54 protein-coding genes and 3 tRNA genes (2 of these 57 cut by a window edge) are annotated in these 56,072 nt (G+C 70.5%); 24 read left to right on the top strand and 33 right to left on the bottom strand.

From position 1 onward, the window contains the following. From AB0P25_RS17035 to AB0P25_RS17055, 5 genes are all read right to left on the bottom strand, one after another. A protein-coding gene (locus AB0P25_RS17035) for a VOC family protein (RefSeq protein WP_363808945.1) crosses the window boundary here: on the bottom strand, positions 1-392 show its 5' portion. The gene continues 37 nt to the left of window position 1, outside the view; 392 of the gene's 429 nt are visible here — the first part of the coding sequence; its start codon is at positions 390-392; its stop codon lies beyond the left edge, outside the window. A gap of 115 nt (positions 393-507) precedes the next feature. Continuing rightward, the gene (locus tag AB0P25_RS17040) at positions 508-1,575 is read right to left on the bottom strand and encodes a zinc-ribbon domain-containing protein (RefSeq protein WP_363808947.1); all 1,068 of its coding nucleotides are present in this window, start codon (positions 1,573-1,575) and stop codon (positions 508-510) included. A gap of 121 nt (positions 1,576-1,696) precedes the next feature. Next, positions 1,697-2,452 (bottom strand): methyltransferase, encoded by a 756-nt coding sequence (locus AB0P25_RS17045; protein WP_363808949.1) that lies wholly within the window; start codon positions 2,450-2,452, stop codon positions 1,697-1,699. Between the two features lie 107 nt (positions 2,453-2,559). Continuing rightward, positions 2,560-4,839, bottom strand: a complete 2,280-nt coding sequence (locus tag AB0P25_RS17050) for a glycoside hydrolase family 3 C-terminal domain-containing protein (RefSeq protein ID WP_363808950.1) — start codon at positions 4,837-4,839, stop codon at positions 2,560-2,562. 23 nt (positions 4,840-4,862) lie between these two features. Beyond that, entirely contained in the window at positions 4,863-6,152 is a 1,290-nt protein-coding gene (locus AB0P25_RS17055; RefSeq protein ID WP_363808952.1) for an MFS transporter, read from the bottom strand. A 99-nt stretch (positions 6,153-6,251) separates the two neighbouring features. Between AB0P25_RS17055 and AB0P25_RS17060 the strand changes: the two genes are divergently transcribed. Beyond that, the gene (locus AB0P25_RS17060; protein ID WP_363808953.1) at positions 6,252-6,863 is read left to right on the top strand and encodes a TetR family transcriptional regulator; all 612 of its coding nucleotides are present in this window, start codon (positions 6,252-6,254) and stop codon (positions 6,861-6,863) included. Between the two features lie 120 nt (positions 6,864-6,983). On the opposite strand, the gene AB0P25_RS17065 is transcribed toward AB0P25_RS17060, so the two are convergent. After that, positions 6,984-7,059, bottom strand: a tRNA-Val gene (locus tag AB0P25_RS17065). 34 nt (positions 7,060-7,093) lie between these two features. Then, positions 7,094-7,564, bottom strand: coding sequence for a peroxiredoxin (locus tag AB0P25_RS17070; RefSeq protein WP_363808954.1), 471 nt, complete (start codon positions 7,562-7,564; stop codon positions 7,094-7,096). Between the two features lie 157 nt (positions 7,565-7,721). On the opposite strand from AB0P25_RS17070, the gene aceE reads away from it, so the two are divergent. The 6 genes from aceE to AB0P25_RS17100 all read left to right on the top strand — a co-directional run bounded on the left by aceE (position 7,722) and on the right by AB0P25_RS17100 (position 15,316). Then, a complete protein-coding gene (gene aceE, locus AB0P25_RS17075) occupies positions 7,722-10,448 on the top strand; it encodes a pyruvate dehydrogenase (acetyl-transferring), homodimeric type (RefSeq protein ID WP_363808955.1) in 2,727 nt (908 codons plus the stop codon). A 22-nt stretch (positions 10,449-10,470) separates the two neighbouring features. Then, positions 10,471-11,670: a helix-turn-helix domain-containing protein gene (locus AB0P25_RS17080; RefSeq protein ID WP_363809339.1), complete on the top strand. Its 1,200-nt coding sequence runs from the start codon at positions 10,471-10,473 to the stop codon at positions 11,668-11,670. A gap of 84 nt (positions 11,671-11,754) precedes the next feature. Continuing rightward, positions 11,755-12,675 carry an ACP S-malonyltransferase gene (locus AB0P25_RS17085; RefSeq protein WP_363808957.1) on the top strand — a complete coding sequence of 307 codons (921 nt, stop codon included), beginning with the start codon at positions 11,755-11,757 and terminating at the stop codon, positions 12,673-12,675. Next, on the top strand, positions 12,675-13,679 hold the full coding sequence (locus AB0P25_RS17090) for a beta-ketoacyl-ACP synthase III (protein WP_363808958.1): 1,005 nt from the start codon (positions 12,675-12,677) through the stop codon (positions 13,677-13,679). The genes AB0P25_RS17085 and AB0P25_RS17090 overlap by 1 nt, the downstream gene beginning before the upstream one ends. Before the next feature lie 44 nt (positions 13,680-13,723). Further along, positions 13,724-13,975: an acyl carrier protein gene (locus AB0P25_RS17095; protein ID WP_021765217.1), complete on the top strand. Its 252-nt coding sequence runs from the start codon at positions 13,724-13,726 to the stop codon at positions 13,973-13,975. 105 nt (positions 13,976-14,080) lie between these two features. After that, on the top strand, positions 14,081-15,316 hold the full coding sequence (locus AB0P25_RS17100; protein ID WP_363808959.1) for a beta-ketoacyl-[acyl-carrier-protein] synthase family protein: 1,236 nt from the start codon (positions 14,081-14,083) through the stop codon (positions 15,314-15,316). Positions 15,317-15,418: 102 nt separating this feature from the next. On the opposite strand, the gene AB0P25_RS17105 is transcribed toward AB0P25_RS17100, so the two are convergent. Further along, on the bottom strand, positions 15,419-15,922 hold the full coding sequence (locus AB0P25_RS17105) for a DUF3145 domain-containing protein (RefSeq protein ID WP_064108971.1): 504 nt from the start codon (positions 15,920-15,922) through the stop codon (positions 15,419-15,421). Between the two features lie 187 nt (positions 15,923-16,109). Here AB0P25_RS17105 and AB0P25_RS17110 point away from each other — a divergent pair, with 187 nt between their 5' ends. After that, on the top strand, positions 16,110-16,697 hold the full coding sequence (locus AB0P25_RS17110; RefSeq protein ID WP_363808960.1) for a PadR family transcriptional regulator: 588 nt from the start codon (positions 16,110-16,112) through the stop codon (positions 16,695-16,697). Positions 16,698-16,846: 149 nt separating this feature from the next. On the opposite strand, the gene AB0P25_RS17115 is transcribed toward AB0P25_RS17110, so the two are convergent. Together AB0P25_RS17115 and AB0P25_RS17120 are read right to left on the bottom strand one after the other, a co-directional pair. Then, a complete protein-coding gene (locus tag AB0P25_RS17115) occupies positions 16,847-17,686 on the bottom strand; it encodes a DUF1684 domain-containing protein (protein ID WP_363808961.1) in 840 nt (279 codons plus the stop codon). A gap of 67 nt (positions 17,687-17,753) precedes the next feature. Continuing rightward, on the bottom strand, positions 17,754-19,457 hold the full coding sequence (locus AB0P25_RS17120; RefSeq protein WP_363808962.1) for a bifunctional 3'-5' exonuclease/DNA polymerase: 1,704 nt from the start codon (positions 19,455-19,457) through the stop codon (positions 17,754-17,756). A 110-nt stretch (positions 19,458-19,567) separates the two neighbouring features. On the opposite strand from AB0P25_RS17120, the gene AB0P25_RS17125 reads away from it, so the two are divergent. Further along, on the top strand, positions 19,568-19,903 hold the full coding sequence (locus AB0P25_RS17125; protein ID WP_363808963.1) for a hypothetical protein: 336 nt from the start codon (positions 19,568-19,570) through the stop codon (positions 19,901-19,903). A gap of 10 nt (positions 19,904-19,913) precedes the next feature. Here the strand turns inward: AB0P25_RS17125 and AB0P25_RS17130 are convergent, their stop codons facing one another. After that, positions 19,914-20,372: an NUDIX domain-containing protein gene (locus AB0P25_RS17130; protein ID WP_363808964.1), complete on the bottom strand. Its 459-nt coding sequence runs from the start codon at positions 20,370-20,372 to the stop codon at positions 19,914-19,916. Positions 20,373-20,422: 50 nt separating this feature from the next. On the opposite strand from AB0P25_RS17130, the gene AB0P25_RS17135 reads away from it, so the two are divergent. The 4 genes from AB0P25_RS17135 to AB0P25_RS17150 all read left to right on the top strand — a co-directional run bounded on the left by AB0P25_RS17135 (position 20,423) and on the right by AB0P25_RS17150 (position 26,693). Further along, positions 20,423-20,902, top strand: coding sequence for an NUDIX domain-containing protein (locus AB0P25_RS17135; protein ID WP_363808965.1), 480 nt, complete (start codon positions 20,423-20,425; stop codon positions 20,900-20,902). A gap of 60 nt (positions 20,903-20,962) precedes the next feature. Further along, positions 20,963-21,325, top strand: coding sequence for a hypothetical protein (locus AB0P25_RS17140; RefSeq protein ID WP_363808966.1), 363 nt, complete (start codon positions 20,963-20,965; stop codon positions 21,323-21,325). Between the two features lie 149 nt (positions 21,326-21,474). Then, entirely contained in the window at positions 21,475-25,392 is a 3,918-nt protein-coding gene (locus AB0P25_RS17145) for a Pls/PosA family non-ribosomal peptide synthetase (protein ID WP_363809340.1), read from the top strand. Then, positions 25,389-26,693 carry a M1 family metallopeptidase gene (locus AB0P25_RS17150; RefSeq protein WP_363808967.1) on the top strand — a complete coding sequence of 435 codons (1,305 nt, stop codon included), beginning with the start codon at positions 25,389-25,391 and terminating at the stop codon, positions 26,691-26,693. The genes AB0P25_RS17145 and AB0P25_RS17150 overlap by 4 nt, the downstream gene beginning before the upstream one ends. 6 nt (positions 26,694-26,699) lie before the next feature. Here the strand turns inward: AB0P25_RS17150 and AB0P25_RS17155 are convergent, their stop codons facing one another. Then, positions 26,700-27,266 carry a 4'-phosphopantetheinyl transferase superfamily protein gene (locus AB0P25_RS17155; protein WP_363808968.1) on the bottom strand — a complete coding sequence of 189 codons (567 nt, stop codon included), beginning with the start codon at positions 27,264-27,266 and terminating at the stop codon, positions 26,700-26,702. Positions 27,267-27,424: 158 nt separating this feature from the next. After that, the gene (locus AB0P25_RS17160) at positions 27,425-28,018 is read right to left on the bottom strand and encodes a hypothetical protein (RefSeq protein ID WP_363808969.1); all 594 of its coding nucleotides are present in this window, start codon (positions 28,016-28,018) and stop codon (positions 27,425-27,427) included. Positions 28,019-28,212: 194 nt separating this feature from the next. Here AB0P25_RS17160 and AB0P25_RS17165 point away from each other — a divergent pair, with 194 nt between their 5' ends. Then, on the top strand, positions 28,213-28,554 hold the full coding sequence (locus AB0P25_RS17165; RefSeq protein WP_363808970.1) for a LuxR C-terminal-related transcriptional regulator: 342 nt from the start codon (positions 28,213-28,215) through the stop codon (positions 28,552-28,554). Positions 28,555-28,560: 6 nt separating this feature from the next. Here AB0P25_RS17165 and AB0P25_RS17170 read toward each other — a convergent pair whose 3' ends face one another. Next, positions 28,561-29,157: an LON peptidase substrate-binding domain-containing protein gene (locus tag AB0P25_RS17170; RefSeq protein WP_363808971.1), complete on the bottom strand. Its 597-nt coding sequence runs from the start codon at positions 29,155-29,157 to the stop codon at positions 28,561-28,563. Positions 29,158-29,237: 80 nt separating this feature from the next. On the opposite strand from AB0P25_RS17170, the gene AB0P25_RS17175 reads away from it, so the two are divergent. Then, positions 29,238-29,690, top strand: a complete 453-nt coding sequence (locus AB0P25_RS17175; RefSeq protein ID WP_363808972.1) for a DUF427 domain-containing protein — start codon at positions 29,238-29,240, stop codon at positions 29,688-29,690. A gap of 55 nt (positions 29,691-29,745) precedes the next feature. On the opposite strand, the gene AB0P25_RS17180 is transcribed toward AB0P25_RS17175, so the two are convergent. Both AB0P25_RS17180 and AB0P25_RS17185 read right to left on the bottom strand, forming a co-directional pair. After that, positions 29,746-32,067 carry a SpaA isopeptide-forming pilin-related protein gene (locus AB0P25_RS17180; RefSeq protein ID WP_363808974.1) on the bottom strand — a complete coding sequence of 774 codons (2,322 nt, stop codon included), beginning with the start codon at positions 32,065-32,067 and terminating at the stop codon, positions 29,746-29,748. Positions 32,068-32,463: 396 nt separating this feature from the next. Then, positions 32,464-33,213, bottom strand: a complete 750-nt coding sequence (locus AB0P25_RS17185) for a DUF4241 domain-containing protein (RefSeq protein WP_363808976.1) — start codon at positions 33,211-33,213, stop codon at positions 32,464-32,466. A gap of 451 nt (positions 33,214-33,664) precedes the next feature. On the opposite strand from AB0P25_RS17185, the gene AB0P25_RS17190 reads away from it, so the two are divergent. From AB0P25_RS17190 to AB0P25_RS17210, 5 genes are all read left to right on the top strand, one after another. Next, positions 33,665-33,856 carry a hypothetical protein gene (locus AB0P25_RS17190; protein WP_363808977.1) on the top strand — a complete coding sequence of 64 codons (192 nt, stop codon included), beginning with the start codon at positions 33,665-33,667 and terminating at the stop codon, positions 33,854-33,856. Continuing rightward, positions 33,853-34,041, top strand: a complete 189-nt coding sequence (locus AB0P25_RS17195) for a hypothetical protein (RefSeq protein ID WP_363808978.1) — start codon at positions 33,853-33,855, stop codon at positions 34,039-34,041. Before AB0P25_RS17190 ends, AB0P25_RS17195 begins: the two co-directional genes overlap by 4 nt. Before the next feature lie 182 nt (positions 34,042-34,223). Beyond that, positions 34,224-34,730, top strand: a complete 507-nt coding sequence (locus AB0P25_RS17200) for a hypothetical protein (protein WP_363808979.1) — start codon at positions 34,224-34,226, stop codon at positions 34,728-34,730. A 3-nt stretch (positions 34,731-34,733) separates the two neighbouring features. Then, the gene (locus tag AB0P25_RS17205) at positions 34,734-34,955 is read left to right on the top strand and encodes a LuxR C-terminal-related transcriptional regulator (RefSeq protein WP_363808980.1); all 222 of its coding nucleotides are present in this window, start codon (positions 34,734-34,736) and stop codon (positions 34,953-34,955) included. Between the two features lie 542 nt (positions 34,956-35,497). Next, positions 35,498-35,731, top strand: a complete 234-nt coding sequence (locus AB0P25_RS17210; RefSeq protein ID WP_363808981.1) for a hypothetical protein — start codon at positions 35,498-35,500, stop codon at positions 35,729-35,731. Positions 35,732-35,807: 76 nt separating this feature from the next. Here the strand turns inward: AB0P25_RS17210 and AB0P25_RS17215 are convergent, their stop codons facing one another. From AB0P25_RS17215 to AB0P25_RS17230, 4 genes are all read right to left on the bottom strand, one after another. After that, positions 35,808-36,179: a hypothetical protein gene (locus AB0P25_RS17215; RefSeq protein ID WP_363808982.1), complete on the bottom strand. Its 372-nt coding sequence runs from the start codon at positions 36,177-36,179 to the stop codon at positions 35,808-35,810. A 119-nt stretch (positions 36,180-36,298) separates the two neighbouring features. Further along, positions 36,299-36,372: transfer RNA gene (locus tag AB0P25_RS17220), tRNA-Ile, on the bottom strand. Between the two features lie 16 nt (positions 36,373-36,388). Continuing rightward, positions 36,389-37,642 carry a glycosyltransferase gene (locus AB0P25_RS17225; protein WP_363808984.1) on the bottom strand — a complete coding sequence of 418 codons (1,254 nt, stop codon included), beginning with the start codon at positions 37,640-37,642 and terminating at the stop codon, positions 36,389-36,391. A gap of 92 nt (positions 37,643-37,734) precedes the next feature. Beyond that, entirely contained in the window at positions 37,735-38,700 is a 966-nt protein-coding gene (locus tag AB0P25_RS17230; protein ID WP_363808985.1) for a multidrug DMT transporter permease, read from the bottom strand. Between the two features lie 41 nt (positions 38,701-38,741). On the opposite strand from AB0P25_RS17230, the gene def reads away from it, so the two are divergent. Beyond that, positions 38,742-39,308: a peptide deformylase gene (gene def, locus AB0P25_RS17235; protein WP_363808987.1), complete on the top strand. Its 567-nt coding sequence runs from the start codon at positions 38,742-38,744 to the stop codon at positions 39,306-39,308. A gap of 12 nt (positions 39,309-39,320) precedes the next feature. Here the strand turns inward: def and AB0P25_RS17240 are convergent, their stop codons facing one another. Both AB0P25_RS17240 and AB0P25_RS17245 read right to left on the bottom strand, forming a co-directional pair. Continuing rightward, positions 39,321-40,196 (bottom strand): ATP-binding protein, encoded by an 876-nt coding sequence (locus AB0P25_RS17240; RefSeq protein ID WP_363808989.1) that lies wholly within the window; start codon positions 40,194-40,196, stop codon positions 39,321-39,323. Between the two features lie 80 nt (positions 40,197-40,276). Continuing rightward, positions 40,277-40,600 carry an SHOCT domain-containing protein gene (locus tag AB0P25_RS17245; protein WP_064109040.1) on the bottom strand — a complete coding sequence of 108 codons (324 nt, stop codon included), beginning with the start codon at positions 40,598-40,600 and terminating at the stop codon, positions 40,277-40,279. 172 nt (positions 40,601-40,772) lie between these two features. Between AB0P25_RS17245 and AB0P25_RS17250 the strand changes: the two genes are divergently transcribed. The 3 genes from AB0P25_RS17250 to AB0P25_RS17260 all read left to right on the top strand — a co-directional run bounded on the left by AB0P25_RS17250 (position 40,773) and on the right by AB0P25_RS17260 (position 42,982). After that, positions 40,773-40,976 carry a hypothetical protein gene (locus AB0P25_RS17250; RefSeq protein ID WP_363808990.1) on the top strand — a complete coding sequence of 68 codons (204 nt, stop codon included), beginning with the start codon at positions 40,773-40,775 and terminating at the stop codon, positions 40,974-40,976. A 105-nt stretch (positions 40,977-41,081) separates the two neighbouring features. After that, complete coding sequence (locus AB0P25_RS17255; protein ID WP_363808992.1) at positions 41,082-42,323, top strand: sensor histidine kinase; 1,242 nt, start codon at positions 41,082-41,084, stop codon at positions 42,321-42,323. Then, entirely contained in the window at positions 42,320-42,982 is a 663-nt protein-coding gene (locus AB0P25_RS17260; protein WP_363808994.1) for a response regulator transcription factor, read from the top strand. Before AB0P25_RS17255 ends, AB0P25_RS17260 begins: the two co-directional genes overlap by 4 nt. A 48-nt stretch (positions 42,983-43,030) precedes the next feature. Here the strand turns inward: AB0P25_RS17260 and AB0P25_RS17265 are convergent. The 11 genes from AB0P25_RS17265 to dusB form a co-directional block, all read right to left on the bottom strand. Next, a tRNA-Asn gene (locus AB0P25_RS17265) sits at positions 43,031-43,103 on the bottom strand. A 79-nt stretch (positions 43,104-43,182) separates the two neighbouring features. Then, a complete protein-coding gene (locus AB0P25_RS17270; RefSeq protein ID WP_363808995.1) occupies positions 43,183-44,196 on the bottom strand; it encodes a D-isomer specific 2-hydroxyacid dehydrogenase family protein in 1,014 nt (337 codons plus the stop codon). Positions 44,197-44,207: 11 nt separating this feature from the next. Further along, a complete protein-coding gene (locus AB0P25_RS17275; protein WP_363808996.1) occupies positions 44,208-45,083 on the bottom strand; it encodes a dipeptide/oligopeptide/nickel ABC transporter ATP-binding protein in 876 nt (291 codons plus the stop codon). A gap of 10 nt (positions 45,084-45,093) precedes the next feature. Further along, positions 45,094-46,782, bottom strand: a complete 1,689-nt coding sequence (locus AB0P25_RS17280) for an ABC transporter ATP-binding protein (protein ID WP_363808998.1) — start codon at positions 46,780-46,782, stop codon at positions 45,094-45,096. Next, positions 46,779-47,849 carry an ABC transporter permease gene (locus AB0P25_RS17285; RefSeq protein WP_363808999.1) on the bottom strand — a complete coding sequence of 357 codons (1,071 nt, stop codon included), beginning with the start codon at positions 47,847-47,849 and terminating at the stop codon, positions 46,779-46,781. The genes AB0P25_RS17280 and AB0P25_RS17285 overlap by 4 nt, the downstream gene beginning before the upstream one ends. A gap of 1 nt (position 47,850) precedes the next feature. Then, on the bottom strand, positions 47,851-48,948 hold the full coding sequence (locus tag AB0P25_RS17290; RefSeq protein WP_363809000.1) for an ABC transporter permease: 1,098 nt from the start codon (positions 48,946-48,948) through the stop codon (positions 47,851-47,853). Between the two features lie 95 nt (positions 48,949-49,043). Next, entirely contained in the window at positions 49,044-50,672 is a 1,629-nt protein-coding gene (locus tag AB0P25_RS17295; protein ID WP_363809001.1) for an ABC transporter substrate-binding protein, read from the bottom strand. A 166-nt stretch (positions 50,673-50,838) separates the two neighbouring features. Then, positions 50,839-52,695, bottom strand: coding sequence for a DNA primase (gene dnaG, locus AB0P25_RS17300; RefSeq protein ID WP_363809002.1), 1,857 nt, complete (start codon positions 52,693-52,695; stop codon positions 50,839-50,841). Positions 52,696-52,741: 46 nt separating this feature from the next. Then, positions 52,742-53,980 (bottom strand): DUF4282 domain-containing protein, encoded by a 1,239-nt coding sequence (locus AB0P25_RS17305; RefSeq protein ID WP_363809003.1) that lies wholly within the window; start codon positions 53,978-53,980, stop codon positions 52,742-52,744. Positions 53,981-54,053: 73 nt separating this feature from the next. Further along, positions 54,054-55,376: a deoxyguanosinetriphosphate triphosphohydrolase gene (locus AB0P25_RS17310; RefSeq protein ID WP_363809004.1), complete on the bottom strand. Its 1,323-nt coding sequence runs from the start codon at positions 55,374-55,376 to the stop codon at positions 54,054-54,056. Next, positions 55,366-56,072, bottom strand: the 3' portion of a protein-coding gene (gene dusB, locus AB0P25_RS17315) for a tRNA dihydrouridine synthase DusB (protein WP_363809006.1). Its footprint extends 484 nt past the window's final position; 707 of the gene's 1,191 nt are visible here — the last part of the coding sequence; the start codon falls outside the window, past its right edge — the gene reads right to left on this strand; the stop codon is at positions 55,366-55,368. Before dusB ends, AB0P25_RS17310 begins: the two co-directional genes overlap by 11 nt.

Raw genomic sequence — 56,072 nt, forward strand, 5'->3', positions numbered from 1 at the left:
ACCAGCCACTGCACGCCGAATCGGTCGATCACCATGCCGAAGCTGTCTCCCCACGGCGCCTTGTTGAGCGGTTCGAGGACGGTGCCGCCCTCGACCAGCTTCTCCCAGTAGCCGGTGAGCTCCGCCTCGTCGTCGCCGCTCAGCGAGATGGAGATGTTCGAGCCCTCCTGGAGGTCCATGTGCGCCGGGACATCCGCCGCCATGAGGGTGAAGCCGCTCGGCGACGTGAGCTGCGAGTGCATGATCAGGTCGTTGTCCGCCGGGTCTTGCGCCATCTGGTACTCGGCGAAGGTGCTGCGCTGCACCTCCCCGCCGAAGACCGACTGGTAGAAGTCCATCGCCTCGCGCGCGGACGCGCGGAAGTTGAGGTAGGGGTTCAGGATCGACGGCATGGTGTCCTCCTCGTGAGAGCTCGTGGATGCCCGTTCGCCGCCCAGCGTAGCGAGCGGTCCGGGCGCGTCACCAGAGCGCAGAAAGCGGGAAAAGCATGCGAACGGTCGGGCTCGTTCAGCGCCGGTACGCCGCGACGAAGAGCTCGCCGCGGATCTCACCCAGCCGCCCGATGATGCGGTCGACGAGTGCGTCGGTCACGCCGCCGGCCGTGACGTCGAACGGCCCGATCGGCTGCAGCTTGCCGCACCGCACCCGGACGACCTCCCAGCCCACGGCACGCAGGAGCCGGTCCTTCCGGCGGTCCGACTCCTCGCGCGGACCGACGTGTTCGAGCCCGTGCCGCCCGGTCGTGTCGTACTCGATCGCCACCTTCAGTTCGGGGATGAGGATGTCGGGCCAGACCTCGAGATGCGCGTAGAACGGCTTGGCGACCCGCACGGCGTTTGCGTCGAGCGAGACGTCGAGCCGCGCGGCGAGCCGTCGCTTCAGCTCCGGCTCGGCGGCGGACGCGGGAACCGGCGCCCAGCGGCTGACGAACGCCTCCCCCACCGCGACACGATCCGCTCCCCCGCGCGCGTGCCGGCAGATCGGGCACCGACGCCCGCCGAGGATGCGCTCGATCGTCGCCTGGTACGTGGGATGCCCGTGCTCGCACTGCCACGAGAACTTTCCCGCCGTGCTGTTCGCCGCCGACACCGCCACCCGCGAACCGGGCGCCGCCATGGTCACCAGCTGCTCGCGTGTGAGTGTCTCACGGTCGAGCCGCCTGCAGAGATAGCAGCGGTCGTCGGCCGGATCGTTCTCGATCCGCCGCAGGTCCCGAGCGTGCCCGCACAGGTGGAGTCCGGCATCCGGCTCCGGCACCTTCACGGCTTTCGGCGCGGCCGCCTCCGCGCACTGCGGGCACCACACCGACCGACGGCGCGTCCCGCCCGGCCGCGACCGCTGCTCCTCCGGCGTCGCCACGAAGAGATGACCCGAATCGCATTGCCAGACCAGGTACACGTCGGCCGCGGGCGGGATCTGTGTCAGCGTGATCCCGTGATTGAGATCCGGATGGTACTGCCGCACGAGAACGGGATACCGCTCCCAGTCGGTGCGGTACCGCCCGATCGGGTACGGCACCGCCGCGCCCTTCGACCACTGACGGCGCGCCCACCACTGCTCGACGCTCTCGGCCACCGCAACCTCGCTCTCCGCGCCAGCCTACGTTCGCCCACCGACATCCGCCCCCAACGAGTGCACGAAGAATGCACGCGACACGCCGCCGCGACGTGCACTCTTCGCGTACTCGATGGTGGGGTCAGAGCACGAACGGGATGATCGCCCGGCGCTCGGGCGGGTAGTCCGGGAAGGTCGAGCGATACCAGCGGTGGTTGGACACGGCCCTGGGAGCGAGGTTCGCTGCGGTGTAGAGCGCGAACGCGAGGCCGGCGAGCGACCAGGTCGCGACCGCCCAACCCGTCCACTCGACGATCTCGCCGAGGTAGTTCGGGCTCGACACGTAGCGGAAACCGCCGCCGTACGGGATGCGGTACCCGCCGCTGCCGTCGCCGCGGAGCCGCCGCAGGGTCCGGTCCGACCGCATGTTCAGTGCCAGGCCGCCCGCGAACAGCGCCACGCCGATCCAGAACCGCGGGTCCGCGAGCCAGGCGGCCGGGTATGCGCCGTACTCCGAGATCCATCGCGCGTTGACCCACGCGTTGAGCAGGTTGAACAGGATGGCCAGCAGCATCACGAGCACCGGCATCCGGGACCCCGAACGCATCAGGAACGGGTACACGAACGCGCGGTACACGTAGTGGACCTGCCAGAGCAGCAGGAACAGCAGCGGGACGAGCTCGAAGCGGTGCTCCCCCAGCATGTAGAACGCGAGGAACAGGACGGACGCGGGCGCCTCCATCACCACCCACCCGACGCGCGCCGGGACCGTCGGCCCCCATCCGCTGCGCCCGTGCCGCCCGCCGTACGGGGCGACCACGAACAGCAGCGCGACGAAGGTCACGGCGGCGAGCAGCAGCTCGGCGTAGACGAACCAGCGGTACGGTCCCTGGGGCATGCCGTCAGGGTAGCGGCAGGGTTCTCGTCATGTTCGTTACCTCGGTCGCAGGATCCCTCGGCGCTGGGATCGCGGCATCGCTCCGCGCTGCCCTGAGCTCCACCGCGCTACTGCTGGGGCGCGTTGGCCGCCGCGAGCAGCCCGTCGATCATCTCCGGCGTGACCGACCCGCCGGCCATCATGCCGATACGTCCGATCGGGAACGAGCCCATCATCTTGTCCATGGACACGCCCTCCGGCATGATCGCCGACGCCCCTTCGAGCATCTGCGACATCCCGGCCAGCGCCTGCTGCACCAGCGGACCTGCGACGGGATGCGCCAGCACCTCTGCGAGCGACGACTCGCGAGTCAGCGGCAGCCGGACCTCGTCGCCGGCCACCGCGACGGTCGTCGACGTCCGCAGATCACGGCTGGAGGAACCGACCTCGACCACGTAGTCGCCGCCCTCGACGATCCACCGCTCGGCGCGGACGTCCCAGTACGCGAGGTCCGCGCGACGGAGAACGATCGCGACTTCGCGCGACTCCCCCGGTGCGAGCTCCACGGACGCGAAGCCCTTCAGCTCGCGCGGCGCGCGCTGTACCGTCGACCCGGGCAGCGAGACGTACGCCTGCACCACCTCGCGGCCGACGCGCTCGCCGGTGTTCGTGACCGTCAGGCGCACCTCCACGTCGCCGTCCGCGGTCGTCGACGCGGTCGCGTCCCCGTATCCGAAGGTCGTGTACGACAGCCCGTGCCCGAACGGGAACGCCACCTCCATGCGCCGGGCGTCGTACCAGCGGTAGCCCACGAAGATTCCCTCGCCGTAGCGGACGTGCCCCTCCTCCCCGGGGAAGTTGAGGAACGCAGGCGTGTCCTCCAGTCGCAGCGGGACCGTCTCGGTGAGCTTGCCGGACGGGGTGACGGCGCCGAACAGCACGTCGGCGGTCGCCGAGCCGCCGGCCTGCCCGAGCAGCCACGCCTCCACGATCGCCGGGACGGACGCGGCGAACGGGAGGGCGACCACGCCGCCGTTCGACAGCACGACGACCGTGCAAGGGTTCACGGCGACGACCGCGTCGATGAGCGCGACCTGGTCGGCCGGCAGGTCGATGTCCTCCCGGTCGTAGCCCTCCGACTCCAGGCGCGCAGGAAGCCCCGCGAACACGACCGCGACCGAGGCGCGGGATGCGGCGGCGACGGCTTCGTCGCGCAGGCGCGCCGTCTCATCGTCGGCGACGTCCAGCGCGAGCGAGAAGCCCGGCGCGTAGGACGCCTGCGGCGCGACCGCGCGGATGGAGGTGAGCGCGTCATCCAATCGGGTCGGGTGGATCATCGACGAGCCCGCGCCCTGGTACCGCGGCTTCTCCGCGAAGGCGCCGATCACGGCGATCGACTGGTCGTCGCGCAGCGGGAGGAGCGGCGCGCCGTCCACCTCGTCGTTCTTCAGCAGCACGATCGAGCGCGAGGCGGCCTCGCGGGCGAGCGCGTGGTGCGCGTCGACGTCGAGCGGTCCCTCGACGCGCGGGGTGGCGGCCCAGCGGACGGCGAGGTCGGCGTTGCGCTGCGCGGACGCGTCGAGCACCGCCTCGTCGAGCGTGCCGTCCTGCACGGCCGCGACGATCTGCGCGTCGGTGATCCCTCCCGTGCCCGGCATCTCCAGGTCGAGCCCGGCGCGGAGAGCGGAGACGCGGTCGTTCACCGCACCCCAGTCCGAGACCACCAGCCCCTCGAAGCCCCACTCGTCGCGCAGCACGTCGGTGAGCAGCCACGGGTTCTCCGAAGCGAACACCCCGTTGATGCGGTTGTAGGAGCACATCACCGTGTGCGGCTGGGCGTCCTCGACCACCCGCTGGAACGCGCGCAGGTAGATCTCGCGCAGGGGACGCGGGTCGACGTCGGAGGAGGACCGCATCCGGTCGTCCTCCTGGTTGTTGGCCGCGAAGTGCTTGAGCGACGCGCCGACGCCTTGCGACTGGATGCCGCGCACGAGCCCCGCGCCGAGGACGCCGGAGACGACCGGGTCCTCGCTGAGGTATTCGAAGTTGCGGCCGCACAGCGGGGACCGCTTGATGTTGATGCCCGGGCCGAGGATGACGGCGACGTCCTCGATGGACGACTCGACGCCGAGGGCGGTGCCGACGCGTTCGGCGAGCTCCACATCCCACGAGGAGCCGAGGGCCACCGCCGGCGGGAAGCAGGTGGCCGGGACGCTGTCGCCGATCCCGAGGTGATCGCCGCCCTCCCGCTGCTTGCGCAGTCCATGCGGTCCGTCGGTGAGCATCACGGACGGGATATCGCCGACCGCCTTGGTGCGCCAGAAGCTCTCGCCGCTGGTCAGCGCCGCTTTCTCCTCGACGGTGAGGCCGGTGAGGTCGGCGCGCGGGTCTGTCGTGGTGTCGGTCATGGGGTTCCTTTCGGTGGTAATGGTCAGCGGGTCGCCTTGATGGGCCACACGGCCAGCGCGCCCAGGATGCCGAGGACGATCGCGATCGGGAAGAGCGCGGCGTAGCCGAAGGCGAGGACGATGGCGCCGGCGAGGCCGGGCGCGAGGGTCTGCGGGAGGGTGGCGGCGATGTTCACGACGCCGAGGTCCTTCGCGAAGGACTTCGCCGACGGCAGCACCTCGCTCATCAGCGCGGTGTCGACGGCCTGGAACATCCCGAAGCCGAAGCCGGAGAGGACGGTCATGATGATCCAGGCGTTCACATCCGGCCAGATCCACGGCAGCAGGAAGCCGAGGCTGACGACCGCGGCGGAGGCGAAGACGAACGGCTTGCGGCGTCCGAACCGGTCGGACAGCGGGCCGGAGACGACCGTCGAGATGATGATCCCGACGAGACTGAGCAGGCCGAGCAGCGGGATGAGCCGCTCCGGGTGGTCGACGTGGAAGTAGTCGGTGAGCAGGAAGAGCTGGAAGCCGGTCACGGCGAAGTAGCCGGTGTAGAGGAGCAGCCGGCCGGTGAACGCCCAGAAGAAGTCAGGATGCGCGATCGGGTTCACCCAGAACGTCTTGAGGAACTGGACGAACGTGAACGGCTCCCGCTCGAGGCGGGTGCTCGGGTAGTCCGGGTTGAACAGCACGAACAGGCTCAGCACGACGAGCGAGAAGACGGCGAAGAACACGTAGCCGACCGTGAGGCTGTTGAAGAAGAGCGACCCGACGATCTGACCGCCCAGAGCGCCCACCATCAGGCCGATGCCGGACAGCGCGGCGAAGGTGCCGCGGCGCTTGAGCGGGACGCGGTCGGGCATGATCGCGGTCAGCGGACCCTGAGCGAAGTTGTAGCTGATCTGCACCAGCGTCCACGCGATCACGACGCCGACCAGCGAGTTCGCGAAGGCGAGCCCGATGAGGGAGAGTCCGCCGGCGAGCGAGCCGATCACGATCCACGGCGCGCGTCTCCCGAAGCGGGACCGCGTCCGGTCGGAGATCTGGCCGGCGATCGGCTGGGCGATCATCGCCGCGAACGCACCGATCGTGGCCGCGATCGTCAGGTTGGCGACCTTGTCCTGTTCGCCGAACAGCATGGTGATCTGCTGCGGGAGCAGGATGCCCGGCAGCGCTCCCCAGATCAGGTAGATACCGAGGTTGGCCGGGATGATCCACACCATCAGGCGGCGGAGCCCTCTGATCGGCGCGGGCGGGTCGTCGTTCCCTGCGGCGGTGCCGACGAAGGTGTTGGTCGTGACGGGTGGGACGGAGGTGTCTGACGTCATTGTCGCGGGGGTCCTCTCACCATCCACCGTGGATGGTGGGAAAACCATACGTCACTCGGTTTTGGAAAAGCAAGCGTCGTTCGGGTTTATGCTCGGGGCATGGCACGACGGGGCGCGTACGCGAAGGGTGTGGCCAAGCGGGAGGAGATCCTGGAGGCCGCGCTCGAAGTCATCGCGCGCGAGGGCTGGCACGGCGCGTCCGTGAAGGAGCTGGCCGAGGCCGTCGGGCTGTCGCAGGCCGGGCTGCTGCACTACTTCGGCAGCAAGGACGAGCTGTTCACGGCCATCCTGCGCAAGCGGGACGAGGTCGACTCGCGGCGGTTCGGCGGCATCGACGAGAATCCGGGCATCGAGCGGATGCGGGAGGGCTTCGTCGGGATCGTCCGGCACAACGCGGAGGTCCCCGGCCTAGTGCAGCTGTTCTCGCGGATGGCGGTGGAGGCCGGCGACGAGACGCATCCCGCCCACGCGTACTTCGTCGAGCGCAGCGAGGCCCTGCGGCGGATGTTCGCCCGCGCGCTGGCCCAGCGGCAGGAGGCCGGCGAGCTCCCGGAAGGCGTCGACCCGGAGACGCTGGCGCGCATCGTCCAGGCGGTCTCCGACGGCATGCAGCTGCAGTGGCTGCAAGACCCGTCAGTGGACATGGCCGCGACCGTGGATGCAGTCTTCACGCTGCTGGCCGCCCATTCCCCCGCAGCGCGCGACATCTAGTTGCCGCAACACGCCGTTATCGCCGTGGCCATAACGGCGTGTTGCGACCACTAGATGAGGGATGCGGTGATGGTGGGCCCTGCCTCGCGGCTCAGCATCGAACCGGCGACGATGCGGTGATGGTGGGCCCTGCCGGGATCGAACCGACGACATCCACGGTGTAAACGTGGCGCTCTACCAGCTGAGCTAAAGGCCCGGGATGGGGATGCCGACCAGCCTAGTGGACGGGGTCAGACGTGCGCCGGGAGGCGGTCGAGCGCGGCGCGGTACGACTCGATCGAGCGGGCCTCGCCGGGTGCCGTGATGAACGACGCGCGGATGATGCCGCGCTCGTCGATGAGGAAGGTCGCGCGGTTCGCGAAGCCCTTCTCGGGGAGGAACACCCCGTACTCCTTCGCGATCTCGCCATGCGGCCAGAAGTCGGCCAGCAGCGAGAACGAGTAGCCCTCCTGCTCCGCCCACGCCCGCAGCGTGTACTTGGAGTCGACGGAGATCGCCAGCAGCTCCACGCGGTGGTCCTCGAACAGGGCGAGGTTGTCGCGCAGCGCGCACAGCTCGCCGGTGCAGGTTCCCGAGAACGCGAGCGGGAAGAAGACGAGCGCGACCGCCTTGCGGCCACGGAAGTCGCTGAGCCGAACGGTCTCGCCGTACTGGTTCAGCAGCTCGAAGTCGGGTGCCTGGGTGTCGTTCTCAAGAGCCACGAGGAGACAGCATAAACCTGTCCGATCCGAGCGCCAACCATGCGGTCAACAGCGAACCCGGAGTGCGGCTAGGCTGAAGGATGGTGTCCACGCTTGTCGAGAACCGACAGCCCAGCGGCACGTCCACGATCCATCCGACACAAGAAAGAGGTCGAGGGTGACTGTAAACGACCAGGACCCGTACTCGGTGAACAACATCGATTCGGACCCGGAGGAGACCGCCGAGTGGCGGGAATCCCTCGACCAACTGGTTGCGGCCCATGGCCACGAGCGTGCTCGCGAGATCATGCTCAGCCTGCTGAAGCGCTCGTCCGAGCTGCACCTCGGCGTCCCGATGGTCCCGACGACGGACTACATCAACACCATCTCCGCCGAGGATGAGCCCGCCTTCCCCGGTGACGAGGAGATCGAGCGCCGCTACCGCGCCTGGATCCGCTGGAACGCGGCCATCATGGTGCACCGTGCGCAGCGCCCCGGCATCGCCGTCGGCGGCCACCTCTCCAGCTACGCCTCCAGCGCGACCCTCTTCGAGGTCGGCTTCAACCACTTCTTCCGCGGCCAGGACCACCCCGGCGGCGGCGACCAGGTCTTCTTCCAGGGCCACGCCTCCCCCGGCGTCTACGCCCGCGCGTTCCTCGAGGGCCGGCTCAGCACCGACCAGCTCGACGGCTTCCGCCAGGAGAAGTCCCACGCCGGCGGCGGCCTCTCCAGCTACCCGCACCCGCGCCTCATGCCCGACTTCTGGCAGTTCCCGACCGTGTCGATGGGTCTCGGCCCGATCAACGCGATCTACCAGGCGCAGCTCAACAAGTACCTCACCAACCGCGGCATCAAGGACGCCTCCGACCAGCACGTCTGGGCGTTCCTCGGCGACGGCGAGATGGATGAGGTCGAGTCGCGCGGTCAGCTTCAGGTGGCGGCCAACGAGAAGCTGGACAACCTCACCTTCGTCATCAACGCGAACCTGCAGCGTCTCGACGGCCCGGTCCGCGGCAACGGCAAGATCATCCAGGAGCTGGAGAGCTACTTCCGCGGCGCAGGCTGGAACGTCATCAAGGTGATCTGGGGCCGCGAGTGGGACGACCTGCTCGCCCGCGACACCGACGGCGCCCTGGTCAACCTCATGAACCAGACGCCGGACGGCGACTACCAGACCTACAAGACCGAGAACGGCGCGTTCGTGCGCGAGAACTTCTTCGGTCGCGACCCGCGCACGCTCGAGCTCGTCAAGGACTACAGCGACGACCAGGTGTGGGGCCTCAAGCGCGGCGGCCACGACTACCGCAAGGTCTACGCGGCCTTCAAGGCGGCCGTGGAGCACAAGGGGCAGCCGACGGTCATCATCGCCAAGACCATCAAGGGCTACGGACTCGGTCCGTCGTTCGAGGGCCGCAACGCGACCCACCAGATGAAGAAGATGACGCTCGACAACCTGAAGGCGTTCCGCGACGCGATGCGCATCCCGGTGTCCGACGCCCAGCTCGAAGAGAACCCGTACCTCCCGCCGTACTACAACCCCGGCGCCGAGGACGAGACCATCGAGTACCTGCACGAGCGCCGCCGCGACCTCGGCGGGTACGTCCCGGAGCGCCGCGCGAAGTACACGCAGCTCAACCTGCCGGAGGACAACTCCTACGCGATCGCGAAGAAGGGCTCCGGCACGCAGGAGGTCGCCACGACGATGGCGTTCGTCCGCCTGCTGAAGGACCTGCTGCGGTCGAAGGACTTCGGCCACCGCATCGTCCCGATCATCCCGGACGAGGCCCGCACCTTCGGCATGGACGCGTTCTTCCCGAACGCGAAGATCTACAACCCGAACGGCCAGAACTACACGTCGGTCGACCGCGAACTGCTCCTCGCCTACAAGGAGAGCCCTCAGGGCCAGATCATCCACGTCGGCATCAACGAGGCGGGCGCGCTGGCCGCGTTCACCAACGTCGGAACGTCGTACTCGACCCAGGGCGAGCCGCTGATCCCGGTCTACGTCTTCTACTCGATGTTCGGCTTCCAGCGCACCGGTGACGCCATGTGGGCGGCGGGCGACCAGATGGCGCGCGGCTTCCTCATCGGCGCCACCGCCGGCCGCACCACGCTGACCGGAGAGGGCCTGCAGCACGCCGACGGCCACTCCCCGCTGCTCGCCTCGACCAACCCGGCGGTCGTGTCGTACGACCCCGCGTACGGCTACGAGATCGGCCACATCGTGCGCGCCGGCCTCGAGCGGATGTACGGAGGGAACCACCCCGACCCGAACGTCATGTACTACCTCACGGTGTACAACGAGCCGATCGTGCAGCCGGCCGAGCCCGAGGGTGTGGATGTGGACGGCATCGTCCGCGGCATCCACCGCCTCCGTCCCGCCGACAATCAGGGCCCGAAGGCTCAGCTGCTCGCCTCCGGCGTCTCGGTGCCGTGGGCGCTCGAGGCCCAGCAGCTGCTGGCGCAGGACTGGGGCGTCTCGGCCGACGTGTGGAGCGTCACCTCGTGGGGCGAGCTGCGCCGCGACGGCCTCCGCGCCGACGAGCACAACTTCCTCTACCCGCAGCAGGAGAAGCAGGTGCCGTATGTCACCCGCAAGCTCCAGGACGCCGAGGGCCCGTTCGTGGCTGTGAGCGACTACGAGCACGCCGTGCCGGACCAGATCCGTCCGTTCGTGCCCGGCGAGTACGCCACGCTCGGCGCCGACGGCTTCGGGTTCTCGGACACGCGCCCGGCCGCCCGTCGCTTCTTCAAGATCGACGGTCCCTCGATCGTGGTCCGCACGCTCGAGCTGCTGGCGGCTCGCGGCCAGGTGGACCCGAACGCTCCGGCTTGGGCGATCGAGAAGTACCTCCTGCACGACGTCAACGCCGGCACCACCGGCTCCGCGGGCGGCGAGGCGTAACACCGCCGTGGCAGGGAGCCAGGTGGAGAGGACGAAGCCCGAGACGCTCGCGTGGCTGCGCAAGATCTCGGGTGAGCTGGCCACGACCACGCTCAAGAAGCTCGAGGACACCCTTCCCTGGTACCGCGACATGCCACCGGGCCGGCGCAGCGCCGTCGGCCTGGTGGCTCAGGCGGGCATCTCGTCGTTCATCTCCTGGTACGACGACCCGCGGTCCACGCCGTGGATCGCCGCCGACGTGTTCGGCGCGGCCCCGCGTGAGCTGCTGCGCAGCGTGAGCCTGCAGCAGACCCTCCAGCTGATCAAGATCACGGTGGAGGTCGTCGAGGAGCGGGTCAAGTCGGCGGGCGGCGAGGACCTGCGGGAGGCGATCCTGCTGTACTCGCGCGAGATCGCGTTCGCGGCCGCCGACGTCTACGCCCGCGCCGCCGAGGCCCGCGGTTTGTGGGACGCCCGGCTGGAGGCGCTGGTCGTCGACAGCATCCTGACCGGTGAGTACGACGACGAGCTGCCCAGCCGCATCGCCGCCCTCGGCTGGCACGGGCACGGCGAGGTCAGCGTCCTCGTCGGCACCGCGCCGAAGATGCTCGACGTCGACCAGCTGCGGCGGACCGCCCGGCACATGTCGGCGGATGTGCTGATCGGCGTACAGGGCAGCCGGCTCGTCCTCGTGATCGGCCGCGCATGGCCGAGCGACAGCACCCCGGACGACGCGATCGGCCCGGCGCCGGTCGTCTCGTTCCTCGAGATCGCGACCCAGCTGGAGCCCGGCTTCGGACCCGGCCACCTGGTGCTCGGCCACGAGGTCCCCAGCCTGGTGGACGCGTCCAAGAGCGCGAAGGCGGCCCTCGCCGGCTTCGCGGTCGCCAAGGCGTGGCGCAACTGCCCGCGGCCGGTGCACGCCGACGACCTGCTGCCGGAGCGGGCGCTCGCGGGCGACGGCCTGGCCCGGGCGACGTTGATCAGCCGCATCTACCGCCCGCTGCAGGCGTACTCGTCGGAGCTGCTGACGACGCTCTGGTGCTACCTCGACAACGGCCGCTCGCTCGAGGCGACGGCGCGCGAGCTCTTCGTGCACCCGAACACCGTCCGGTACCGGCTCAAGCGCGTGTCCGAGGTCATCGGCTGGGACGCGACCGGCGCGCGCGAGGCGCTGATCCTGCAGGCGGCGCTCATCGTGGGCTCGATCAACGAGCCGGACTCGCCGCGCCGCGGCGGCTGAGTTGTAGACAACCACAAGCATTTTCCGAATACTTCGTATCCATCCGACACATCCGCCTGGCGGAAGATTGGCAGACTGGAAACCGTGATCGTCATCGTGTGCCCGGGGCAGGGATCCCAGACCCCGGGCTTCCTCGAGCCCTGGCTCGCCGAATCCTCGTTCCGCGATCAGCTCACCGGCATCTCCGACGCGGTCGGCATCGACCTGGTCGCGCACGGCACCGTGAGCGACGCCGACACCATCCGCGACACCGCGGTGGCGCAGCCGCTCATCGTCTCGGCGGGCCTGCTGACGCTGTCCGCCCTGTTCGCCGACGGACGCCGTGAGCGCGTCGGCGGGATCGCGGGCCACTCGGTCGGCGAGCTGACCGCTGCGGCCGGCGCCGGTGTGCTGAGCGAGACCGATGCGGTCGCGTTCGTGCGCGAGCGCGGCGCCGCGATGGCGAAGGCGGCCGCCGAGGTGCAGACCGGCATGAGCGCCGTCATCGGTGCGGACGGGGCCGAGCTGCTGGCGCGCCTCGACGAGCTGGGCCTCTCCCCCGCCAACTACAACGGCGGCGGCCAGATCGTCGTCGCGGGAGCCCTGGACGCGCTGGCCCAGCTGTCCGAGAACCCGCCGGCCCGTGCGCGCGTCATCCCGCTGCAGGTCGCCGGTGCGTTCCACACGCGCTACATGGCCCCGGCCGTTCCCGCGCTCGAGGAGTTCGCGTCCACGCTGACGACGAACGACCCGACCCTGCGCCTGTGGACCAACAAGGACGGCTCCGAGGTGACCGACGGCGCCGAGTTCCTGCGCCTGCTCGTCGGCCAGGTCTCGTCGCCGGTGCGCTGGGACCTCGACATGAAGGCGTTCGAGGAGGCCGGCGTCACCGGTCTCATCGAGGTCGCCCCGGCGGGCGCGCTCGTCGGCCTCGCCAAGCGCGGCCTCAAGGGCGTCCCGACCGTCGCCATCAAGACCCCCGACGACCTGCCGGCCGCCTTCGACCTCATCGACCAGGAGGCCTGATGACCCACCCCACGCTGCAGCAGTCGCACGGACCCCAGTACACCCGCATCCTCTCGATCGGCGCCGCCCGCGGCGACCTCGTCGTGCCGAACGACGACCTCGTTGGCCCGATCAACTCCTCCGACGAGTGGATCCGGCAGCGCACCGGCATCATCACCCGCACGCGGGCCAGCCACGACATCCTCGCCGTCGACCTCGCCACCGAGGCCTCGAAGGAGGCCATCGCGAAGTCGGGCGTCGACCCGTCGCTCATCGACGCGGTGATCGTCGCCACCATCTCGAACGTGCAGCAGACGCCCTCGCTCGCCGCCGTGCTCGCCGACCGCGTCGGGTCGAACCCGGCCGCCGCCTACGACATGAACGCGGCCTGCGCCGGATACACCTACGGCATCGCGCAGGCGGATGCGCTCATCCGCGCGGGCGTCGCCCACTACGCGCTCGTCGTCGGCGCCGAGAAGCTGTCCGACGTCGTCGACCCGACCGACCGCACCATCTCGTTCCTCCTGGGCGACGGCGCGGGCGCCGTGGTGATCGGCCCGAGCGAGTACCCGGGCATCTCCAAGACGGTGTGGGGCTCCGACGGCTCCAAGGCCGACGCGGTCGGGATGAACGGCACGCTCACCGAGTTCCGCGACGGCGAGAAGGAGTGGCCCACGCTGCGCCAGGAGGGCCAGACGGTCTTCCGCTGGGCGGTGTGGGAGATGGCGAAGGTCGCCAAGCGCGCCCTGGACGAGGCCGGGGTCGCCCCCGACCAGCTCGCCGCGTTCATCCCGCACCAGGCGAACATGCGCATCGTCGACGAGTTCGCCAAGCAGCTCAAGCTGCCGGAGACCGTCGCGATCGCGCGCGACATCGAGACGACGGGCAACACGTCGGCCGCCTCCATCCCCCTCGCGACCCATCGACTGCTCCAGGAACGCCCGGAGCTGAGCGGCGGACTGGCGCTCCAGATCGGCTTCGGCGCGGGTCTGGTCTTCGGCGCCCAGGTCGTCGTGCTGCCCTAGACTGTTTCCCGGTCACAACGACACCCCCTCAAGGAGAGAAAACCATGGCATTGTCCACCGAAGAAGTTCTTGCCGGCCTGGCCGAGCTCATCAACGACGAGACCGGCATCGCGACCGACACGGTTGAGCTGGACAAGTCGTTCACGGACGACCTCGACATCGACTCGATCTCGATGATGACCATCGTGGTCAACGCCGAGGACAAGTTCGACGTCAAGATCCCCGACGAGGAGGTCAAGAACCTCAAGACCGTCGGAGACGCGGTCGAGTTCATCGTCAAGGCGCAGGACGCCTAAGGCTCAGGCCTGATTTCTCCGCGCGGGCGGCGCTCCCCCGAGTCGCCGCCCGCGCGTGCGGGAGCGCTCTGACTCCCGCGACTCCACTCACAGAGAGTTGCCGTTATGACCAAGAAGATCGTCGTCACCGGCGTGGGCGCATCGTCGCCGCTCGGTGGCACCGCCCCTGAGAGCTGGGCCGCGCTGCTCGCCGGCGAGTCCGGAGCCCGCACCCTCGAGCACGACTGGGTCGCCCAGTACGAGCTCCCCGTCACCTTCGCCGCCGAGGCCAAGGTGCGCCCGGAAGAGGTGCTGGAGCGTCCCGTCGCCAAGCGCCTCGACCCCTCCAGCCAGTTCGCCCTGATCTCCGCCATGGAGGCGTGGGAGGACGCCGGCCGTCCCGACGTCGCGCCCGAACGTCTGGGCGTGGACTACGCCACCGGCATCGGCGGCGTCTGGACGCTGCTCGACGCCTGGGACACCCTCCGCGACCGCGGCGCGCGTCGCGTGCTGCCGATGACCGTGCCGATGCTCATGCCGAACGCGGCCTCCGCGGCCGTCTCCATGCACTTCGAGGCACGTGCGTTCGCCCGCACCGTCGCCTCCGCGTGCGCCTCGAGCACCGAGTCCCTTGTCAACGCCTACGAGCACCTGCAGGCGGGTCTCGCCGACGTGGTCATCGCGGGCGGCACCGAGTCGGCCATCCACCCCATCACCGTCGCGTCGTTCTCGTCGATGCAGGCCCTGTCGCGCCGCAACGACGACCCGGCGCACGCCTCCCGGCCGTACAGCGTGGACCGTGACGGCTTCGTCATGGGCGAAGGCGCGGCCAGCCTCGTGCTCGAGACCGAGGAGCACGCGCTCGCCCGCGGCGCCCGCATCTACGCGGAGCTCGCCGGCGGCGGCGTGACCGCCGACTCGTACCACATCACCGCGAACGACCCCGAGGGCCGCGGAGCCAGCCGCGCCGTCCACCTGGCGTTGCGCCAGGCGGGTGCGACACCCGACGACGTCACCCACATCAACGCGCACGCGACGAGCACTCCGGTCGGCGACCCGTCCGAGTACGTCGCCCTGCGCGAGGTGTTCGGAGACCGGGTGCACGGCATCCCGGTGTCGGCCACGAAGGCGTCCACCGGCCACCTGCTCGGCGGCACCGGCGCGCTGGAGGCGGTGTTCACGATCTTCGCGATCCGCGACCGCCAGGCGCCGCCCACGATCAACATCACCGAGATGGACCCGGCCATCCCGCTGCAGGTGAAGGGCGAGCCGCAGCCGCTCGGCGACGGCGCGCAGCTGGCAATCAGCAACTCGTTCGGCTTCGGCGGCCACAACGCCGTCGCCGCGTTCCGCAGCTACTGATCCGCACCGCACAGCAGAAGGCCCCGGTCACGCGACCGGGGCCTTCTGCGTGTCACCGCGCGCGGGCGGCCGGAGCCGGGCCCGCCGCGGGAGGTGTGCGCGTCAGCCGACGTTGTGCAGCCAGATGACCGAGGTGTCGTCGTGCGCGTGCCGGAACGGCTCCAACTCGTCGTCCCACGCCTGACCGAGGGCGAGCCGCAGCTCGCGGTGCAGCTCGAGGGCGTTGGCGCCGGCGATCTCCATGGCGTAACGGATGCGGTCCTCCGGCACCACCATGTTGCCGGCCGTGTCGACCTGGGCGAAGAAGATGCCGAGATCGGGCGTGTGCATCCACCGGCCGCCGTCGGTGCCGTGCCCGGCGTCCTCGGTGACCTCATAGCGCAGGTGCTCCCACCCGCGGAGCGCCGAAGCCAGACGCGCACCGGTGCCCGCGGGGCCGTCCCAGAAGAACTCGGTCCGCTGGGCGCCCTTCAGCACGGGCTGCGTCTCCCAGGTGAAGTTGACCGCGCGACCCAGGGCACGACCCGCCGCCCACTCGATGTGGGGGCAGAGCGCGCTGGGAGAGGAGTGCACGTAGAGCACCCCTCGAGCTGCGTGTGCCGACATGATTCTCCTCCGTTCGTTGGTGCGTCTTCCCCTACGACCAGGAACGGGATGGAGTGCTTCGGCGTATGAAATTGGACGCGCTCACGCGCGTTGCCACGATTATGCCTGAGAACCGCGGGGAGTTACAAGATTGTGATTCGGCGATTCGGTCGCCTGGCGAATGCCGGAGCGGAATAGCATACCGAGTATGTCGGTGCAGAACGGTTTCCTGGCGCTGCTGACGCAGGGCCCCGCCTACGGCTCGCAGCTCCAGAGCGAGTTCCTTTGCCGGGCGGCGCACCGGCGCCAGCTCAATCCCGGGCAGGTCTACTCGACGCTCGACCGCATGACGGACCAGGGTCTGGTCGGGTCGGCGGGGGCGACGGAGGACGGCCTCCCCCTGTACGAGCTGACCGACGCGGGCCGCGAGGCGGCCGAGGCATGGCTGGGGGCCGGTCCGGCGGACGGGCGTCCGGATTGGGACGAGATGCAGGACCAGGTTCTCATCGCCGCGTCGCTCGACGGGGTGGACGCGCTGCGCATCGTGGACGGTTACCGCGCCGCGTACGCCGAGCGCATCCGGTATCTCTCCCACGAGGCCGACTCACGGGCGCTGCTCGCCGCGAACCGCGCGGCCGAATTAGGCGCGAAAGCGGCCATCGAGTGGTTGGACGAGGTCACCGCGATGCTCGCGGCGCATCCCGGCGCGCTGGTGCAGCCCCGTTCGCCCGAGCGGCCACGGCGCGGCCGCCGTCCGGCGCGGGACGCCGACGTCGAGGCGGCCGCCGCGGACTAGCGCGTCTGCGACGTCGTGGCCGCCACCGCTCCACGACGGCCGTGCGAAAGGGAGGATGTTGCGTGCGACACGCCGCCCTCAGATGCGAAACGGAGGGGATCCAGTCCGGCGGGCGGACCGAGTCCTCCGTTTCGCGCGACCCGGGATGGTCAGTGCAGCAGCTCGCCCTGCTTGTTCAGGACGTTCTTCTCGCCCGCCTCGATCGGCACCGCGAAGCGGTTCTGCGCCGGCGGCAGCGGGCAGTTGAAGTTGTAGCTGAAGGCGCACGGCGGCAGCACGGCGAGGTTGAAGTCGAGGGTGACCGTGCCGTCCTCGTTCGGGACGACGAACAGGAAGCGCCCGACCGAGTACGTGCTGTCGCCGTTCGTGGTGTCCGCGAAGACCAGCTGCAGCGCGCGGCCGGCCTTGAACGCGGCGAGGTTGTAGTCGACGCCGTCCTTGGTGAAGGTGATCTCGCCCGGGATGACCATGTCGCGGGTCGCGCCGTCGTCCTTCAGATGCTCGAAGCCGATGGTCTTGCCGCCCTCGATCGGGGTGAACGCCGCCTGAATGATCCAGTCCGGGTTGAACGCGAAGGCGTCGATGGAGCCGAAGTTCTGGATGTCCTCGGAGTTCGCGTCCCACACCCGCAGCGCGTAGTCGCCGGCCTCGCTGGCGATGACGAACCCGGTCTGCGTGTCGCTGAAGCGGATCGCGGACGGGTTGGGGTCGTCCTTGCCGCGGACGATCGCGGAGCCGTCGACGAGCACGTCGTCGACGAAGATGTTGTCCGTCGCCTGCGCGGTGACCTTGAGACCCGACTGGCCCGTAGGCAGCGGCGACCAGAGTCCCGGGACGCCCCATACCGGCTGCTCCGACTCCGGGTCGCCGGTGATCCACTGGGTGTTCACGAGGGCGAGGTTGCCCTGCGGTGCGGTGACCGCCTGCTCGCGGCGCGCGCGGTAGCGGGCCAGGACGGCGTTCGGGTCGGTCTGCACGGTGTCGGTCATGGTGTCCATCCTCGGTCAGGTCGTAGGTCGTAACCAACTCCGACACTCGGGCATTCCTGGCGGTCCGTCATTTGGCCTGTCCGTAGTCGTCGACGATCGCGGCGGTGACCGGGAACTCGACCGGGAAGCCGCCGAACAGCAGCCGCCCGGCCTGCGCGGCCGACGCGCGCACGGCGTCGGCGACGTCGTCGGCGAGTTCGGCCGGCGTGTGGACGATGACCTCGTCGTGCAGGAAGTACACGAGGTGGGGCGACTCCGTCAGCGGCGCCTCCGGGGCCAGGGCGGTCAGCCGGTTGCGCAACTCGGCCATCCAGCACAGCGCCCACTCGGCGGCGCTCGCCTGCACCACGAAGTTGCGGGTGAAGCGGCCCCAGTCACGGGCGAGCGTACGGGCCCGGCGCTCGTCGGCCGAGGTCGACTCGGCGCCGAAGGCGGCCGACTGCGCGACCGCCCACTGCCGGCCCGGGAGCGGAGAGGAGCGTCCGAGCCGCGATGTCACCTTCTCGCCGCGCTCCCCCGCGCGCGCCGCGTCCTCGACCAGCCGGACGGCGCGCGGGAACGCCCGCTGCAGGCGCGGCATCAGCCGCCCGCTCTCCCCCGACGTCGCGCCGTACATCGCGCCGAGCATGGCGACCTTGGCGTGCGCCCGCTCCTCCACAGCGCCGGAGGCGACGATCCCCTCGTACAGGTCCTTGCCGCGTCCCGCCGCCGCCATGGCCTGGTCGGCGGAGAGCCCGGTGAGGACGCGCGGCTCGAGTTGGGCCGCATCGGCCACCACGAGCTTCCACCCGGGATCGGCGACGACCGCCGCGCGCACCTGTTTCGGCAGCTGCAGCGCCCCGCCGCCGCGCGTGGCCCAGCGGCCGGTCACCACCCCGCCGGGGACGTAGTCGGGCCGGAACCGGCCGTCGCGCACCCAGGCGTCGAGCCACGTCCATCCGTTGGCCGTCAGCAGCCGCGAGAGCTTCTTGTACCGGAGCAGCGGCTCGATGACGGGATGCTCCAGGCGCTTCAGCTCCCAGGACCGCGTGGAGGTTGCCATGATCCCGGCGCGGTGCAACGCCTTGAGCAGGTCGGGCGGGCTGTCCGGGTTGAGGTCGGGCGCATCCAGCTGGGCCCGGAGCTCGCGGACCAGCTCTTCGAGCACCACAGGGCGGCCGTAGGACGGGCGCGGCCCGAGCAGGCCGGACAGCAGCTCGTCGTGGCGCGCGGCGCTGTACGGGAGCCCGGCATGCTGCAGCTCGACGCCGATCAGGGCGCCGGCGGACTCGGCCGCCAGCAGCAGGCGCAGCCGGCGCGGGTCGGCGCTGCGGGCCACCGCGTCCTCCTGCGCCTCGAACTCGGCGCGGACGGAGCGGGCTGGCACGGCCCGGGACGGTTCGGGCTCCTCGAAGTCGAACAGCGCGGTGTGGGCGGGAACCGTGGTTTCGACCGGGTCGGCCATCGCATCCCAGGGGCCCGGATCCGCGGTGGCCAGCGGGGTTCCGGCGGTCAGCGTGGAGTTGCGCAGGATGGTGTGGCACAGCCGCAGGTCGACGCAGCGCTCGACGCGCACTCCGGCGGCCAGTAGGGGCGGATACCAGGCGCGGGTGTCGTCCCAGACCCACCGCGGACGGTCGGCTCCGCGCTCCTCGGCGGCGACGAACGCGGGAACCGCGGCGTCGCCGACGAGCTCCGGCTGCTCCCCTGCCACCGACTCCTCGGCCGCCGCGCGAGTGAGACGCGTGACGAGCACCCGCCCGGGCGCGGCGCGTTCGAGGAGGATGTGCACGCATCCATTCTCCGGCCCGCCGCCGACACCGGCGCGTCGCTTGCCAACCGGGTCGGCCCGTGAGGATAATTCATCCAACGACGATGCCGACCCGAAAGGCATGATCGACGATGACCGTATACCTGCATGACAGTCAGGGTGTGTGGATAGCGTTCCGGACCGACCCGAGGTCCCGGGACCTGTTCAATCCGGATGGCGACTGGATCGGCTGGTTCCCCTGGGGCGATGACGATGCCGTCACGCCCGACGGGGAGTACCTGGGCACGATCCGCGGCGACCGGCTGTTCGCCCAGAGCTCGCACTCCTACCGAGGCTCCCCCGGCTATCCCGGCGCGCCCGCCTACCCCGGCGCCGCGCCGTATCCCGGGGCCGCGTCGTACACGGGCCTCCCGGACGGCTGCGACGACGTCGCCGGCACGTTCCTCTGGCCGCGACTCGCGTCCTGACGCGCCTCGCTCAGTCCGAGAGGGCGGTGAGGCGCGCCCGGAGGGACGGCCAGGACGCCGCGAAACCGGGATGCAGGGGAAGGCCGACGACCTCGTCGACGGGCACCCAGCGCAGCTCGATGCTCTCCACATCCGCCATGTGCGGCTCGAACGCGCGCACGGCCTGGGCGACGACGGTGGTGTACGACCAGAAACCGAGATCGAGCACGCTCTCGAACAGGACGCGAACGGCGTCGGCGGGCACGGCGGCCTCCTCCGCGGCCTCCCGCAGCGCCCCCTCCACCGCGGTCTCGTCCGCGTGACGCGCGCCCCCGGGCAGCCCCCACGTGCCGCCGAAGTGGCTCCAATCGGCCCGGTGCTGCAGCAGCACCCCGCGCCGCAGGTCGTGCACGAGCAGCCCGGCCGCGCCGAACCGGCCCCAGAACCGCTGGCCGTCCGGCCCTTCCACCCACGCGTCACCCGAGTCCACGTTCCCACGTTAGTCGCGCGGGACCGCCGATGCGGTGGGAGGCTGGTCGCATGACCGTCCGCAGCGCCGCCATCCTCCTCCACCGCCGCCGCACCGACGTCGAGGTGTACATCGCGCACATGGGTGGGCCGTTCTGGGCGCGGAAGGACGATGGGGCCTGGTCGTTCCCGAAGGGGATCGTCGAGGAGGGCGACCTCGGGGACGAGCTGTCGGCGGCCCGGCGGGAGTTCGCGGAGGAGATCGGCACGCCGCCGCCGGATGCCGACTACATCCCGCTGGGCGAGTTCCGCGGGTCGGGCAAGACGATCGTCGTGTTCGCCGCCGAGAGCGAGTTCGAGCCCGGCGAGGTGCGCAGCAACACCTTCGAGCTGGAATGGCCTCCGCGCTCGGGGCGTCGGCAGGAGTTCCCGGAGGTGGACGACGCACGCTGGTTCCCGATCGACGTCGCACGCACCAAGCTGACGAAAGCGCAGCGGCCCATTCTGGATGCGCTGCTCGCGCGACGCGAGCGCGACGCCGAAATGCCCTAGTCCCCGCAGCCTTCCACGCCCGTATGCTCAGCCCCACAGGCGAGACCCGAGGGAGGGGCCGTGGCGAAGAGCAAGGCCGAGAAGGCCGCCGAGAAGGCGCTGGACACCGCGCGGGTCGCGGTCGGGGAGGCCGAGAAGGCCGTCCACAAGCTCGACAAGAAGACCAAGCGCGACGCCGAGGACCTGCGGGACCGGCTGGAGGCGGCCGCCAAGGACGCCAAGAAGGCCGTCCGCCGCGCCAAGAAGACGGCCGATGACGCCCGAGCGTCCGCGAAGTCCGTGGCCGAGCACGTGGCCGTACCCGCATCCCACACCGGCATCCCGACGTTCCGCGAGCTCCGCGACCGCGCGAAGGCCCGAGGCATCCAGGGCTACTCCCGCATGAACAAGGCGCAGCTGCTGCACGCGCTCGGCGAGGGATGACGGCGCAGCCCCGAGCGCATCCGGACGCCGTCGTTCACCGACGCTTAACCCGCCGCCCGTAGCGTGCCGCCGTGCCCGACAGCCCCGCTCGCACCACCCGAACCGCCCGACCGGCCGACGTTCCGGCCGCGTCGCCGACGCCCGGCCTGATGCTGCGCGGCGATCAGGCGCCGCCGCCGCGCACGCTGATCGACATCCTCACCGAGTCCGCCCGTCGCTTCCCGGACGCCTCCGCGCTCGAGGACGCCGCGGGAGCGCTGAGCTACCGCGAATTGCTCGCCCGCGTCCAGGCGGGCGCCGCGATGCTGCGGGAGAACGGCATCCGGCGCGGCGACCGGGTCGGCGTGCGGATGAGCTCCGGGTCGCGCGACCTGTACCTGGCCATCCTGAGCGTGCTGGCGGCCGGTGCGGCCTACGTGCCCGTGGACGCCGACGACCCCGAGGAGCGCGCCGAACTGGTCTTCGGCGAGGCCGGCGTGCGCGGCGTCCTCACCGATGCGGGGCTGCAGCTGGCCGGCGAGCCGGGTGCGCGTCCGGTGTTCGCCGCGGAGGCGCCGCATCCCAGCACCGCCGCCGTTCCGGTCATCGAGCCGCCGACGCCGGAGGACGACGCCTGGATCATCTTCACCTCCGGCTCGACGGGCACGCCGAAGGGCGTCGCGGTCCGCCACCGGTCGGCGGCCGCGTTCGTGGACGCCGAGGCGCGCCTCTTCCTCCAAGAGGAGCCGATCGGGCCCCAGGACCGCGTGCTGGCGGGGCTGTCGGTCGCCTTCGACGCGTCGTGCGAGGAGATGTGGCTGGCGTGGGGCCACGGCGCCTGCCTGGTCCCCGCTCCACGGTCGCTGGTGCGCACCGGGATGGATCTGGGGCCGTGGCTGTCCGCCCGCCGCATCACCGTGGTCTCCACCGTCCCGACGCTCGCCGCCCTCTGGCCCGTGGATGCGCTCGACAACGTCCGCCTGCTGATCTTCGGGGGTGAGGCGTGCCCGCCCGAGCTGGTGACCCGCCTCGCCCTGCCGGGTCGCGAGGTCTGGAACACGTACGGCCCGACCGAGGCGACCGTCGTGGCGTGCGCTGCCCCCCTGGTGCCCGGGGAGCCCGTACGGATCGGCCTCCCGCTCGACGGCTGGGATCTCGCGGTCGTGGATGCGGAGGGGCATCCGGTCGCGGACGGCGTCGGCGGCGAGCTCGTGATCGGCGGCGTCGGCCTCGCCCGCTACCTCGACCCGGAGAAGGACGCCGAGAAGTACGCACCCATGCCGACGCTCGGCTGGCAGCGCGCCTACCGCAGCGGGGACCTCGTCCGCTTCGACCCGGAGGGACTGTTCTACCTGGGCCGCGCCGACGACCAGGTGAAGCTGGGCGGCCGACGCATCGAGCTGGGCGAGGTGGAGGCGGCGCTCCAGCAGCTGCCCGGCGTCTCCGGCGCCGCTGCGGCCGTGCGCCGATCCGCGGCCGGCAACGACGTCCTGGTCGGCTACCTCGCCGTCCCCGACCCGGACGCGTTCGACCGCACCGCGTCGCTCGCGCACCTGCGCGAGACCCTGCCCGCGGCGCTCGTACCGCTGCTCGCGGTCGTCGACGAGCTGCCGGTCCGCACCTCGGGCAAGGTCGACAAGGCGGCCCTCCCCTGGCCGCTGGAGGACGCCGACGCGGACGGCGCGGGAGCCGCGAGCGACGATCCGGTGGCGCAGGCGCTCGCCGCGGACTGGCGCAGCGTCCTCGGGCTCCCCGTCTCGAGCCCCGACGACAACTTCTTCGACCTGGGCGGCGGCTCGTTGGCCGCGGCCCAACTGGTGTCGCTCATCCGGCAGCGGCATCCCGACATTACGGTCGCCGACATCTACGCGACCCCGCGCTTCGGGGCGATGGCGCAGGCGCTCGCGGAGAGCTCGCCGTCGTCGTCCGCGGGCTCGACCCACGTCGTGCCGCCGACGCCGTTCCGGATGCGCGCGCTGCAGACGGTGCTGGGCGTCCCGCTGTTCATCCTGGGCGGGATCCGGTGGCTGCTCTACCTTGTGACGGCGTCGCTCCTGCTCCGTCCGCTCGGCGGGTTCGACGTGCTGCCCGCGGTCGACCCGGTCTGGCTGGTCATCGGCCTGATCGTCTTCGTGACGCCGTGGGGCAGGATGGCCATCTCGGTCGTCGCCGCCCGGCTGCTGCTGCTGGGGGTGAAGGCGGGCGACCACCCGCGTGGCGGCGGAGTGCACCTGCGTCTCTGGCTGGCGGAGCAGGTCGCCCATCAGGTCGGCGCGGCCAGTCTGGCCGGGGCCCCGTGGATCCTGTACTACGCCCGCGCGCTCGGCGCGACGATCGACCGCGGAGTCGATTTGCACACGCTCCCGCCGGTGACCGGGATGCTGCGCATCGGTGCGGGCGCCTCGATCGAACCCGAGGTGGACCTGGCCGGGTACTGGATCGACGGCGACGTCGTCCGCATCGGCGAGATCCGCATCGGCGCGGGCAGCTCGGTCGGCGCTCGGAGCTCGCTGATGCCCGGCACCAAGATCGGCCGGAACGCGACCGTCGCACCGGGATCCGCGGTGTTCGGGCGCGTACCGGCGGGCCAGAACTGGTCCGGCTCCCCCGCCGTCCGGGTCGGCCGCGCCCACGACTGGTGGCCGCAGGAGCGCCCCGAACGACGGACCCGCTGGGTCGCCGCCTACGCGCTCGCCTCGGTCGTCGTGTCGCTCGTGCCCGTGCTGGCGCTGGCCGTGGGCGCAGCCGTGGTGGCCGTGTTCGTGCGCGGCGCCGCGAACTGGGGCGACGTCGTCGCACGCGCTGCGGCCGGGCTGGTCCCGGGGACGCTCGCCGCCGGCGTCGTGCTCGCCGCGCTGGTCGTCGTCTTCGTCCGCCTGCTCGGCGTCGGGATGCGCGAGGGCGTCTACGCGGTCCGCAGCCGAGTCGGCTGGCAGGCCTGGTCGACCGAGCGCCTGCTGGATCTCGCGCGCACCATCCTGTTCCCGCTGTACTCGAGCCTGTTCACGCCGGTCTGGCTGCGGATGCTCGGAGCGCGGGTCGGCCGCGACGTCGAGGCGTCCACGGTGCTGCTCCTCCCCCGGATGACGCGCATCCGCGACGGCGCGTTCCTCGCCGACGACACGCTGGTCGCGTCGTACGAGCTGGGCGGCGGGTACGTCCGGATCGCCAACGTCGACATCGGTGCGCGCGCGTTCCTCGGCAACTCCGGAATGGCGGGGGCCGGGAACAGGGTGCCGCGCGACGGCCTCGTCGCCGTGCTGTCGTTCGCCCCGCGCAAGGCGAAGGCGGGATCCTCGTGGCTCGGCTCTCCCCCGGTGAGGCTGCGGCGGCAGGCTCAGGATGCGGACCTCTCCCGCACCTTCGAGCCGTCGCTCGGTCTGCGCGTCGCCCGCACCGCGTGGGAGCTGCTGCGCATCATCCCGGTCTTCGTCACCTGCGCCATCGGGCTCGGCGTCGTCATCGCGCTCGGCGCCATCCACTCGTCGTGGGGTCTCGGCTGGGCGATCGTGCTCGGCGGGCCGGTGCTCATGCTGGCCGGCGCCGTCGCCGCCGCGGTGAGCACCGCGGCCAAGTGGATGCTGCTCGGGCGGCTGCGCGCGGGCGAGCACCCCCTGTGGTCGTCCTTCATCTGGCGCAGCGAGGTGTCGGACACGTTCACCGAGATGGTCGCCGCGCCCTGGTTCGCCTGGGCGGCGGCAGGAACCCCGGCACTGGTGTGGTGGCTGCGCAGCCTCGGCGCCCGGATCGGCTCCGGCGTGTGGATCGACAGCTACTGGCTCCCGGAGGCCGACCTGGTCACGCTCGGCGACGCATCCACCGTCAATCGGGGCTGCGTGGTGCAGACGCACCTGTTCCATGATCGAATCATGAGCATGGACCAGGTCACCATCGAGCGCGGCGGAACGCTCGGCCCGCACAGCGTCATCCTGCCCGCCGCCGACATCGGCCGGGAGGCGACGGTCGGGCCGGCGTCGCTCGTGATGCGCGGCGAGACCGTCCCGGCCGGCAGCCGGTGGAGCGGCAACCCGATCGGTCCGTGGCGCGAGGTCGTCGTTCGCGAGTACCGGGCGCGGGTCGGCGGATGACGGACGCCGCGCCGCACAGCTACCTCCCCCGTTCGGGCACCGACGACTATGCGGTGCTTCACTACGACCTGGACCTGAACTACCGGGTGGCGACGAACCGGCTCGACGCTACTGCCGTCATCCGCGCCCGCGCCGCGGTGGACCTCGCCGCCGTCGTGCTCGACCTGGTGCACCTGAAGGCGAAGCGGGTCCGCTTCGACGGGAACAAGCGCGTGCGGTTCAGCCAGAACGCGACGCACCTTCGGATCACTCCCCCCGCGGTGCTGCCGGCGGGAACGGAGTTCACGGTCGAGGTCGCGTACGACGGCTCTCCGGCCCCGCGGCGTACGCGATGGGGGACGCTCGGCTGGGAGGAGCTGACCGACGGCGCGATCGTCGCCGCGCAGCCCTCCGGCGCGCCGACCTGGTTCCCCTGCAACGACCGGCCGTCCGACAAGGCCGCATACCGCATCCGGGTCGCCACCGAGCAGGCGTACACCGTGGTCGCCACGGGAGAGCCGACCGCCCACAGCGTGAGCGGCGGGCGCGGCACCTGGACGTTCGATCGTCCCGAGCCGACCGCCACCTACCTCGCAGCGGTGCAGATCGGCCGGTACACCCTGGAGCGCCGGCACACGGACGGCGTGGACTGGGCGGTCGCCTATCCCCCGGCCCTCGCCCGCCAGGTCCTGCACGACTTCGAGCCGGTCGGCCGGATGCTGGAGGTGTTCCAGCGACGGTTCGGGCCGTATCCGTTCCCGTCCTACACGGTCGTCGTGACCGAGGATCCGCTGGAGATCCCCCTGGAGTCGCAGGCGATGGCGACGTTCGGGTCTGCGCACGCCGACGGCCGGGGCGGCTCGGAGCGGCTGATCGCCCACGAGCTCGCCCACCAGTGGTTCGGCAACAGCGTGGGCCTCGCCTCCTGGCGCGATATCTGGCTGAACGAGGGCTTCGCCTGCTACGCCGAGTGGCTGTGGTCGGAGGCGTCCGGAGGGCTGTCGGCAGCCACCCACGCCCGCGCGCACCACGCCCGGCTCCGGCTCGCGCCGAAGGACCTCCTCCTCGGCGACCCCGGCCCGGACGACATGTTCGACGACCGCGTCTACAAGCGCGGCGCCTGCCTCCTCCACGCGCTGCGCAACCGGATCGGCGACGAGCGCTTCTTCGAGCTGCTGCACGCGTGGACGCGGAACCACCGGTTCGGGACGGTCACCAGCGCCGACTTCGAGGCGCTGGCCGGGGCCTTCTCGGACGAGCCCCTGCACGCGTTCTTCGACGCGTGGCTGCGCGAGACGAGGCTGCCCTCCCTGTCGGGGTGACCCGGGCTAGCGCTGCTCGGCGAGCATGACGACGAATCCCGGTGCGCGCAGGGAGCGGAGGCGGTAGCGCGCGCCGTCGAGTGCGGCGTTCCCGTGGCGGAGCCGGACGGCGTCGGGCGCGACGCGCAGTCCGCGTCCGTCGGCCTTGAGCACGGCCTCGATCGCGGTCCATCGGCGCAGGGGGTCTCCGCGGCCGGGCGCGAGGGCGTCGATGGCCGCGCGTCGCTCCGTGGGGGTGTCGGCACGCTCTGAGTCGATACCGACGGGGCGATCCGAGGCGGCTGCGAAAGCGTTTCCGCCGGCATGAGCGAGCGCAAGATGGAGGGTGCGGGAGGCGCCCTGCGCGGTCGGTCGTCCGTGGGAGAGGCCGCAGTCGCGGCAGCGGGCGTCGATCAGGATGCCAGGCTCACCGGCGCGTGCGGCTGCCGCGAGCAGGGCGGCGCGCCCGGCGAGGAAACGGCGGCGTGCGGTGTCGCCGCGAAGACCGTCGAGCCGGGCGCGGTCGCCGTCGGACAGGCGGGACAGGATGTCGCCCAGGTCGGCCGCGTACGGAAGCACGACGAAGGCAGGCATCGCATCCTCCGTTCGCCGTGGCCGACGGAGTGATGCTACCCGGGGTTCATTCGTCGGCGCTGACGACCATCGCCGCGCACATGCGCGAGTCGCCGGACAGCCGTCAAGCCGGCTGCCGGCGACTCGCCGTCAGGGTAAGCGGGCGTTCTGGGGTGGGATCAGCGGGCGGTGCCGCTTCCGTCGTCGAACCGCGGCGCCTCGTGGCGCGGCGCGTGGCGCGCGGTGTCGTCCACGGGGGCCGCGGTGTCGTTCGCGGGGACGGTTCCCGCAGGTGCGGCGGTTCCCGCAGGCGCGGCGGTTCCCGCCGGTGCGGCGGTTCCCGCCGGTGCGGCGGTTCCGGCCGGTGCGGCGGGCGCAGCGTCGCGCTCGTCGACGTCGCCGCGCGTTCCGTCGTCCACACGGTTGCCATGGCGGTCGGTCTTCACGTCGGGGTCGACACGGTCCGCCTTGCGCAGGGCCTCGTCCGACTCCGCGCGCGCCCTCTCCGCCGCCGCCTGGCGTTCGGCCGACTCCGCCTTCAGGCGCTCGGCGTCGACCTCCGCCTGCTTGGCGTCCGCGGCGGCACGGGCGGCCTTCGCCTCCCGCTCACGCGCGTCCAACTGCGTCTGTGCAGCCGACTGCCGCATCTCCTCGGCGCGGCGCCGGTCGGCCTCGCGCTTGCGGTTGCGGCCGACCGTCGCGGCGATGACGGCGATCACGATGACGACGACCACCACGACGACGATCAGGATGATCCATCCGGTTGTGTTCATGCCGGGTCACGGTACTCCGGAGCACGGAAATAGCTAGGGGATTGAAGGATCAGGGCCTTCCGCTCTCTCGCCCCACGAACCGCGGGTCAGCGCTAGGGGCAGGACCGCGTACGCCAGCACGAAATGGGCAGTTGTGCGGATGGCAGGAAGGACCGAGAACGGCTCACCATCACCGGTGATGGGAGGTGATCATCATGTTGCTCAGACTCACCGCCGCGGCTGTCGCTGCCTGCTTCTGCCTCAGCCCCACACCCCTGCCGGAGCAGATCCCCGTCGCACCCGACGCGTTCAACACGCCGATACGCGATGTCACGACGTCGGACGCTGTTCCGCAGCGCTGCCTGACGGCGATCACCGGGCGAGAGCGAGCGATCCTGTCGGCCCTCGCGCAGGGATGGAGGGCGTCGAGAATCGCCTACGAGCTTTGCATCAGCGAAGGAACCGTCCGGAAGCACATCGAGCACGCGTATCGGAAGCTCGGCGTCAACGACCGTGTCCTCGCTGCGCAAAGGGCGGTCGAGCTGAACCTGGTCTAGTCCGTCTCATCCCGCGGACCACAGCTCCTCGGCCTCCAGGGTCAGGTCGATCATCTGCCGGAGCAGACCGCCCATCGACGTCGACCTCAGCAGGGCATACCTGTCGTACTCGCCCAGTGGGGCTACCGCCGCCAGTTGCCACACGGCCGCGACGGGATCCTCCGACAGCTCGATGTCAGCATCCGAGTAGGACTCGGCGACGCGGGCGATCACGCGGCGGATGACCGCTTCGGCCTCGGCCCGCAGCGGGGCGAGCGCCTCGGACCACTCCAGGTCCGGCAGCATGGAGATCTCGGCCCGGGGATACGGGTCCTCATCGACCCACCGTTCGACCGTGAACCGCCGGGTCCCCACGCCGACGATGAGCAGGTCCTCGGCGCGCGCGGTCGCGCCGACGAGACGCGCCATCGTGCCGATCGACGCGCGCTGGTCCCCACCGCCGGCCTCGGATCCGCGCTCGATCAGGACGACGCCGAACTCCGGTTCTTCCTCGTCGAGCAGTCGTCCGACCATGGTGAGATACCGCGGCTCGAACACCCGCAGCGGGATGGGGACGAAGGGGAACAGCACGGACCCGAGCGGGAACATCGGTGAGGCGGCCATACTCCAGTGAAGCATCGCCGACGTAGAGTGAACAGGTGCCCCGACCGCGTCCCGAGCTCCCAGCACCGGGACAGGAGTCCGTGTGGGACTACCCGAGGCCGCCGCGCATCGAGCGCGTCTCGGCGCCTGTCACGATCCGTCTCGGCGGGCAGCTCATAGTCGAGACCCGGGACGTCGTCCGGGTGCTCGAGACCAGCCATCCGCCGGTCTATTACTTGCCTATCGCGGACTTCGCGGCCGGCGCGCTGGCCGCCGCCGACGGCTCGTCGTTCTGCGAGTTCAAGGGCACCGCTCGCTATCTCGACGTGCGGGGTGGAGGCGAGGTACGGCCCGCGAGCGCGTGGAACTACCCGCACCCCTCGCCCGGGTATGAACTGCTTCGAGACCGCGTCGCTGTCTACGCGCAGCACATGGACGAGTGCACGGTCGACGGCGAAGTCGTCACGCCCCAGCCCGGAGGCTTCTACGGCGGCTGGATAACCCGTGCCATCGTCGGACCTTTCAAGGGTGTGCCCGGGTCAGCGGGCTGGTGACGTCCACGTCGTCCAGAGCTTCGTGAGGAGTCTCGCGCCACCGCGCGCAGCCTTCTCACGACAGCCGCCTCCGGTTCAGAACGTGCACCGCCCCGAGCAGGGCCGCCAGCCCGGCGACGAGGCCGCCCGCAATCGTGTACGCGTCCGCTCCCACGCCCCCGGTCAAGGGGAGGATGGGCGCCGGCATCTGCTCGTTGACGACGGGGTCCAGTGTGGCCACGGTGCCGCCGGCGATCGTCACCATGATGGGAGTCGTGGCGAGCTGGAAGCCGACGGGTGCACGCGTTTCAGTCAACAGGTATTGTCCCGGGCGCAGCCCGGAGAGTCGGAGTTGACCGCTTAGAGAGTCCACGTCCGGGCCCGCGCACGGCGCCTTGACGCAGTCGTCGACCACCGCCTCCGCGCCGCTCCCGTCCGCCGGTGCGAACTTCCACACGGACCCGGCCAGGAGGTTGTGGTTCGGCGTCGCATCGACCTTCCGCCACACCACGTCGCCGGCAACGACGGTGACCGTCACGGTGCATCGCTTGTCGGTGGAACCGGTGGCGCAGTTGCCCCCGCCGCTGGATGTGACGACGGTGTTGACCATCGAGCGGTCGCCCTTCACAGGGCTGTTGACCGTCACGGAGTAGGTGATCGTGACGGTCTCGCCCGCGCGTAGCGGGCCGGACCAGGAGAGCACCGTGCCGGTCAGCGTGGCGCCGCCGGTCACGTCCCGGTTGTACGTGGCATCATCCAGCACTTTGGAGAGGTCATCGGTGAACGTGGCAGGCGAGCCTGCCGGGTAGTCGCTGCGGCTAGGGTTCTTCACGGTCACGGTGTATCGCACCGTGTCGCCAGGAAGGGCGGACGCAGGCGACGCCGTCTTCACCGCCTCGTACCAACGCACGGGTGTCTGGGTGGTCGCGGTGCACTGGCTCGTGCACGACGGGCCACCGGTCACGGTGTTGACCAGATTTCCGTCGCCCGCGCCGGGCTGTTTGACCGTCACCGAGTACGTGATCGTCGCCTTGGCGCCGACGGCGAGCGCTCCCGACCAGGAGAGCGTCGTCCCGGCGATCGTGGCCCCGCCCGTGACGTCTCCGTTGTAGGTGGCATCATCCAGCACCCCGGAGAGGTTGTCGGTGAATGTCGCCGCGTCCGCACTTGTGAACGCCGTGCGACCCGCGTTGGTCACCACGACGGAGTAGGTGACCTTCTGCCCCGCAGCCACGATCGCCGGAGGCGCAGGATTCACGGATTTCGCTACCGTGAACGTCTTCGATGAGTTCGTGACCGTGCACAGGTAGGACTGGGGAGTGCCGGTCGGAATCGTGACGCTCCACGTCGGATACGCGCCGGTGATGGTCGGTGGTTTCGACGCGTCCGTGCGGTTCGTGCATGTCAGGACGCCCTTGTACTGCTTGGCGGTGGACGTCGACCCGGCGGCGAGCGTGTCGCTTATCGTGTACGTGCCCGGCTCGGCGTAGCCGTTGGCGGTCGCACTGAGACCCGTTCCCGTCGTGGTCGCGGTCGCGATCGTCAGCTTGGATGAGCTCACGGCGGAGACGGTGAACTGGTCGGCGGCGGCGACGCGTCCTACGTTCACCGTCTTGGTGAGCGTGAATGGTGAGGCCGTCGGGCACAGCGACGTGGAGCGGGCCTGTGCCAACAAGCCTTCCGCGTCGACAGTGCTCCCCACCTGCACCAGGATCTCGTTCCTGCCGGTCACGAAACCGGTGAGGACGGCACTGACCTGCTGGCCCGCCTGGAACCCGAATCGGTCGTACGGCTTCGTCTGGGTCTGTGCCTTCAGATTCGAGTTCACCCACACCCCGCGCACGGTGTTGTCGGCGTACCAGTCCATCGACACACTGAACGCGGACGCGACCACCACCGGGTCGAGGGTGAAGGTGAACCGATAGTAGAAGTTCCCCCACGAGCCGGTCTGGTTCGAGCCGCCCGACGCCGGGGACACGTACCGGTTGGAGATCCACTGCGCGTTGCTGTACGGGCTGCTCACCCACTCGTTCTTCGACTTGCCCACGTATGCGCTGGCGTAGGTCGGGGTCCCCGGCAACGACGGCGCCAACGGACCCTGCGGCGCCGGACCTGTCCCCGGATTCAAGCCTGCTCCCCCGGTGCCGGCCGCGATCATCCACCGCTCGTCGACCGCCCCGTTGGCGCCGACGGCTCGTGTGCTCTGCACGTAGCCGGTGCTGAAGATGTTGGGGTCCGTGGCGCAGGTCACCGTCGGCACATCCGCCGCATGCGAATACCGCTCCGGCAGTGCACCGATCCCCAGTGCGACACCGAGCGCGGAACAGGCGACCACCGCGACCGCGGCCATCGCCCAGCGAAGCTTCCGTGTGCGGGCACTGCTCCGATCCATCATCATCCCCGTCTCCTCCGGCGGGGGCGCATCGCCCCTCACTGATGAGGACGTTGCTGAACGACGGAGACGACGCGATCGGTCCGGCTATAGATGCAATGGATGCGCGCGACGATGGGGAGCTGCGCAGTATCGACCAAACGGCGACGATCGGACAGCATCTCGCCATCTATCGTGCCGCTGGGGCCGTCCTTTTCCAAAGGACAGCGGACGGGTCCTTCGCGTCGTGCAGCGGTGGCGGCTGGTTGAAGGTGTCTCCTTCGGACGGCGCGGAGTTCGTGGTGCAGCTTTCGGGTTTCAGTGACCAACCTGGTGCCGGCGAGGTATCTCCGTGGGTACGGCAGACCAAGCAGGAGCGAGACGAGTCGTCGCGAACGCGCCGGCACGCAGGGGCCGCTCGGGTCATCGTCCGCCGAAGAGCCGGCGCAGCCATCCTTTCGACGGCTCCGGGGTGGGTGCTTCCGCAGAGACCGGCTTCGGTTCCGGCTCCTGGGCTTCCGGTTCACCGACGACGAGGAGTTCGATGTGGATCGCCGTGACCGTTCCTTCGGCGGAGACCGACTGCAGGAGCGGGTAGAAGCCGTCGCCCCAGCCGGAGTGGGAGAGCACGAGGTTCTCACCGTCGGTCGCCCGCGGAAGGACGATGTTCGCGGTGCCCGCCGGGTATGGAGTGTCGGAGTCCATCTGCGCGAACCACCCGTCGGCCCCGCCGGTGTCGAACACCTCCGAATACCAGTCCGTAACGTCGGCAGGCATGCATCGCGGGATCGCGTCCGCGTCGACGAACGCGACGGTACCCGCGTCAACCCCGACGCCCCAGAACCGCCCGTCACCCGGCCTACCGGATTCCTTCGGCGCCGCCTCGACCGAGGCCGGCTCGGCCCCGGAAAGCACCACGGAGAGGTATGCCTCCCGCATGTGCGATCCGTCCTGGGCCTGCGACACGTCAGCGACGGTCACGAACACCGGATACCGGCCCGGCGGGACAGGAACCACGACCTGGTCCTGCAGATACGCGAACGGATCGCACGCGCCGAGACGGCCCGATGCGACATTCAACTCACCGAGTTCGACGACGGAGAGTTCAACCCGACGCCCATCGGGAAGGGGTGCCAGCCCAGTCGAGAGGGCGTGAAGTTCGCTGAGGTCCACGCTTCATGATCGCGGTGCATGCACACGGGACGCCCACGACACGCTCAGGGCTGGTTTTGGACTGTGCAGACGGCTCCCCGCGGCGACCGGGTCCGCGGTCGCGATCTTGTTGGGCCCAGTGGTTCCAGAGCCCGAGAGTATTCTCGCCGCGTGAGCAAACCTCGGAAACGCCGGTGGTGGGTGTGGTGGCAGCGGCGGTAATCGCGATCATGGTGCTGAACGCCGTCGCCAGTTGGGCCAGCTACGTGTTCTACCGAATGCACCCCGAAGCGGAAAGCGCCGCCGGGCCCCGGAACACCCCGTGAGAGACCCACGCAGCGGGCGGCACGCCTTCGATGCGTCCGCGGTCACCGATGTTCAGGAGACGCCTCAGCTGCGGGAGGGTCATCGGGAGCAGCGGAACGGGGTCCTGGTGCTCGTGGTGTCAGCGGCCGCACTCGCGTTCGGTGTCGTGGCTGACATCATCAACCTCATCCCGGGGCTCACCGGTTGGCACACAGTTGTCACCGCCGCCATCGTCATTGGCGGCATCTGGACTATCCAGGGCGTCCGCATGATCCGCAACGGTCGCGCCACGGTACGCGACGAGCTCCGCCGGCAGGCGGAATCGCCGCAACCTGGCGCGGCGGTTGACGACCGATGACGGTGTGGCTCGTCGTGCTCGGCGTGGGTGCGGTCGCGTGCGGGCTCGCGCTCGGCACCGTCCTGCGCAGGCGTCGCCGAGCGAACCCGCAGGCATCTCGTTGGCGGCCTCTCGAGCGGATCATTTACGCGGTCCTTGCCGTCGTCTCGATCGTGGTCGGGTTGAAACTCCTCGGCGTCTGGTGAATACGACCCATGCAGGTCGAAGCTGGTCTCATCGTCGCCGGGGTGGCGCTCATCCTTGCCGCCGGCGTTCTCGCGTGGCGTCGGATCCGACGGTTACATCGAGATGAGGAAGACAGTGCATTCCGCGTCAGCCTTCCGCGGCAGTACCCTGTGCGGGTCACCGCACCTGGGAGGAACCCACCATGAGCGTTGACCCGACGGCCACTCTCACCCTGTACGCGCAACCCGGCGTCGCCCGCGCGGACTACGTTGCCGCGGCTTTGGACGCGCTGTCCGCAGCTTTCCCCGGCGAGTCCGTCGGCTGGAACAGCTTCAACGCGGTCACCGGTCAGGTTGAAATGACCGGCTCCCCACCCGAGGTGTTCGGTCCGGACGCTGCCACAGCCGCCGCCCTGGCGGCGGTCCGCGACCACCCCATGGTGATCAGTTACATGACGAATCAGGAGGGGACCGCGCCCCGACGCCTCAGCGACCTGCTCAGTCTTACCGAGCTGCACCTCACAGCGGCGTATCACGATCTCCTGCACCCGACCGGTTCCGAATACCAGTTCACCATCCTGACGAAACGATGGAGCCGGACGATGGCGGCATGCTGGACGTTCAACCGGACCCTCCACGACTTCACCGACAACGAGCTCGACCTCGCACAGCGCCTGCAGGGGATGCTGAGCCTGATCGAACGCACCTGAGCGGTGACGGCTGACCTTCCCGCCGATTCACCGCTGAGCCCGCGGGAAGCGCAAGCTCTGGCCCTGGTCGGTACCGGGCTCACCGCCCGGGCGATCGGTTACCGGCTCGGCATCTCCGAGAGCACCGTTCACAAACACCTCGAGCACGCCTACCGGAAGCTCGGGGTGACCGACAGAGTCCTCGCGGTCACCGCCGCCCGCCAGCTCCGAATCATCCCCAGCTGATCATTGGTCGGCGGCCGCCAACCGCGTCACCGCACCCGGCTCAGCAGAAGCGGCCGCGCCCCTGCACGGACGAACGGGTCGACGTGCATCCTTGGGCACCCCGCAGCCAGATGCGACCAGGCCCTCGCCGATGACAGACACCGAACCGGGAAAGCATCCGACAGCACCTCGTCATGAATCGTGGTCATCGTCAGTACGTCCGGCGCGACCGGCACCCGCTCAGGCAGCGGGGCCGGTGACAGGCAGAAGCACGTCGCCACAACAGTTGCCGTTACCCCCAACAGCATGATGATCACCTCCCATCGCCGCCCAGCATCAGGCTCCGCAACGCAGCCCGTCCACTCGCAGAACTGCCCACCCGAGGCACCCATTAGCAGTTCTGCCCATACCGGCCGCAGGTGAGGACCGTCACCATCGCGGGTGGAGGTGAACCGCATGTGTCAACCCGAAGCGATCGACCTCGACCGTGTCGCCGACCGCACACTCGTCGTCTTCCAGGAGACGGTCATCCCCGTCCCCGACTTCTCGAAAGCCATCAGCTCATGAACCAGAACACGAAACCCCGCGCTACCGCGGCGACCCTCGCCGTCCTCGCAGCGCTCACGCTCACCATCACGGTGCCCGCGACCGCCGACGCGAGAGTCCACGGCGCTCCGATTCAGATCGCGGAGGTCCACGGGGTCGTCGGCCCGGCCGAATCGCTCGTCGCTCCCGGTCAGCCGCCGACGCCCTGCACGCCCGGCCGGTACAAGTGCCCACTCGGGATGGGACTCTGACCGGCCGGTTGGGGGAAAGAACCCGGCATCGCCCAGGTCCCTCAGGCGGTGCCGGGTTCACACCGGGCAGAGGGCGTCACCGGAGGTCCCCGTCAGCGGTGATGTCCACCGCCACAGCCGGTTGCCCACAGGTTGCCCGGGACACCTGGAAGGTTCGCGTCCGCTCGGTGGCGACACCACGATCTGTCAGTTCCACGGTGACCTCGACCCGCTTCGGGACGATCCGCGCGTCCGGGAACACCACCCATTCGACGGTCCCACCCGCTACGTCCCGGCACCCGCCGCCAGCGCAGACAGACACAGCGGTGCCCGGATGCGCTCGGACGAACGCGGACGGGTCCACCGTGACCAGCGGTCCCACCGACACCGCCGCAGCGCATGTCCCCGGCCGGGCCGACACCTCCGCGGTCGCCACCAGCAGGACCACCGCGATAGCGGCGACCGTCACTGAGACCCCGACGACTGCTCTCCCCCGCACCACCGCACGGTAACACCCGGGCGGCCGGTGATAGCCGACCTGTGTCGAACGCAGACGTAGAGAGGGTCGGTTGACCAGCACTGTGATTGTAGGGCGGACGGGACTTGAACCCGTGACCGAGGAATTATGAGTTCCCTGCTCTGACCAGCTGAGCTACCGCCCCGAGCGGGCCGGCCCCGTCACTCCGGGGCGGGCACGCTGGAGGCCGCGTCCGTCACCGGGTCGGCCACCGGCTCACCACGATACAGGCTCTCGAAGGTGCTGATCGTGGTCTGGATGTCGTGCGCGGCGACGATGCGCAGCGACGCGCGCTTGAGCACGTCGAGCTCATCCTGCGGCAGGCGGAGGACGCTCTCCAGCTTGTCGGCGAGGTCCTGCGCGTCGCCCGGGCGGAACAGGTGCCCGTTCTCGCCGTCGTGCACCAGGTGCGGGAGCGCCATGGCGTTCGCGGCCACCACCGGCAGACCCGAGGCCATCGCCTCCATCGTCGCGATGGACTGCAGCTCGGCGATCGACGGCATCGCGAACACGGTCGCGCGCGTGTACGCCTGGCGCAGCTCCGCGTCGCTCACGTAGCCCAGGAACTCCACGCGGTCCGCGATCCCCAGCGTCTCGGCGAGCGTCTGGAGGTTCTTGAGCTGGTCGCCGCCGCCGACGATCTGCAGCTTCGCATCCAGATCGGCCGGGAGCAGTCTGATGGCGTTGAGGAGCACGTCGATGTGCTTCTCACCGGTGACCCGACCCACGAACAGGATGCGGTTCGCCGTGCGCGGGGTGAAGTCGGGGGTGTAGTTCTGCGCTTCGATACCGCACGAGATGGCGTGCACGCCGCGCAGGCCGGTGGCGTTCTCGAGGAAGTCCGCGGCCTTGCGGGTCGGCGTCGTGACGGCCTCGGCGCGGTCGAAGCTCTTGCGGGCGTCGCGCCACTCGATCGCGACGAGCGCCTTCTGGAGGAACTTCGGGATGACCGTGAACTCCATGATGTTCTCGGGCATCACGTGGTTGGTGGCGACGATCCGGATGCCGCGCTTCTGCGCCTCGTAGGCGAGCCCGCGCCCGACGACGATGTGCGACTGGAAGTGCACGACGTCCGGCCTCACCTCGTCGAGCACGCGGCGGGCGTTGGCCTTGCTCATCCACGGCAGGGCGAAGCGGAGCCAGTCGTGCGGGTACCAGCGCCAGCTGCGCAGGCGGTGGGCCGTCATCTTCTGGCCCTCGTGCTCCTCGATCCAGGTGCCGTGCTTGCGGCTGGCCGCCGGAGCGACGATGTGGACGTCGTGGCCGCGCTCGACGAGGCCTGCGGCGAGGCGTTCGGCGAAGCGGGCGGCTCCGTTGACGTCGGGGGCGAAGGTGTCGCAACCCATCACGATGGTCAGCGGCTTCTTGGCTGCCGGGGCGGGCGGGGTCTGATGCGGTCCGCTCGTATCAGGCACGTGGTTCGTTCCCTACGGTCGAAGTGTTCGGATGGCGAACGGGCACGGCGTTCGCTGTCCGGGCGGGAGGTGGGCCCGGTCGATTCAACGGCCTAGTCTAGGCGGGTTTCGCTGGCTACGTCTGTAATGCGGTCAGCGACCGGCGCGTCCGACGCCGACTGCGGGTGGTACTTCGCGAGCTGGAACACCCCCAGGATCGCGACCGCGCCGGTGATCGCGAAACCGACCATCGCCCACCACGGCGCGCCCGCCGCCTCGTTCAGGACGACGATGCCGATGGTGACCGCGACCAGCGGGTCGATCACGGTCAGACCCGCGATCACGAGGTCCGGCGGACCGGACGAGTACGCGTTCTGGACAAAGTAGGCGCCGAGGACGGCGGCCAGCAGCAGGGCGACGATGCAGGCGACCAGGAGCCAGTCCCACTCCTGGTTCGAGATGCGGTCGATGGCGACCTTCGCGAGGGTGGCGACGAACCCGTAGAGAACGCCGGCGCCGACGATGTACATGATCGCCTTGAACCGGTGCCGCAGGAACGCGAACAGCAGGCCGAAGGCGATCAGCACGATGGCCAGGATGATGAGGATGACGACCAGGGCACGGCTCGTGACCGGCAGATCCCGGGCGAACACCGCCGCCAGCAGCACGAACGCGCCGACGCCGCTGACGCACAGGGTCACCGCGATCACCGATTGATGGTTCAGCTTCACGCCGCTGACCCGGGCGTTCAGGATGCTCGTGATGACCAGTCCGACGACGCCGAGCGGCTGGACCAGGATGATCGGCGACAGCTTCAGGCTGACGAGCTGGAAGACGATGGCGAGGCCGAGCAGCAGCGTCCCGATGACCCAGGACGGGCGCGCGAGCAGCAGACCCAGTTGGCGCACGTTGAGGCCGCTCTCGGCATGGCCGGCGGTCGCCTCGACCTTCGCGACGCCGTGGTGCTGCAGCTGGGCTCCGACGGAGAGGAAGACGGCACCGACGAGCGCGACCGGGATGCCCAGGAGCTGGCTGGGCTGATACGACAGGTCGAACGCGTCCATCAGTTCCGTACCCACCTGACCGACCCTACCGGGAATGATCCGGATAGTCTTGCCGAATGGCCGTCCTCCCGATCCGGATCACCGGTGACCCCGTCCTGCACTCCCCCGCACGCCCCGTCGAGCAGATCGACGACGAACTGCGCGCCCTGGTGGCCGACATGTTCGAGACGATGGACGAGGCTCCCGGCGTCGGCCTGGCGGGTCCCCAGGTGGGCGTGCCGCTGCGCCTGTTCGTCTACGGCTGGACCGACGACGACGACGTCCGGCACCGCGGCGTCGCGATCAACCCGACTCTGTGGCTCAGCCCGCCGGCCGTCGGCGAACTGGATGAGGACACGGAGTCCGAGGGCTGTCTGTCGTTCCCGGGCGAGCGTTTCCCGCTCCGCCGGTCCGACCGCGCCATCCTGCAGGCGACCGACCTCGAGGGCAACGAGTACGAGGTCCGCGCCGAGGGCTGGCTGGCCCGCATCTTCCAGCACGAGTACGACCACCTCGACGGTGTGCTCTACGTGGACCGGCTGACGCATCCCTTCGGCAAGTCCGCTCAGAAGGTGCAGCGCAAGAACAGCTGGGGCGTCCCCGGGCTGAGCTGGCTGCCCGGACGCGACCATCTCGAGGACTGAGCCGGCGCGCCGCTAGCGGCGCAGGTCGACCCCGTGCACGCCGTTGTGGTGCCGTAGCGCCGGGAACACGACCGAGAGGGTGAAGCCGACCCCCGGCACGGTCCGTGCGTGCAGCGTTCCGCCGAACAGCGCGGCGCGGTCGCGCATCTCGATGATGCCCGCGCCCTCGTAGTGCTCCGTCAGCGCCCGGACGTCGTCGGCGATGGAGTAGGCGGTCGTCTGGTCGACGCCGTCGCGATCGAGCCCCAGACGCCTTGCCGCGGCTCGGATGCCGTCGTCTTCGACGCTGACCTGGAGCCCGTCGGAGGTCCAGGCGAAGGCGACGGAGGCGTTCGTGCCCGGTCCGCCATGCTTGAGCGCGTTCTCCAGGCTGGTCTGCAGGATGCGGAAGACGGCGAGCTCGGCGCCCTGGCGCAGCTCGAACCGCTCCCCCGTCTCGCTGAACGACACCGCGAGCCCCGCGTCGCGCAGCACCCGGAACAGGTCCCGTGCCGAGTGGAGGCTCGGCTGCGGGAGGGATGCGTCCTGCGCCTCGCGCGCGACCGCCTGCAGCCGGCGCAGGTCGGCCAGCGCATCCCGGGCCGAGGTCTCGAGCGCTCCGACCGACCGGACCGCCGCCGCGGGGTCCGCGTCGGCGGCGTACCGCACTCCTTCGGCCTGCGACACCAGCCGCGACACGGACTGGATGGCCACGTCGCCCAGGTCGCCGATGATCCGGAAGCGACCGGCCTGCTCGGCGAGGTCGAGCTCGCGGTCGATGCGGTCCCACTCGGACTCCTGGCGGGAGTCGCGCAGCCGGCGGTGGAGTGACCTCTCCCTCAGCCACAGCACGAGGAGGATAGCGGCGGCGACGACCGCGATCGCGGCGATCACTGCGGCGGCATCCATCCCGTGCTCCTTCCGGCCGCACGCTCGCGCGGCCCCGTCGATCGTACCGGGGCCGCGCGAGGGTCATCGCCCGCTGTGGATCAGGCGGTGCTGTCGCGGTTCGCGCGCAGCACCTCCAGCCGGGCGCGGTACTCCTGCTCGTCGATGTCGCCGTTCGCGTACCGCTGCGCGAGGGTCTGCTCGGCCGAGCGGGTCGCTCCGCGCGGACCCCAGGGTCCGTAGCCGCCGTACCCGCCGCGCTCCGCTGCCGCGCGCCGCCAGCGCCGGCCCAGGAGGCCGAACAGGAGCACGAAGACGAGGATCCAGAAGATCGGGATGAAGATCCACCACCAGCCGACGAACGGCGGTCCGTACGCGACGACGCAGGGCGCTGCGGCGACGGCGGTGGCCAGTGTGCTGAGCATGATGTGTCCAATCGGTGTGGTCCGCGCCTGTCGCGGACGTCACTGTCAGCCTCGTCGTGAAGCCGGTCTGCCGAATCCGCCGTCGGGAGCGATCCGCGGTACTCCGCGGGGAGCAGACGGCGGCGCGAAAGACCCCTGCCGGAAGGCGCCCTGGGCGACGTACGATGCGCGCATGGAGCACGAGGACGGACGCCACGACGACTCGGCGAACGAGGAGCCGGACGACGAGTTGAGCGAGTACGAGAACGACGACGCCGAGATCCGCGCGTCGGAGGAGCGGGAGGCCGGCCTGACGGCCTTCGGCGGGCCGGGCTTCGGGAGCCTGTTCGGCCACCACCGCGACGACGACGGCTTCAACGCGCAGAACAACCCGTGAGGTCGCCGGGCCCGCGCCGCGTACTCCCCGGGGAGTAGCCGCGCAGGCGCCGGGAGACGCCCAGCGGCGGATGTGAGCCCCAGGGTGCGTGATTAGCATGAGGGAATGCCCTGGACTCCGCCCGCCGATCGAGGCGAGGGCGCGCGCCCGCTGAGCGCGCACCCGGGTCCGGAGAGCTGGACACGGGGGCCGTGGTCGGATCGGACGCCGCCGCAGGGCGTCCGCTGGTTCGCCGCCGTGCTGGCGGCGCTGCTGCAGCTGCCCGCGATCGCGATCGCCGGGAGCAACGCTGCGGCCGACCCGCTGGCGCTCGGTTTCGCGCTGCTGGCGTTCGCCGCTTCCTTCGTTCTGCTGCTCGCCCGTCAGCATCCCGGAATCACGGTCGTGGTGATCGCCGCGCTCTGCGCCCCCGCGATCGCGATCACGACCGGGCCGCCGTTCTCGGTGGTGCCGCTGGCCTTCGCAGTGGTGAGCGCCGTCGTCCGTGGCGCCCGCGTGTGGGCGTGGTGGACGCTCGCCGGTTTCGCCGTCGTCGGGCCCGCTGCCGCATACCTGCTGCGGGGGAATCCGGCGGCCATGATCCGGCCGCTCATCGTCGCGCTCATCCTCTGCCTGCTGGTCGGCGTCGGCGAGGCGCTGCGCAACCGGGGCGAGCGCTACCGCGAGGTCGCGCGCGCCGTCGCCGCCCGGCGTGAGGCCGCCGCCGAGGCCGAGCGGCTGCGGATCGCCCGCGAACTCCACGACGTGCTGGCCCACTCGCTGTCGCAGATCAGCGTCCAGGCGGGCGTGGGGCTGCACCTGTTCGACTCGCGGCCCGAGAAGGCGCGCGAGAGCCTGGAGGCCATCAAGACGACGAGCGGCCAGGCGCTGGAGGAGGTGCGCGGCGTCCTCGGGTTCCTCCGCGGACCGGACGGCTACGCCGAACGCTCCCCCGAGCCCGACCTGGCGCGCATTCCGGTGCTGGTGGAGACGTACCAGCGCGCGGGACTGCGCATCGACTACACGAACGGGCTCACGTCCACACCGTCGGCCGCCGTGCAGCTGGCCCTGTACCGGATCGTGCAGGAATCGCTGACCAATATCGGACGTCACGCGCAGGCGTCGCGGGTGGGCATCCGGCTGGACGAGACGGACGGCTGGTACGTGCTGACGGTCCAGGACGACGGCCGCGGGCTCCCCGAGACGTCCGGGCCGGGTGTCGACGGCGGCGGCAAGGGGATGCTCGGGATGCGCGAGCGCGCCGAACTGCTCGGGGGCCGCTTCGAGATCCGCACGCCGGACGGCGGCGGCCTCCTCGTGGAGGCGCGCATCCCCGTCGCACCGGCGGCCGAGGGGGTCGAATCGTGATCCGCGTGCTGCTCGCCGACGACCAGCTGCTGGTCCGCGCCGGGTTCCGGGCGCTGCTGGAGTCGGAGGACGACGTCGAGGTGGTCGGCGAGGCCGGCACCGGGCGCGAGGCGGTCGAGCTCGTGCGGCGGACGCATCCCGACGTCGTGCTGATGGACATCCGGATGCCCGACGGCGACGGCCTGTGGGCCACCGAGGAGATCGTCGCCGACCCGCAGCTCGCCGGCACGCGGATCGTCATCGTGACGACGTTGGAGCTGGACGAGTACGTGGCGCAGGCGATCGTCGCGGGCGCGAGCGGCTTCCTGGTGAAGGACACGGAGCCCGTCGAGCTCATCCGCGCGGTGCGGGTGGTCGCCGCCGGCGACGCGCTGCTCTCCCCCGGCGTGACCCGCCGTCTCATCGAGCGCGTCTCGGGCGGCCTGCGCCCCGCACCCGACTCCGCCCGGCTGTCGCAGCTCACCGAGCGCGAGCGGGAGGTGCTGGCCCTGGTGGCGCACGGCCTCACGAACACCGAGATCGGCGAACGGCTGTACCTGAGCCCACTCACCGCGAAGACGCACGTCTCGCGGATCATGACGAAGCTGGACGCGCGCGACCGCGTCCACCTCGTGGTGCTCGCCTACGAGACCGGCCTGGTGCAGCCCGGCTGGCAGTAGCCGCGCGGACAAACGAAAAGGCCCCCACCCGAAGGTGAGGGCCAGACGCTCCCCGACTTGGACTCGAACCAAGAACCTGCCGGTTAACAGCCGGCTGCTCTGCCAATTGAGCTATCGAGGAATGCTTGATCAGCGAAGCTACTCTAGCAAGCTTCCCGGCCGCTCGTGAAATCGGCCGAGCGTCCCGGGTGCGTCGCCGCTCAGTAGCCAGCCGACGGGTCCACGACGCCCACGAAGCGGCCGTCGTCGAGGAACGCGCGCACGTTCAGCCGGATGCGTTCCGCCAGCAGCGGCGCCGTCATCTCGGGCGTGTCGGCCTGATGCGGCGTGATGATGACGTTCGGCTCCTCCCAGAGCGGGTGGCCGTCCGGCAGCGGCTCCGGATCGGTCACATCCAATCCCGCGCCCGCGATGGAGCCCGAACGCAGCGTGTCGAGCAGGGCGTCCGTGTCCACCAGGCCGCCTCGGGCGATGTTGACCAGGTACGCCGTGTCCTTCATCGCCGCGAACTCGCTCGCGCCGAACAGGTGCCGCGTGCCCTCGGTGAGCGCAGCCGCGACCACGACGAGATCGGCGGACGGCAGCACCTCCCCCAGCTGGGATGCGGTCACCGTGCGGACAGCGCCGGGCACCGGGGTCTGCGAGCGGCGGACGATCGTCACCCGGGCGCCGAACGGCTCCAGCAACCGCATGAGTTCGAGCGCGATCCCGCCCGCGCCGACGATCACCACGTCGAGCCCGTACAGCGAGCGTCCCTCCGGCTCGGTCGCCCACGACCGCGCCCGCACCCGCTTCGGGATGACGCGCAGCAGCGCGAGGCTCAGCACGAGCGCGTGCTCGGCCACCGGCTGCGCGTAGGCGCCCTTCGCGCTGGTCCACACGAGCCCCGGCCGGTCCTCCGACGCCAGGATGCCGGCGAACGCATCCACGCCGGCGAACGGGAGCTGCACCCAGCCGATGGCCGGGTGCGCCTCCAGCACCGCGGGGAAGGCGGCGGCGTCCTTGTTCGACAGCCACACGACCCCGCGGGTGCGCTCGGACAGCGGCTCGACGGTGCCGCCGGCCGCCTCCACCGCGTCCACGAACTGCTGCTCGGGCTCCGGGAGCACGGCGATCGGCCCGGGCTCGGGGCGGCTGTCCGCGGGAAGGGCGGTCACCTCGTCCGCCATGACCGCGCGGTGCCGCGCGGTGCTCGTGGTCTCGTCCGTGCTCATGCCGTCTCTCCTCATCCGTCCTTCTGAACCGCACGGCGTGTCGCCGCTGCCCGCTGCGGTCGGCGCTCGGTGCGCTGCTGGGGCGGCTTCAGGGCCTTCGCCAGCCCCGCGACGAAGGGATGCGCCGGGTCGGCCAGCACCTCCTCGATCGGGCCGTAGCCGACCGTCCGGCCGCCCTGGAGCACCAGTGACGTGTCCGTCGCACGCCGCAGCACGGCGAGGTCGTGGCTGACCACGACCGCCGAGAAGTCCTCGTGTGTCCGCAGCTGGGCGAGCAGGTCGATCACCGCATCGCGCACCGTCGCGTCGATCCCCGCGGTCGGCTCGTCGGCGATCAGGATGCGGGGGCCCAGCACCAGCGCCCGCGCCAGGGCGACGCGCTGACGCTGCCCGGAACTCAACTCGTACGGGTACTTGTTCAGCACCGAGAGCGGGAGGTGCACGGTGTCGAGCATGGTCGCGGCACGCGCGCCCGCGGCCCGCTTCGGGTAGTGCGCGTCGCGCTCGAAGATCGGCAGCGCGACGTTGTCCTGGACGCTGAGCGACGGCTCGAGCGTCGCCGCGGCCTCCTGCGGCAGGTAGCCGACGTGGAAGGTCACCTCGGCCAGGTCGCGCTTGCGCGCCTTGCGGAGCTTGTGGCCGAGCACCGACGCCTCGCCGCCGCTGATGCGCGGCCCCGGGTCGGACGCGCGCGCCGGGAGCACATGCCCGGCGAGCACCTGCGCGAGGGTGCTCTTGCCGGAGCCGGTCTCGCCGAGCACCCCCAGCACCTGCCCCCGCTCGAGGCGGAAGCTCACCCCGCGCAGGGCCACGCACGATGTGCTGGGGCCCCGCGCGGGGTATTCGACCGAAAGGTCGCTGACGACGATGGCGGGCTCGGAACTCACACCATCGACCCTAAGCGGTCGGCGCGCTCAACTTCCGCAGCTCCTCCCGCCGGTCGGCCTGTTCGGCCGGATCCGGCACCGGGAGCGACGCGAGGAGCCGCTGCGTGTACGGCTCACGCGGGTTGCCCAGAACCTCGGCGCCGGTGCCCTCCTCGACCAGCCGGCCGCGGTGCAGCACCGCGATCCGGTCGGCGAGCAGATCGACGACGGCGAGGTCGTGGCTGATGAACAGCGACGCGAAGCCGAACTCGTTCTGCAGGTCCGAGAACAGCTCGAGCACACGGGCCTGCACCGAGACGTCGAGCGCCGACGTCGGCTCGTCCGCGATGAGCAGCGTCGGCTCCAGGGCGAGTGCCCGCGCGAGGCTGGCGCGCTGACGCTGGCCGCCGGACAGCTCGTGCGGGAACCGGTCGCCGTACGCGCGCGGCAGCTGCACCGCCTCCAGCAGCTCGTCGACGCGCTTGCGCGCCTCGCCGGGCGAGGACGCGCGACCGTGCACCACCAGCGGCTCGGCCACGCACTCGGCGATGGTCAGCAGCGGGTTGAAGCTGGACGCCGGATCCTGGAACACGAACCCGATGTCGCTGCGCACCCCGCGGAACTGCCGCTCGCGGACCCCGTTCATCTCGACGCCGAGCACTTCCAGCGATCCCCCGGTCACCCGGTTGAGGCCCGCGATGGCGCGGCCGATCGTGGTCTTGCCGGAGCCGGACTCGCCCACCAGGCCCAGCACCTCGCCCGGACGGATCTCGAACGAGACGCCGTCCACGGCGACGAAGCCCGGGCGGCCGAGGCGGCCCGGGTACTGGATGCGCAGGTCGCGCGCTCGCACGACCGGCGCCAGCTGCGGGCGCTCGGCCCGGGCGATGGCCCGCTCCTGCGTGGCGACGGCGCCCTGTCCGATCTTCGGCACGGCGGCGAGCAGCTTCTGCGTGTACTCGGCCTTCGGCGACGCGAACAGCGTGTGCACGTCCGCCTGCTCCACGACCTTGCCCTGGTACATCACGGCGACGCGGTCGGCGAGGTCGGCGACCACGCCCATGTTGTGCGTGATGAGCACGATGGCGGCGCCGAACTCGTCACGGCAACGGCGCAGCAGGTCGAGGATTTCGGCCTGCACCGTCACATCCAGCGCCGTGGTGGGCTCGTCGGCGACGATCAGGCCGGGATTCAGCACGAGCGCCATGGCGATCACGATGCGCTGCTTCTGACCTCCCGAAAACTGGTGCGGGTAGTACTTGACCCGCTTCTCCGGCTCCGGGATCCCGACGCGCTCGAGGATTTCGATCGCCTTGGCCTGCGCCTCCTTCTTCGACAGCTTGCCGTGAGCGCGAAGCCCCTCGGCGATCTGCCAGCCGACCGGATAGACCGGGTTGAGGGCGGTCGACGGCTCCTGGAACACCATGGCGACGTCGGTGCCGCGCACCTCGCGGAGCCGGCGCTTGTCGATGGAGACGATGTCGGCCTGGGTCGCACCGTCCTTACTGCGCAGGACGACCGCGCCGGAGGCGGTCGCGGTCTCCGGCAGAAGCCCGAGGATCGTCTTCGCGGTGACCGTCTTGCCCGAACCGGACTCGCCGACGATGGCCAGGACCTCGCCCGGTGCCACGTTCAGGCTGACGCCGTCGACCGCCTTGACGACACCGGCGTCGGTCGCGAAGCTCACCGACAGGTCGTCGATCTGTACCACGTCGCTCATGGACGCACCTCGATTCCGTGCTGGTCGAACGATTCCCCGCCCTCGAGTCCGTCCACTCCGCCGGGGCCCGCGGTCAGCGAGCCGCCCGGGACGACGGACGTCTCGGCGACCTGACCGGACGCCACTGCCGCGCGACGGCGGCCGCGCAGGCGCGGGTCGGCGAGGTCGTTGAGGCTCTCGCCGACGAGCGTGATGCCCAGCACGGCCAGCACGATCGCGAGACCCGGGTAGATGGCGGTCCACCAGATGCCGGAGGTGACGTCGTCCACGGCCTTGTTCAGGTCGTAGCCCCACTCGGCGGCGGCGGTCGGCTCGATGCCGAAGCCGAGGAAGCCGAGGCCCGCCAGCGTCAGGATGGCCTCCGACGAGTTGAGCGTGAAGATCAGGGGCAGCGTGCGGGTCGAGTTGCGCAGCACGTGACGGAACATGATCCGTCCGTTGCTCGCGCCGACGACCTTCGCCGCCTCGACGTACGCCTCCGACTTGATGCGGACGACCTCCGAGCGGATCACCCGGAAGTACTGCGGGATGTAGACCACCGTGATCGAGATGGCCGCGGCGAAGATCCCGCCCCACAGGCTCGACTGACCGCCGCTGATCGCGATGGCCACCACGATCGCAAGCAGCAGCGACGGGAAGGCATAGATCGCGTCGCAGACCACGACGAGCACGCGGTCGAGCCAGCCGCCGAAGTAGCCGGAGATCAGACCGAGCAGCACGCCGAGGAAGATCGACAGGATGACGGCGACGATGATCACGAGGATGGCGGTCTGCGCTCCCCAGATCACGCGCGAGAACACGTCGTACCCGCCGGAGGTGGTGCCCCAGATGTGGGCGGCGCTCGGGGGCTGCTGGGCACCGAACGACGTCCCGTCGGCCTTCGTCTGGGAGAAGCCGTAGGGGGCGATCAGCGGGGCGAAGATGGCGACCAGGATGAAGACGACCGTGAGCACGAGGCCCACGACGAGCATCCCGCGCTGCAGCCCGACGCTCTGCCGGAGCTGGTGGACGATCGGCAGGCGATCCCAGAGGGAGCGCTTGCGGGAGGTGAGAGCTGCGTTCGACATCTCAGTACCTCACTCTCGGGTCGATGAGGGCCGCGATGACGTCGACCACGAAGTTGGTGAGGGTCACGATCACCGCGAGCAGCACCACCATGCCCTGCACGGCGACGAAGTCGCGCGCCTGGAGGTAGTGCACCAGCTGGAAGCCGAGACCCTTCCACTCGAAGGTGGACTCGGTCAGGACCGCGCCGCCGAGCAGCAGCGCGATCTGCAGGCCGATGACCGTGATAATCGGGATGAGGGCCGGCCGGTAGGCGTGCTTGCGGAGCAGCCGTGACTCGGGCACGCCGCGCGACCGCGCCGCATCCACGTAGTCGGTGGACAGCGTCCCGATGACGTTCGTGCGCACCAGCCGCAGGAAGATGCCGGCGGTGAGGAGGCCGAGAGCGATACCGGGCAGCAGTGCGTGCAGCAGCACGTCGCCGACGACGGCCGGGTCTCCCGTCTGGAACGCATCGATGAGGTAGATGCCGGTCTTGTTGTCGAGCGTCTGCATCTCCAGTTCCGAACTGGTGGAGGCGCGCCCGGCGACCGGGAGCCAGCCCAGCCAGATCGAGAAGATGAGCTTCAGCACGAGGCCGACGAAGAACACCGGCGTCGCGTAGAACAGGATCGCGAAGATGCGGAGGGTCGCATCCTGCGCCTTGTCGCGGTAGTACGCCGCGATGAGGCCGAGCGGGATGCCGACGATGAAGGCGACGATCAGCGCATAGAACGCGAGCTCGAGGGTCGCCGCGCCGTAGGTGATGAGCACCTGGGTGACCGGCTGGTTGTCCGTGAACGTCGTGCCGAAGTCGCCGCGCAGCAGCTGACCGAGGTACTCGAAGTACTGGACGATGATCGGCCGGTCGTAGCCGGCCTCGTGCACCCGCTGCGCGAGCTGCGCCGGCGGCAGCTTGCCGCCCAGCGAGGCGGTGATCGGGTCACCGGTCGACCGCATCAGGAAGAAGACGACGGTGACCAGGATGAAGATCGTGGGGATGATCAGGAGAGCGCGGACCAGGATGTAGCGGCCGAGGCCGCCTCCCGATCGCCGCTTCGCCTTCGTCCGCTCGGGGCCGGGGGTCGTCCCGGCGTCGGCGGTGCTGACAGTCGCTGTCATGGAAGCCAATCGTGGTGGTTCGTGGAGAGGGGTGGCTCGCTGCGTCAGCGAGCCACCCCCCGGTTCGACTCAGAGCGTGTCGCTCGTCGCCGAGGTTACTTCGAGAGCGCTCCGTAACGGAACTTGAAGGAGGCGTCGAGCGTCTTGTCCGCGCCCGACACGCCCTTGGCGACGACCGCGACCTGCGAGCCCTGGAGCAGCGGCAGGGTGCTCAGGTCGGCGCCCACCTTGGCCTGGATCTCCTCGATCAGCTTGGTGCGCTCGGCCTTGTCGGTCGTGCCCGCCTGCTTCGCGATGAGGTCCTGGACCTCGGCGTTGTCGTAGTGGTTCGCAAGGAAGTTGTCCTTGATGAAGAACGGCGACAGGTAGTTGTCGGCGTCCGAGTAGTCCGGGAACCAGCCGAGCTGGTAGGCCGGGTACACGTCAGCGGTGCGGTCCTTCGAGTACTGGACCCACTCGGTCGACTGCAGGTTGACCTTGAACAGGCCGCCGTTCTCCAGCTGCTCCTTCACGAGCGCATACTCGTCACCCGAGGACGGGCCGTAGTGGTCCGGGTTGTACTGGAGGTTGAGCGAGACCGGGGTGGTCACGCCGGCCGCCTGCAGCGCCGCCTTCGCCTTGTCGAGGCTCGGTCCGCCGTTGCCGTCGCCGTAGAGGTCCTTCAGCACCGTGGTGGCGCCGGTCAGGCCGTCCGGGACGTAGGAGTACAGCGGGGTGTAGGTGCCCTTGTAGACCTGGTCGGCGATGGCCGCGCGGTCGACGAGGTCGGCCGCCGCCTGGCGCACCGCGAGAGCCTTCTTGGCGTCCGCGTCGGAGGTGGTGGCGCCGAAGGGCTGGGTGTTGAAGTTGAACACGATGTAGCGGATCTCGCCACCCGGGCCCTTGACGACCTTGACCTTGTTGTTGCCCTCGAGGCTCGAGATGTCGGTGGCCGAGAGGCTGCGGAAGGCCACGTCGATCGCGTTCTTCTGGATGTCGAGCTTCAGGTTCGACGACTCGGCGTAGTACTTGACGTTCACCTTCGCGGTGGCCGGCTTGCCGAGGATGCCCTTGTAGCCGTCGAACGCCTTGTACGCGATGAGGTTGTTGAAGTCGTAGCTGGTGATGTCGTACTGACCGGCGAAGGGGTGGCCCTTCACGATCGTGTTGTCCGGCGTCACCTTGTCGGCCGAGAACACCTGCTCGTCGACGATCGGACCGGCCGGGCTCGAGAGCACCTGGGCGAAGGTCTGGTCGTTCGGGACCTTGAGCTTGAAGACGACCGTCGTCTTGTCCGGCGTCGAGACGCTGTCGAGGTTCGCGAGCAGCGACGCGGGGCCGTTGGGGTCGTTGATCTTGATCTGGCGGTCGAAGGTGAACTTCACATCCGACGAGGTCAGGTCGTGGCCGTTCGCGAATTTCAGACCCGGCTTGAGCTTGACCGTGAACTCGGTCGGCGACGTGAAGTCGGCGCTCTCGGCGATGTCCGGCTTGACGTCCGGGCTGCCGTAGGGGCTGTTCAGCAGGAACGGGTAGACCTGGTTCATCACGGCGAACGAGCCGTTGTCGTACGAGCCCGCCGGGTCGATCGACGTGATCTTGTCGGTCGTGCCGACGGTGATCGCGCCGCCGCCGCCGCCGGATCCGTTGTTGCTACCCGAGCAGCCGGCGAGCACCAGTGCCGCGGCCGCGAACGCGGCGGATACGGCGAGCAGGCGCCGTCCACCGTTGTGTGCGGATGTCATATCCGAGTACCTCTTCCTGGTGTGGGATGCGCGGCGGCGTCGTTGCAGGCGTGCGTGATCGCCGATCGCGTGAGAACTTTCCTAGCACGGAATCCTCACGGAACATGCATTCGAATGCGGATCCGGGCGCTATCTTCACACAAGCGCAACAAAAGAGCGCGCAGGCCTACTCGCCGCGAAGACGACGCCGCTCGGATTCGATGGCGACCATGGCGATCGAGATCTGCCGCCGCAGCTCCGGATCCTCGGTGCGGCCGAGGCGCGAGGTGAGCTCGGCCTTCTCGCGAAGCAGGTCGCGGTCGATCAGGCCGTCGACGATCGAGCGGGCGTAGCGTCCCGTGTCGCCGTCCTGCGGGAGGGCGGCCACCGCGAGGGCGTTGACCGTCGGAGCGTAGGCCTTCGGGACCTCGGCGAGCACGCGATCCACCCAGCCGGGCTGCGCCAGCGTAGAGAGCTGGCTGGCGATGGCGTCCCGCACCACCGCGTGGGTCGGGTTCACGAACGGGACCTGGACGGCACGGGCGGCCCGCTCGGCTCCTACCTCGCCGGGGAGCTGCAGGAGCACCATCAGGCTTTCGCGCTCGGTGCGCTGGGTCGGGTCGGCGAGGTCGGCCTGCGGGAGCGGGCGCGGCTGCTCGGGGCCGGCGGCGTCCGGTCCGGACGACGGACGCTCGCGGGAGTCGGCGCCGCGCTGGCCGCCGCTGCGCTGGGCCGCGCGGACGGCGCGGGTCGCATCCTGCAGCTCGGCGCCGGAGAGGCGGGCGAGCTCGCGGGTGTAGCCGCTCTGCGAGGCGGGGTCGCGGATGGTCGCGACGATCGGCGCCCCGGCGCGAAGGGCGGCGGCGCGACCCTCCACCGAGTCCAGGTCGAAGCGCTCGACCACCTGACGGATCATGAACTCGAACATCGGCTTGCGGGCGTCGATCATGCGGCGCACCGCGTCGTCGCCCTTCGCCAGCCGCAGGTCGCACGGGTCGAGGCCGTCGGGTCCGACGGCGACGTAGGTCTGGGCGGAGAAGCGCTGCTCCTCGCCGAAGGCGCGGGTCGCGGCCTTCTGGCCGGCGGCGTCCGGGTCGAACGTGAAGATGACGGAGCCCTGGCTGTTGTCGTCGCCCATCACCCGGCGGATAACCTTGATGTGGTCGACGCCGAACGAGGTCCCGCACGTGGCGACCGCGGTCGTGATGCCGGCGAGGTGGCAGGCCATGACGTCGGTGTAGCCCTCGACCACGACCACCTGATCCTGTCGCGAGATGTCGCGCTTGGCGAGGTCGAGTCCGTAGAGCACCTGCGCCTTCTTGTAGACGGCGGTCTCGGGGGTGTTCAGGTACTTCGGGCCCTTGTCGTCGTCGAGGAGGCGGCGGGCGCCGAAGCCGATGGTCTGGCCCGTGACGTCGCGGATCGGCCAGATCAACCGGCCGCGGAAGCGGTCGTAGACGCCGCGGTCGCCCTGGGAGACCAGGCCGGCGGCGAGCAGTTCGTCCTGCGTGTAGCCCTTGCCGCGCAGGTGCTTCGTGAGCTCGTCCCAGCTCTTCGGGGCGAAGCCCACGCCGAAATGCGCGGCGGCGTTGGCGTCGAAGCCCCGCTCCCCCAGGAACCGGCGGCCCGGATCAGCGTCCGGGGCCGAGAGCCGGTTGCGGAAGAACTCCTCGGCGGCGGAGTTGGCCGCGAGCAGGCGGGCGCGGTTGCCCGACCCCTCCGACGGGCCGCCGCCGCCCTCCTCGTAGTGGAGCTGGTAGCCGATCCGCGCGGCGAGACGTTCGACGGCGTCGGTGAAGGACACGTGGTCCATCTTGAGCAGGAACTCGTAGACGTCGCCGCCCTCGCCGCATCCGAAGCAGTGGTAGCGGCCGACCCCCGGGCGCACGTAGAAGCTGGGGCTCTTCTCGTCGTGGAACGGGCAGAGGCCCTTGAGCGCGCCGACACCGCCGGTCTTGAGGCTGACGTAGTCGCCGACGATGTCGGCGATGTTGGTGCGGGCCTTGACCTCTTCGATGTCGCTCTGTCGAATCCGGCCGGCCATGCTTCGATTCTAGTGAGCCGGACCGACGCTCACGGCGGCCTGTGGATTACTCGTTCGGTGGCCGCCGACGCCGCGTGTTCTGGGCGATCTCGATGATGGCGCAGAACACCTCGATGCCGACGCGCAGCAGCAGCACCGCCAGCATCGCCCCGACCAGCGTGATCAGCACCCCGAAGAGGAACACGAACGCGCCGATCGGAGCGTGCGTCGCGATCGCCGAGCTCAGCGAGTTCGCGAAGCCGACGACGATGCCCAGCCCGATGAGGACCAGGCCCACCACGTACACCGGACCGGCCAGCTTGCGCGTGACGTAGTTGGTGAAGGTGAAGTCGAAGAGGGAGGAGAAGAACCGAGAGTCGTCGAGCCGGTCGGCGAGGTCGTTCACGGTGCGGCCGTGGGCGCCTGGGGGCGTGCCGGGGCGGGACTCGGCGGCGGCCGTGGGTGCTGCGGTCGTGGGTGCGGTGGAGCCCACCGGCTCCAAGCGCTCCGTCGCAGCGGTCGACTCCGCGGCAGTGGTCGCCGCGGGGGTGGTGCCAGCGGCGGTGGTCGCCGCCTCATCCGGTGCGCTCTCGAAGCCGGACACATCCGGACCCGTCGCGGCGACCGGCTGCACCGGCTCGCTCGACTCCGCCGGCTGCACCGGCTCGCTCGACTCCGCCGGCTCCGGCGGCACGATGGTGGTCTCGGACTCCACGGCGGCACCCGTGGTGTCGCCTGCAGCGTCGCCCGCTGCGGGAGTACCCGCGTAGACCTCCTCCGCCGTGGGGAGGCGCTTGGTCGTCGCGACATCCGTCTCCGTCAGCGGTTCGACCGGAGAACTGGACGTGTCGGCGCTCGTGGCAGCCGTCTTCGACGCGCCGGCCAGCGGCTCCCGCGCGCCGAGGGCGGCGTCCATGATGCCCGGAGCCTCGCCCTCGGGGGCGATCGCGGGCGGCTTCGCGGCGGTCCGACGTGTGCGCGGTGTGGTCGGCTTCTTGGCCGCGCCGCTGGTCGACGCTCCGGCGGCCTTCGCGGCCGTGCTCTTGCGCGTCGTGGTCGCCTTGACGGCGGAGGGCTCGGACGTCCCGTCCGCCGGCACAGCGCCTCCCGTGCCGGCTGGGGTCTCACCCGCGGTGGTGGAAGCCGTCTTCCTCGGGGTCGAGCGGGAGGCGGTCGTCCGACCCGCACCCGTTCCGGTGGACGCGCGCGGAGCGCGGCGCGGCTTCTCCGGCGCGGCCGGGGTCGCCTCCGCCGACTCGCCCTCGGTGGGGCGGTCGTCGTCCGACGGTGGTAGTGCGGTGCTCATTCGTCTCCTCCTGAAGGCCTGCCCCCCAGCATTCTGCACAGGGCGGCCGTATTCAAGCCCGGTCGTCCGGACGTCAGTGCTGGACCAGCCGCTCGTACCAGCTGAGCGCCGACTGGTCGGTGAGGCTCGCGACCTGGTCGACGACCACCCGGCGGCGCTGCGCGTCGGTCTCGGCGTCGCGCCAGTCCTCGGCGAAGCCCGGGTCGAGCTCCGCCGGACCGCGCTGGTAGAGCAGGTCGGCGAGCGTCGTCAGGATCTGCCGCTGCTGCGCGTAGATCGGCTGGCGCGTGTTGCGCGACATGACGAACGTCGCGACGATGCCCTTGAGCACGGCGATCTCGGCGCGGATGCCGAGCGGCACGACGACGTCGGCGCCGAAGCGGATCAAGTCGGTGCGGCCGGCCGACTCCTTCGTGGCGTGGACCGCCGCGTGGGCGAACCGGCCGATCAGCTGGCTGGTGAGGTTCTTCAGTCGCGCCTGCGAACGGCGGGAGCCGTCCCACCCGTCGAGCCAGATGTCCATGGAGTCGAGGCGGTCGAAGGCCTCGATCAGCTCCTGGTGGCTGACCTCCCCGCCCACCCACTCGTGCATCGACTGGACGAGGTCTTCGTGGTCGACCCGGCTCCCGAGCGCCGCGACGTCGATGTAGCCGTTGACCACGGCGTCCTCGAAGTCGTGCACGGAGTAGGCGATGTCGTCGGAGAGGTCCATGACCTGCGCCTCGATGCAGCGCTGACGCTCGGGAGCGCCGGCGCGCATCCACTCAAAGACGGCGTGGTCGTCGTCGTAGAAGCCGAACTTGGCGCGCCCGCTCGGGTCGGGCACAGAGGACGACCCGGGCCACGGGTACTTGCAGCTCGCGTCGAGGCTGGCACGGGTGAGATTGAGGCCGTACGGACGCCCGTCGCGCCCGAAGACCTTCGGCTCCAACCGGCTCAGCAGCCGGAGGGTCTGCGCGTTGCCCTCGAAGCCGCCGATGTCCTCCGCCCACGAGTTGAGTGCGCGTTCGCCGTTGTGCCCGAAGGGCGGATGCCCGATGTCGTGAGCGAGGCAGGCGGTGTCGACGATGTCGGGGTCGAGTCCGAGGCTGTTGGCGAGCTCGCGCCCCACCTGCGCGACCTCGAGGGAGTGCGTCAGCCGGTTGCGCGCGAAGTCGAGCCCGGCGGTCGGGCTGAGCACCTGCGTCTTGGCGGCCAGCCGGCGCAGGGCGCTGGAATGCAGCAGCCGGGCGCGGTCGCGGGCGAAGTCGCTTCGGCGGTTGGAGTGGTGCTCCGGCAGCCAGCGCTCGCTGTCGTACTCGGTGTAGCCGTCTGCGGCCGCCGTCCGGGCGTCCCGCTCTGCGCCCCGCCCGCGGTCGGCGTCGTTGCGCGTGGTCGCCGCCACGTCATCCACCACTGTTGTGCACCTCCGCGTCGGCGACCTCGGCGCGCTGCGCGCCGTCGAGGTCGCGGCTCTGCAGCCAGCCGTCCGGAAGCGCGGGGCGCTTCGGCGAGCCCGCGCGGCCGCGCTGGCCCTCCGCCGCCTCGCCCGGGTACTCCTGGTCCCAGTCGAGCGTCGCGAGCAGGTCGTCGAGGTGCTGCAGGGTGTCGACCGTGGCGAGGCTCGCCCGAAGGTCGCCGCCCACCGGGTAGCCCTTGAAGTACCAGGCGACGTGCTTGCGGATGTCGCGGCAGCCGCGCTCCTCGCTCTCGAAGAACTCGACCAGGAGCTCGGCGTGGCGGCGGAACGTCTGCGCCACCTGGCCCAGCGTCGGGTGCGCCTGCGCCGCCTCGGCCTCGGCCGCGCTGATCTCGCCCGCGCGCGCACGGAACGCCGCGGCGAGGTCGCCGAACAGCCACGGGCGCCCCAGGCAGCCGCGGCCCACGACGACGCCGTCGCATCCGGTCTCCTCCATCATCCGGATCGCGTCGGCCGCCGACCAGATGTCGCCGTTGCCGAGCACCGGTGTCGAGGTGATCGTCTCTTTCAGCTTGGCGATGGCCGACCAGTCGGCGTGCCCCGAATAGAACTCCGCGGCGGTGCGCGCGTGCAGGGCCATGGACGCGACACCCGCGCCCTCAGCGATGCGGCCCGCTTCGAGGTAGGTGAGGT

The sequence above is a fragment of the Leifsonia sp. NPDC077715 genome (assembly GCF_040686855.1).
Classification (GTDB): Bacteria; Actinomycetota; Actinomycetes; order Actinomycetales; family Microbacteriaceae; genus Leifsonia.

Excerpts from the sequence above, each read along its gene's own strand:
- AB0P25_RS17135 (WP_363808965.1), top strand. The coding sequence starts at position 20,423 with ATGACCGTCCGCAGCGCCGCCATCCTCCTCCACCGCCGCCGCACCGAC.
- AB0P25_RS17285 (WP_363808999.1), bottom strand. The coding sequence starts at position 47,849 with ATGTCGAACGCAGCTCTCACCTCCCGCAAGCGCTCCCTCTGGGATCGC.
- AB0P25_RS17055 (WP_363808952.1), bottom strand. The coding sequence starts at position 6,152 with ATGACGTCAGACACCTCCGTCCCACCCGTCACGACCAACACCTTCGTC.
- AB0P25_RS17160 (WP_363808969.1), bottom strand. The coding sequence starts at position 28,018 with ATGAACACAACCGGATGGATCATCCTGATCGTCGTCGTGGTGGTCGTC.
- AB0P25_RS17180 (WP_363808974.1), bottom strand. The coding sequence starts at position 32,067 with ATGATGATGGATCGGAGCAGTGCCCGCACACGGAAGCTTCGCTGGGCG.
- AB0P25_RS17255 (WP_363808992.1), top strand. The coding sequence starts at position 41,082 with ATGCCCTGGACTCCGCCCGCCGATCGAGGCGAGGGCGCGCGCCCGCTG.
- AB0P25_RS17270 (WP_363808995.1), bottom strand. The coding sequence starts at position 44,196 with ATGAGCACGGACGAGACCACGAGCACCGCGCGGCACCGCGCGGTCATG.
- AB0P25_RS17045 (WP_363808949.1), bottom strand. The coding sequence starts at position 2,452 with ATGCCCCAGGGACCGTACCGCTGGTTCGTCTACGCCGAGCTGCTGCTC.
- AB0P25_RS17295 (WP_363809001.1), bottom strand. The coding sequence starts at position 50,672 with ATGACATCCGCACACAACGGTGGACGGCGCCTGCTCGCCGTATCCGCC.
- AB0P25_RS17240 (WP_363808989.1), bottom strand. The coding sequence starts at position 40,196 with ATGGATGCCGCCGCAGTGATCGCCGCGATCGCGGTCGTCGCCGCCGCT.
- AB0P25_RS17210 (WP_363808981.1), top strand. The coding sequence starts at position 35,498 with ATGAACCAGAACACGAAACCCCGCGCTACCGCGGCGACCCTCGCCGTC.
- AB0P25_RS17250 (WP_363808990.1), top strand. The coding sequence starts at position 40,773 with ATGGAGCACGAGGACGGACGCCACGACGACTCGGCGAACGAGGAGCCG.
- def (WP_363808987.1), top strand. The coding sequence starts at position 38,742 with ATGGCCGTCCTCCCGATCCGGATCACCGGTGACCCCGTCCTGCACTCC.
- AB0P25_RS17170 (WP_363808971.1), bottom strand. The coding sequence starts at position 29,157 with ATGGCCGCCTCACCGATGTTCCCGCTCGGGTCCGTGCTGTTCCCCTTC.
- AB0P25_RS17165 (WP_363808970.1), top strand. The coding sequence starts at position 28,213 with ATGTTGCTCAGACTCACCGCCGCGGCTGTCGCTGCCTGCTTCTGCCTC.
- AB0P25_RS17115 (WP_363808961.1), bottom strand. The coding sequence starts at position 17,686 with ATGACCGACACCGTGCAGACCGACCCGAACGCCGTCCTGGCCCGCTAC.
- AB0P25_RS17050 (WP_363808950.1), bottom strand. The coding sequence starts at position 4,839 with ATGACCGACACCACGACAGACCCGCGCGCCGACCTCACCGGCCTCACC.
- AB0P25_RS17105 (WP_064108971.1), bottom strand. The coding sequence starts at position 15,922 with ATGTCGGCACACGCAGCTCGAGGGGTGCTCTACGTGCACTCCTCTCCC.
- AB0P25_RS17095 (WP_021765217.1), top strand. The coding sequence starts at position 13,724 with ATGGCATTGTCCACCGAAGAAGTTCTTGCCGGCCTGGCCGAGCTCATC.
- AB0P25_RS17150 (WP_363808967.1), top strand. The coding sequence starts at position 25,389 with ATGACGGACGCCGCGCCGCACAGCTACCTCCCCCGTTCGGGCACCGAC.
- AB0P25_RS17290 (WP_363809000.1), bottom strand. The coding sequence starts at position 48,948 with ATGACAGCGACTGTCAGCACCGCCGACGCCGGGACGACCCCCGGCCCC.
- AB0P25_RS17245 (WP_064109040.1), bottom strand. The coding sequence starts at position 40,600 with ATGCTCAGCACACTGGCCACCGCCGTCGCCGCAGCGCCCTGCGTCGTC.
- AB0P25_RS17195 (WP_363808978.1), top strand. The coding sequence starts at position 33,853 with ATGACGGTGTGGCTCGTCGTGCTCGGCGTGGGTGCGGTCGCGTGCGGG.
- AB0P25_RS17280 (WP_363808998.1), bottom strand. The coding sequence starts at position 46,782 with ATGAGCGACGTGGTACAGATCGACGACCTGTCGGTGAGCTTCGCGACC.
- AB0P25_RS17155 (WP_363808968.1), bottom strand. The coding sequence starts at position 27,266 with ATGCCTGCCTTCGTCGTGCTTCCGTACGCGGCCGACCTGGGCGACATC.
- AB0P25_RS17305 (WP_363809003.1), bottom strand. The coding sequence starts at position 53,980 with ATGAGCACCGCACTACCACCGTCGGACGACGACCGCCCCACCGAGGGC.
- AB0P25_RS17125 (WP_363808963.1), top strand. The coding sequence starts at position 19,568 with ATGACCGTATACCTGCATGACAGTCAGGGTGTGTGGATAGCGTTCCGG.
- AB0P25_RS17100 (WP_363808959.1), top strand. The coding sequence starts at position 14,081 with ATGACCAAGAAGATCGTCGTCACCGGCGTGGGCGCATCGTCGCCGCTC.
- AB0P25_RS17090 (WP_363808958.1), top strand. The coding sequence starts at position 12,675 with ATGACCCACCCCACGCTGCAGCAGTCGCACGGACCCCAGTACACCCGC.
- AB0P25_RS17060 (WP_363808953.1), top strand. The coding sequence starts at position 6,252 with ATGGCACGACGGGGCGCGTACGCGAAGGGTGTGGCCAAGCGGGAGGAG.
- dnaG (WP_363809002.1), bottom strand. The coding sequence starts at position 52,695 with ATGGCCGGCCGGATTCGACAGAGCGACATCGAAGAGGTCAAGGCCCGC.
- AB0P25_RS17110 (WP_363808960.1), top strand. The coding sequence starts at position 16,110 with ATGTCGGTGCAGAACGGTTTCCTGGCGCTGCTGACGCAGGGCCCCGCC.
- AB0P25_RS17200 (WP_363808979.1), top strand. The coding sequence starts at position 34,224 with ATGAGCGTTGACCCGACGGCCACTCTCACCCTGTACGCGCAACCCGGC.
- AB0P25_RS17145 (WP_363809340.1), top strand. The coding sequence starts at position 21,475 with ATGCTGCGCGGCGATCAGGCGCCGCCGCCGCGCACGCTGATCGACATC.